Below are 55,288 nucleotides of genomic sequence, written 5' to 3' on the forward strand. Positions count from 1 at the left end.
AAACCGCGAAAAACGCGGCGCCCGGGCCGMTGYTTCCANCCCCCRGGCGGGGGCGCASMGASGCCCGGGNGAGCAGCASCCMAGGCGCGCCGGGGMCGCCGCGSGGGGGCCCTCCGMCCRGGCCCCAGCCCCGGGCAAAAAAAMCCCGCCACTCCAACCGCAAGCTGGAGCTGGAAGTGCAGGTGCGTGGCAAGATCGAGAAGAAGCTCACCGGCTTTCAGAAGTACCTCAACAGCATCATCGACTCCATGCCCTCGGCGCTGATCGCCCTCGACGAGCAGCTCTACGTCACCCAGTGGAACCAGGAGGCCAGCAGCCTTTCCGGTACCCGCCTGGACGAAGCGCTGAACCAGCCGATCTTCCTCGCCTTCCCGCCGCTGAAACCCTTCCTCACGCAGCTAAGACGCACCGTCGAGCAGCATCAGGTGGAAAAGATCGAGCGGGTAACCTGGGGCAGCAACGAGCAGCCACGCCACTTTGCCCTGACCTTCTACCCGCTCACGGGCGGCAGCGGTCGCGGCGTAGTGATCCGTATCGACGACATCACCCAGCGTCTGAACCTGGAAGAAATGATGGTGCAGTCGGAGAAGATGCTCTCGGTCGGTGGCCTCGCCGCCGGCATGGCGCACGAGATCAACAACCCGCTGGGGGCCATCCTGCACAACGTGCAGAACATCCGTCGGCGCCTGTCACCCGACCTGGAAAAGAACCGCGAACAGGCCGAACAGGCCGGCATCTGCCTGGAAGCCATCGACCGCTACCTCAACGCCCGGGAAATCCCGCGCCTGCTCGACGGCATCCAGCAGGCCGGCAGCCGTGCGGCGAAGATCGTCAGCCATATGCTCAACTTCAGCCGCCGCAGTGACCGCCAGCTCGCCCCCTGCCACCTGCCCGCGCTGGTTGATCAGGCGGTGGAAATCGCCAGCAATGACTTCGACCTGACCGAAAGCTTCGACTTCAAGAGCCTGAACATCCAGCGTGAATTCGAGGGCGACCTGCCCGCCGTGCCGGCCACCGCCAACGAACTGGAACAGGTGCTGCTCAACCTGCTGAAGAACGCCGCCCAGGCCATCCACCAGCGCGACGACAGCACGACCCCAGGGCAGATCACCCTTCGCGTACGCCTGGCCCCGCCCTGGGCGGAAATCCAGGTGGAAGACAATGGCGTCGGCATGCCCGAGTCGGTGCGCAAGCGCATCTTCGAGCCGTTCTTCACCACCAAGGAAGTCGGCCAGGGCACGGGGCTTGGCCTGTCGGTCTCCTACTTTATCGTCACCAACAACCACAAAGGGCAGATGGAAGTGCAGTCCAAAGCCGGTCAGGGCACCTGCTTCACCCTGCGCCTGCCCATGACCACCGCCACGCCCGACACAGGTCTCTAAACATGGGTTACCGCCTCTCGAAAATCTACACCCGCACCGGCGATGCCGGCGAAACCGGCCTGGCCGATGGCCGCCGCGTGACCAAGGACCACCCTCGGGTGGATGCCATGGGCGAGGTGGATACGCTGAACAGTCATATCGGCCTGCTGCTGGCCGACCTTGCCGAACAGCAAGCCCAGTGGCCGGGCCTGGTCGAGATCATCGAAGTGCTCGCACCCTGCCAGCACCGCCTGTTCGATCTCGGCGGCGAACTGGCGATGCCCGATTACCAGGCCCTGCAGGCTCCGGAAATCGAGCGACTGGAAGCGGCCATCGACAGCTGGAACGAAGAAGTCGGCCCGCTGGAGAACTTTATCCTGCCCGGCGGCTCGCGCCTGATTGCCCAGGCCCACGTGTGCCGCAGCCTGGCCCGCAGCGCCGAGCGCCGCTGCCAGCACCTGAACGCTGTAGAGCCGATTCGCGGCGTCGGCCTGGCCTACGTCAATCGCCTGTCCGACCTGCTGTTTGTCGCCGCGCGGCTGATCGCCAAACGCCAGGGGGTCGATGAAGTGCTCTGGCAAGCGGCTGCCAAAGAACCACACAACTAGAGCAGGCTGAGCTGGCTTTCGAAGCTACGCCGCTCTCCGGTTAGCGGATCATTAAACGCCAGGCCGCGGGCCAGCAGCTTTAGCGGTTTGTTGTAGTCATCAGGCGCATCCGGAGCATCAGTGACCTCGGGGTAGAACGGGTCATTGAGGATCGGTGCGCCCAACGCGGCCAAATGCACCCGCAGCTGATGCTTCTTGCCCGTTACCGGATACAGCCGGTACAGCCAGTGCTCACCGAGGCGCTGGGCGACCTCGATGCGGGTTTCAGTATTGGCCTCACCAGCCACTTCCTGCATGCGGAAGAACGGCTCGGCGCCCTCCAGCCGCGTCGCCCGCAGCAGCGGAAAATCCAGTTGCGGCAAAGCCGCCGCCAGCGCCTCGTAGCACTTGTCCATCTGCCGCAGGCGAAACAGCGCCTGGTACTGACCACGACTCTGCCGATTGGTGGAAAACAGCACCAGACCAGCGGTGTGCCGATCAATCCGGTGCAGCGGCACCAGATCGGCATTGCCCAGGCGCTTGGCCAACCGCGCCTGCAATGTCTGTTCGACGTACTCGCCGGCCGGCATCACCGGCAGAAAATGCGGTTTGTCGGCCACCAGCAGGTGTTCATCGATATGCAGCAGGGTTTCTTCGAAGGGAATCGGCGTCTCCGCTGGCACCTCGCGAAAGTAGTGCACCTTGAGTCCTTCGCGGTAAACCGCAGCCATGCCGAGCGGCTGTCCCTGCGCATCCAGCACCCGACCACGAGCGATCCGCTCCTGCCACACCGCCGGGGAAATCGCCGGGAAGTGCGCGCACAGGCACTCGAACACCGTCGCCCAGTTGCCACGCGGCAAATGCAGGGTGCTGGGGCGCATGTTGGACGGGGAACGGGCTTCAACAGGCATCAACGCACTCGATCAGGCAGACACATAAACAGACTCACTCGGGCCAGAACGCGCGAATACCCGCCACGCCCTGGGCGCCGACCTGCCAGGCCTGCTCTACATCGGCCGGGGTAACGCCGCCCAGCAGGTAGGCCGGCTGATTAAAGCCCTGCAGCAACTCGGCGACCTGCGCCCAGCCCAGCGGCTGCGCATCGGGGTGAGTCTGGGTAGCTTGCACGGGAGACAGGGTGATGAAGTCCACGCCCATCTGTGTGGCCAATTCCAGCTCTTGCGCCGAGTGGCAGGACGCCGCCAGCCAGCGCTGCGACGGAAACGGCCGGCCGCCTGCGCTCAACTCACGCAACTGCTGCGCCGTCAGGTGCCAACCTGCAGCGGGAAAGTCGCCCAGCCACTCCAACGGGCCCTTGAGCATCAGCTGCGCCTTGCCGGCACACAAGCCGAGTGCATCCACGGCAATATCACGGTACTGCGCATCGAACATTGCCGGGGCACGCAGTTGCAGCAGGCGGATGCCGCTCTTCAGAGCAGCCTGGATACCGCGCAGCAGCTCGGGCCCAGTCAGCCCCTCCGGGGTGATCAGATAACACTCGGGTAAACGTGCGGCCGTGACAATCGGCCGATTGGCTGCGGGAAACTCATAATCACCCAACTGCCGAGGGCTGACCCAGGCCAACGGCTGACCTTCGGCACCATGGGGCTCGCCGGTAAACGCCGAGACTTCCCAGACATCCAGCAACACCTGCTTGTCCGGGTAGTCATGACGCACCTGAATCAGCGGCCGCGCGGCGCTGGGGCGAATGCCCAGCTCCTCTTCCAGCTCCCGGGCCAGGGCTACCGGCACCGTCTCGCTAGCCTCGACCTTGCCACCGGGAAACTCCCAGAGGCCGCCCTGGTGCTTATCCTCGGGGCGTTTGGCGAGCAGAATCTGCCCATCCACGCCACGAATAACTGCAGCGGCTACATGAATACGCTTCACGCCAGATGTTCCTCCTGAGCAGCCTGGTACCAGCGCTGAAACGCCGGCCACTGATAGATCGTCTCGACATAGGCGGCAGCCTCTGCCGGCAGCGCCACCTGATAACTGCGCAGACGCGCTGCAACCGGGGCAAAGAACGCATCGGCCAGGGTTGGCTGGCCAAACAGGAAGCCGCCGGCCTGACCAAAGTGCTGTCGGCATTCAGCCCACAAGGCGCAGATACGCTGGATATCGGCCACGGCATCGGCCGGTATCTCAGCCAGCGCCTGGTTACGCTTGAGGTCCATCGGCAGATGGCTGCGCAGCGCGACAAAACCGCTGTGCATCTCGGCGCAGGCACTGCGCGCCAGCGCGCGGGCAGCCCGGGCTTGCGGCCACAGCTCCGCTGCAGGGAAACATTCGGCCAGGTATTCGCCAATCGCCAGGGAATCCCAGATCGCGCCGTCATCACTGATCAGCAGCGGTACCTTGCCGGTCGGCGAGTGCTGCAAAATCCGCGCGCGGGTATCGGGGCGGTTCAGAGTAATCAGCTGTTCGGCGTAGGGCGCGCCGGTCAGTTCCAGGGCCAGCACCGCACGCAGCGACCAGGACGAATAGGTTTTGTCGCCGATAACCAGAGTAAGTGACATGGGCTGCGCTCGCTGCGAGAAGGTCGCATGACCTTAAAAGGCGACTCCCGCAATAGCAAATTCCCGTTGCTCATAGGGGCATGAACAACGGGAATGCGGGTCGTCAAACAGCTGGTAAGTGACCGATCAGGTGCGGTATTCGGCGTTGATCTTCACGTACTCGTGGGACAGGTCGGTGGTCCAGATGGTCTCGCTGCAGCCACCACGGCCCAACTCGATGCGGATGGTGATCTCTTCCTTGGCCATCACTGCGGCGCCCTGCTCTTCGGTGTAACTGGCCGCGCGGCAGCCACGGCTGGCAATGCACACGTCACCGAGGAATACGTCGATCAGGCTGACATCCAGCTGCGCCACACCGGCGTAACCGACGGCGGCGAGAATGCGCCCCCAGTTCGGGTCGGAGGCAAACAGCGCAGTCTTGATCAGCGGCGAATGGGCCACCGCGTAACCGACATCCAGGCATTCCTGGTGGGTCGCGCCGCCGTTGACCTGCACGGTAACGAACTTGGTTGCGCCTTCACCGTCGCGGACGATGGCCTGAGCCACTTCCATGCACACGCTGAACACCGCCTCCTTGAGCTTGGCGAACAGGTCACCGCTAGCTTGGGTGATTTCCGGCAAGGCGGCCTTACCAGTAGCGATCAGCATGCAGCAATCGTTGGTCGAGGTATCGCCGTCGATGGTGATGCGGTTGAACGACTTGTTCGCCGCATCACGGACCAGGTCCTGCAGCACGCTGCGCGCAACCTTGGCGTCAGTGGCGATATAGCCGAGCATGGTCGCCATATTCGGGCGAATCATCCCGGCGCCCTTGCTGATGCCGGTCACGGTGACAGTGACGCCATCGTGAACAAACTGGCGGCTGGCGCCCTTGGGCAGGGTGTCGGTGGTCATGATGCCGGTGGCGGCCTCAGCCCAATGGTTCTCGGACAAGTCGTCGAGAGCAGCCTGTAGCGCGCCTTCGATCTTCTCGACCGGCAGCGGCTCGCCTATCACCCCGGTGGAGAACGGCAGCACGGCGCCCTCATCCGCGCCAGTCAGCTGAGCCAGGGCGGCGCAGGTGCGCATAGCATTCGCAAGGCCAGGCTCGCCGGTACCGGCGTTGGCGTTACCGGTGTTGGTCAGCAGGTAACGCACGCTGCCCTGCACACGCTTCTTGGCCAGAATCACCGGCGCGGCGCAGAACGCATTGAGGGTAAACACACCCGCTACGCTGGAGCCTTCGGCACATCGCATCACTACCACATCCTTGCGCCCTGGGCGTTTGATGCCCGCCGAAGCGATGCCCAGTTCGAAACCTGGAACCGGGTGCAGGGTAGACAACGGGCCAAGACCAACAGCCATAGAGAACGCTCCTTGAGATGGTAGGACTGATTGCGATGGTAAAACGCCGCGAGCGGTCAGACCGTTCGCGGCGTTAATCAAGCTGGGTCAAGCATAGCCAACTTCACTGTCGGCTCAACCCGCGCTACAGCGGTCGGCTTAGTTAACCTGACCGTGGCAGTGCTTGTACTTCTTGCCGGAACCACAAGGGCACGGCTCGTTGCGGCCAATCTTCGGCTCGGTGCGCACAGGCGCCACGGCAACCGCCAGATCACCCTCTTCTTCAGTGGCTTGCGGCAGCAGTGCCGAGGCTTCGGCGTGCTGGAACTGCATGCGCTCGGCCATGGCTTCGGCCTCGCGGCGCAGACGCGCTTCTTCTTCGATCGGATCTTCGCGGCGCACCTGCACATGCGACAGCACGCGGATGGTGTCGCGCTTGATCGAATCCAGCAGCTCCTGGAACAGGGTGAAGGACTCGCGCTTGTATTCCTGCTTGGGGTTCTTCTGTGCGTAGCCGCGCAGGTGAATGCCGTGGCGCAGGTGATCCATGGTCGACAGGTGGTCTTTCCACAGGTCGTCAAGTACGCGCAGGAGAATCTGCTTCTCGAAGGTACGCAGGGCTTCGGCGCTGGCTTCGTTTTCCTTCTCGTTGTACGCGTTGACCAGCTCTTCGAGAATGCGCGCACGCAGGGTCTCTTCATACAGCTTGTGGTCATCGTCGAGCCATTGCTGGATCGGCAGGCGCAGGTTGAAGCTGCTGTACAGCGCCTCTTCCAGGCCGGCGATATCCCACTGCTCAGGCAGCGACTGCGGCGCGATATGTTCGTTGATGGTGTTATCCAGCACTTCCTGACGGAACTCGGCGATGGTCTCGCCGATGTTGTCGGCAGCCAGCAGCGTGTTGCGCATGTGATAGATCACTTTGCGCTGCTCGTTGGCCACGTCGTCGAATTCCAGCAGTTGCTTACGCATGTCGAAGTTGCGCCCTTCAACCTTGCGCTGCGCCTTCTCGATGGCGTTGCTGACCATGCGGTGCTCGATGGCTTCACCGGACTGCATGCCCAGGGCCTTCATAAAGTTCTTCACCCGATCCGAGGCGAAGATGCGCATCAGGCTGTCTTCCAGCGACAGGTAGAAACGGCTGGAACCCGGGTCACCCTGACGGCCGGAACGACCGCGCAGCTGGTTGTCGATACGGCGCGATTCATGGCGCTCGGAGGCGATCACATGCAGACCGCCCGACTCGATCACCTGCTGGTGACGCTTCTGCCAATCGGCCTTGATCTGCGCGATCTGCTCAGGCGTGGCATTTTCCAGGTTGGCAACTTCAACTTCCCAGTTGCCGCCCAGCAGGATGTCGGTACCGCGACCAGCCATGTTGGTGGCAATGGTCAGCGCGCCCGGACGACCGGCCTGGGCAATGATTTCCGCTTCCTTCTCGTGGAACTTGGCGTTGAGCACCTTGTGCTCGATGCCTTCCTGATTGAGCAGCCGGGACATGTGCTCGGAAGTTTCGATGGTGGCCGTACCGACCAGCACCGGACGCCCGAGGGCCATGCTTTCCTTGATGTCGGTGACGATGGCGGCGTACTTCTCTTCCGCCGTCAGGTAGACCAGGTCGTTGAAGTCCTTACGCGCCAGGGCACGGTTGGTCGGGATCACGATCACCGCTAGGCCGTAGATCTGGTGGAACTCGAACGCTTCGGTATCAGCAGTACCGGTCATGCCGGACAGCTTGTTGTACAGACGGAAGTAGTTCTGGAAGGTGGTCGAGGCCAGAGTCTGGCTCTCGGCCTGGATCGGCAGGCCTTCTTTGGCCTCGATCGCCTGGTGCAGGCCTTCGGACAAACGACGGCCGGGCATGGTACGGCCAGTGTGTTCGTCGATCAGCAGCACCTGATTGTTCTGCACGATGTATTCAACGTTGCGGTTGAACAGCTTGTGCGCACGCAGGCCCGAGTAAACGTGGGTCAGCAGGCCCAGGTTGTGCGCCGAATACAGGCTCTCGCCCTCGGCCAACAGGCCAACTTCGGTGAGCATTTCTTCAACATACTGGTGGCCAGCTTCGTTCAGCTCAACCTGACGGGCCTTCTCGTCGACCTTGTAGTGGCCTTCCTGCGTGACCACGCCCTCTTCTTCCTCAACATGCAGCTTGAGGCGCGGGATCAGCTTGTTGATCTCGGTGTACAGCCGCGAACTGTCTTCGGCCTGGCCGGAGATGATCAGCGGGGTGCGCGCTTCGTCGATCAGAATGGAGTCAACTTCGTCGATTACGGCGAAATTCAACTCGCGCTGGAATTTGTCTTCCAGGCTGAAGGCCATGTTGTCGCGCAGGTAATCGAAACCGAATTCGTTGTTGGTGCCATAAGTGATATCGGCGGCGTAGGCTTCACGCTTCTCTTCCGGCGGCATAAAGGGGGTAACGATACCCACGCTCATGCCGAGGAATTCATACAGCGGACGCATCCAGTTGGCGTCGCGGCGGGCCAGGTAATCGTTGACCGTGACCACGTGCACGCCCTTGCCGGACAGCGCATTGAGGTACACCGCCAGGGTCGCCACCAGGGTCTTACCCTCACCGGTGCGCATCTCGGCGATCTTGCCTTCATGCAGGGTCATACCACCAATCAACTGCACGTCGAAGTGGCGCATGCCCATCACCCGCTTACCGGCTTCGCGGGCTACCGCAAAGGCTTCGGCAAGCAGCTGGTCGAGGGTTTCGCCTTTGGCCAGACGGGCTTTGAACTCCTCCGTCTTGGCACGCAGTTGCTCATCGGAAAGGGCAAGCATCTGCTCCTCGAAGGCATTGACGGCTTGTACCGCCTTGAGCATGCGTTTGACTTCACGCTCGTTCTTGCTTCCAAAGAGTTTTTTCAACAAAGGCGCAAACATATCGACAGGATCTTCCAGGCGTATGGATTGAGGGCGGCTGAACAGCGACCCATGCAGCCTTTATGGCTGCGTGCGAAGGGGGCATTCTACCCGGAAACGCAAACGAGGAAAGCGGCGTTATTCGACGTCGTTAACCCGGGCTATATAGCTGGCTGGATTGACCACTCGGCCATCCTTGGTCACTTCGAAATGCACATGGTAACCACTGGCGCGGCCGCTGCGACCGACTTTGGCAATCGTCTGGCCACGCTGCACCAGATCACCGATCTGCACCTGATTGCTCTTGTTGTGCGCATAAAGTGTGGTGTAACCGTCAGCGTGGCTGATCTCCACAGTATGCCCATAACCCGACTTGACCCCAGAGAAACTCACTACGCCGGCCGCAACGGCCACCACATCACTGCCCGGCTTGGCGGCAAAGTCGACACCTTTGTGCTGAGTATTGCGCCCGGTCAGTGGGTGCACGCGACGACCGAATGGCGAGGACATATAGCCATGGCGCACCGGCATACCAGACAGGTATTCGGCCTCATTCAGCTGACGCTCGCCGATCAGTTGCTCCAGCACTTCCAGCAGTTGCTCGCGGCTGTCCAAGCGCAAGCTCAGTCGATCGAGCTCATCCATAAACGGCGGCGGCGCATACGCGGCGTCACCCAGAGCATCTTCCGCACCGCCCTGGCCAACATTGAGAGAGAAATCGAATTCGCTGGCATCCAGATCCGCCAACTCGGTGAGGCGTGCGCCCAAGGCATCCAGACGGGTCAGCCGCGCCTGCAGCTCGGCCACATGCACAGCGAAGGCATCCAGCTGACGCTGCGCGTCACGGCGCACTTCGCCGACTTCGGCGCGCTGCTGGTCCATCGCTTGGTTGAGCTGGGCGTCATCATGTATCTCAACCGTTGCCGGCGCCCACCAGGCACCAACGGCCACACCGCTGGCCAGCGCAGCGCCGAGTGCCAGCAGCAACGCCAGCAATAACCAGCGCAGATCCAGACTGAGCGAACGTGCGGCACCGTGGTGCCGACTAAGTAGAATGATATGCACGGCCTTCCCCTAGTGGTGAAGCGTCAGTCGGCAGCAGCGATTCTGCTACCATGGCGGCTTCACTTTTTCAGGCGTCCTGCCATGACTTTTCGTCCTTTGCCGGCCCGAGCTCCCGCCGCGCTGTTGCGCGAAGCGAAGCCCCTGAAGGCGCTGTTCAATCAAGCGCAACGCATTGATCGCCTGCAACACCTATTGGAAAGCCAGCTACAGCCTGCTGCTCGCGAACACTGCCATGTAGCGTCATGGCGCGAGGGTTGCCTGCTGCTGATAATCACCGATGGCCACTGGGCCACGCGTCTGCGCTATCAACAAAAACGCTTGTTGAAACAGCTGCAGGCACTCGAAGAATTCGCGACCTTAACGAAGATCCTGTTCAAGGTGCAACCTCCGACTGCCGAAAGGCGTGCACCGGGTCGCACAATCAGCCTATCCAGCAGCGCTGCGGAAAATATCCAGGCCACCGCCGACGGCATCAGCGACCCCAAGCTACGCGCCGCCCTGGAGCGTCTGGCCAAGCACGGCAAACCCAGCGAGTGATTACTTTTATGCCTGCTAAAACTTAGGCAAAAAAGAGGCCACCCGAAGGTAGCCTCGAAAAGCAAAGTAAGGAGGGTATTGCGTTACACGGCCGCAACCGGGCGCATGTAAGAGATTGGCGCGGTGTTGGGGTCATCGAAAGTGACGACTTCCCATGCATCGGTTTGCTCGATCAGGGCGCGCAGCAGGCGATTGTTAAGCGCATGCCCCGACTTGAAACCCTTGAACTCGCCAATCAGGCTGTTACCCAGCAGGTAAAGGTCGCCGATCGCATCGAGAATCTTGTGTTTGACGAACTCGTCCTCGTACCGCAGGCCGTCTTCGTTCAACACACGGAACTCATCTACCACGATGGCGTTATCTACGCTGCCGCCGAGTGCCAGGTTCTGTGAACGCAGGAACTCGATATCACGCATAAAACCGAAGGTGCGAGCGCGGCTGACTTCTTTCACAAACGAGGTGCTGGAGAAGTCCACGCTGGCCGACTGGGTGCGATTGCGGAACACCGGGTGATCGAAATCGATCTCGAAGGTCACCTTGAACCCTTCGAAAGGCACGAAGGTGGCGCGCTTGTCGCCCTCTTCAACTGTCACTTCACGAAGGATGCGGATGAACTGCTTGTGGGCGTCCTGCTCTTGCAAACCAGCAGATTGAATCAGGAATACAAAGGGACCCGCACTGCCATCCATGATCGGGACTTCGGACGCGGAGAGCTCGACGTAGGCGTTATCGATGCCCAGGCCAGCCATGGCCGAAAGCAGGTGCTCTACCGTATCCACCTTGACATCACCATTGACCAGAGTGGTCGACATGGTGGTTTCACCAACATTGCCTGCACGCGCGGGAATTTCCACGACAGGGTCCAAGTCGGTACGACGGAACACGATACCGGTGTCCACGGGTGCCGGCTTCAGGGTCAGGTATACCTTTTCCCCGGAATGCAGGCCGACGCCAGTGGCGCGGATAATGTTCTTCAGGGTGCGTTGTCTGATCATGGCTTTGGCCGCTATAGCACTAGTTGCGAATTGTTTTCAACAATGGCCGGCGATGATAGCAGAACCGGCCTTTGCTGAACACCAATCACCCCAATACTCCTGATACATTTCATCAATCGGCCTGACGACGCAGAAACGCCGGGATATCCAGGTAATCCAGGTCATCCTGCGGATTCAGCTTGGCCGCAGTGGCTGCGCCGCCGTGGCTTTGACGCTGAACGGTCGGACGCTCGTAGTCCTTGTAATTGACGCTCTGCTCGGCACGCGCCGGGGCTGCTGCGTTGCTGCCAGTGCTGGCAGAAACTTGCACAGTATTGTCGATAACCTTGACCGGCTTCTCGATACGCGCACCCAGACCAGTAGCAACTACAGTGACGTGCAGCTCGTCGCGCATGTCCGGATCGATCACAGTGCCGACCTTGACGGTGGCGTGCTCGGAAGCGAACTGCTCGATGATGTTACCCACGTCGGAGTACTCACCCAGGGACAGGTCAGGGCCGGCGGTGATGTTCACCAGGATGCCGCGCGCGCCTTGCAGATTGACGTCCTCCAGCAGCGGGTTACGGATCGCCGCTTCGGTGGCTTCACGTGCACGGTTCGGACCGCTGGCGCAGCCAGTGCCCATCATCGCCATGCCCATTTCGCTCATCACGGTTTTCACGTCGGCGAAGTCGACGTTGATCATGCCCGGACGTTTGATGATGTCAGAGATACCGCGCACGGCACCGGCCAGTACATCGTCAGCCTTGGCGAAAGCCGACAGCAGGCTGGCGTCCTTACCGAGGATGGTCAGCAGTTTTTCGTTCGGGATGGTGATCAGCGAGTCGACGCTTTCCGACAGTGCGCGGATGCCTTCTTCGGCGATCAGCATGCGCTTCTTGCCTTCGAACGGGAACGGACGGGTCACCACCGCAACGGTGAGAATGCCCATTTCCTTGGCCACCTGAGCAATTACAGGGGCTGCACCGGTACCGGTACCGCCGCCCATGCCCGTGGTGATAAAGACCATATCGGTGCCTTGCAGCACTTCAGCGATACGCTCGCGATCTTCCATGGCCGCCTGACGGCCGACTTCTGGATTGGCACCCGCGCCGAGGCCCTTGGTCACCGCAGTGCCCAATTGCAGCACGGTACGTGCGCCGATGTTTTTCAGTGCCTGTGCATCCGTGTTGGCGCAGATGAACTCAACGCCTTCAATGTTGTTTTTCGCCATGTGATTGACAGCATTACCGCCGCCGCCACCCACGCCGATGACCTTGATAACCGCACTAGCTGGAGCGCTGTCTACGAGTTCGAACATTTTCCCTCTCCTTTACTTTCTAGTTGTAACGCCTACTGCAAAAATCAGAAATTGCCCTGGACCCAGCGTTTCAGCCGTTCCAGCACAGGTTGTTTGGGTTCATCGCTGTAGCTGCCAAGCGCAGACATGGAGATGCCGTCGGCCTGCTTTTGCAGTCCGTACAGCAACAGGCCCACGCCTGTGGAATAAATCGGGTTACGCACCACATCGGCCAGGCCCTTGACGCCCTGGGGCACGCCCAGGCGCACCGGCATATGGAAAATCTCTTCGGCCAGCTCCACCGCGCCTTCCATCTTCGCCGTACCGCCGGTGAGGACGATACCTGCCGGGATCAGGTCTTCGTAGCCACTGCGGCGCAGTTCGGCCTGGATCAGAGTGAACAGCTCGTCGTAACGCGGCTCGACCACTTCGGCCAGAGACTGGCGCGACAGGTCGCGCGGCGGACGATCACCGACGCTCGGCACCTTGATGGTTTCGCCGGCACCGGCCAGTTTGGCCAGGGCGCAGGCGTAGCGGATCTTGATTTCTTCGGCGTACTGGGTCGGCGTACGCAGGGCCATGGCGATGTCGTTGGTCACTTGGTCGCCAGCAATCGGGATCACCGCGGTGTGACGGATCGCGCCTTCGGTGAAGATGCAGATGTCGGTGGTGCCGCCGCCGATGTCGACCAGGCACACGCCCAGCTCTTTCTCATCATCGGTCAGCACCGCATAAGCCGAGGCCAGTTGCTCAAGGATGATGTCGTCGACTTCCAGGCCGCAACGGCGCACACACTTCTCGATATTCTGCGCGGCATTTACGGCGCAAGTGACCACGTGCACCTTGGCTTCCAGACGCACGCCGGACATGCCCAGCGGTTCACGCACGCCTTCCTGGTTATCGATCACGTAATCCTGCGGCAGGGTATGCAGCACGCGCTGGTCGGCGGGAATGGCCACGGCCTGAGCGGCGTCGAGCACGCGCTCCAGATCCGCCGGACTGACTTCACGATCACGAATGGCGACGATGCCGTGGCTATTGAGGCTGCGGATATGGTTACCGGCAACGCCGACGAAGGCCGAGTGGATACGGCAGCCGGCCATCAGCTGGGCTTCCTCGACGGCGCGCTGGATCGACTGCACGGTGGATTCGATATTCACCACCACGCCCTTCTTCAGGCCGCGCGACGGATGGGTGCCGATGCCGACGATTTCCAGTTGGCCGTCCGCATTCACTTCACCGACCAGCGCCACCACCTTGGAGGTACCGATGTCGAGGCCGACGATCATCTTGCCGCTCTGCACGTTTGCCATGGCTCTTGCCTTCTCCTGATTCACTGCACGACAGCGGTTGGTGCCGCCGTGGGCGCTACCGGCTCACGCCATGCCACGGCCAGGCCGTTGGCATAACGCAGATCGATCCGCGCAATATTCGTTTGTTGCTCTTTCAGGGCCTTGTCATAAATGGCCGTGAAGCGCCGCATTTTTTCCACCAGATGGTCACGCCCCAGCAGCAGTTCGATGCCCTGCCCGGTGGAGAGGAACCAGCTGCCGCGCTCACGCAACTCCAGGCGCGCCACGGAAAAGCCCATGGGCCGCAGCATCTGGCTGAGCACCTGGTATTGCTGCATCACCTGCTGCTGCGCACGCTTGGGGCCATACAGCTGCGGCAGGTGTGGGTAATTCGCCAGCTCCAGCGGGGCGAATGCCTCGCCCTGGTTGTTCAGCAGTGCCTCATCGCCCCACCGGGCAATCGGCAATTGTTCTTCCAGACGTACCACCAGCTGATCCGGCCATACGCGGCGCACCTGGGCGCTGGCGATCCATGGCATCAGTTCCAGCTCGCGACGCAGGCTCAGCAGGTCAACACTGAAAAAGCTCGCACTGGCATAAGGCGCAATGCGTTCCTGCACGGCCTGCTGGTTGACGTAGCTGAGGTCGCCCTCGACGCTGATCCGCGCAATCGGCTGGTCGGCATAGGGCAACGCACGCAACGACAGCTCATAGGTGCCGTACCCCAACGCAAGCAGCAACAGCGGCCAGGTCAGGCGCTTCAGCCAGCTGCCCATGCCTGTGAAGCGGGCTTTCGGCAGGCTCATGCGCAGACTGATCGGCTCCTTGGCCACCAAACGGCTGGCGCCGCGCTGCGCAGGCTTACCGCGCACGGGGGCGCGGTTCGAGCCTGGCTGGTGACGCAAGGTGGCCGTCATGAGTTAACCCCGTGCCTCAAGGCTGTCGGCAAGAATCGCCAACACCAGTTGTTGAAAATCCAGACCTGCAGCACGGGCCGCCATCGGCACCAGGCTGTGGTCGGTCATGCCCGGCACGGTGTTGACTTCCAGCAGCCAGAACTTGCCGTCAGCGTCCTGCATCACGTCGGCGCGGGCCCAACCCTGGGTGCCGACTGCTTCGCAGGCGCGCGCGGTGAGGTCTTTCAGCTCGGCTTCCTTGTCCGCCGAGAGGCCGCACGGGATGCGGTACTGGGTGTCATTGGCCAGGTACTTGGCGTCGTAGTCGTAGAAGCTGTGCGGTGTGCCCAGGGCAATCGGCGGCAGCACCTGACCACGCAGCATGGCGATGGTGAACTCTGGACCGGCGATCATCTGCTCGACCAGCACCTGCGAGTCGTAACGGCTGGCGTCCTTCCAGGCAGTGATCAGCGCATCGACATCATTGACCTTGGCCATGCCAATGCTCGAACCCTCATGGGCCGGCTTGACGAACAGCGGGAAGCCCAGCTCAGCAGCAGCTGCATGGCAGTCGGCTTCGCAAGCCAGCGCGGCGTGGGCAGGCGTTGGCAAGCCAAGGCTGAGCCACACGCGCTTGGTGCGCAGTTTGTCCATGGCCAGGGCCGAAGCCAGGATGCCGCTGCCGGTGTAAGGAATGCCGGCACATTCGAGCAAGCCCTGCATCGAGCCGTCTTCGCCACCACGGCCGTGCAGCACGATAAAGGCGCGGTCGATTTTCTCGGCCGTCAGGCGCTGCAGCAGGTCATCGCCAGCATCGATACCGAACGCATCCACGCCTGCAGCCAGCAGCGCTTGCAGCACGGCATTGCCGGACTTCAGCGAGACTTCACGCTCGGCGCTCTTGCCGCCGAACAGCACGGCCACGCGACCAAAGGCGCTGACCGGAAATTGTGATTGCAGACTGGCAGCACTCATTTCGACTCCTCTGATGACTCGCCGCCGACTGTGGCGAACAAAGGGCTTTGCAACAATTGCGGAGCCAGGCCGCCGATATCGCCGGCACCTTGGCAAAGAAGAATGTCGCCCGCGCGCAGCAACGGCTTGACGATTGGCGCGAGGTCCACGCCGCGCTCGATATAGATCGGGTCGAGCTGGCCGCGTTGACGGATGCTGTGGCACAGGTTGCGGCTGTCCGCCCCCGGAATCGGTGCTTCACCGGCCGGGTAGACTTCCATCAGCAACAACACCTGAGCATCACCGAGTACCTGGACGAAATCGTCATACAGGTCGCGGGTACGGCTGAAACGGTGCGGCTGGTAAACCATCACCAGGCGGCGCTCCGGCCAACCACCGCGTACGGCCTTGATCACCGCCGCGACTTCGCGCGGGTGGTGGCCGTAATCGTCGACCAGCATCACGCTGCCGCCATCCACCGGCAGTTCGCCGTAGACCTGGAAGCGCCGGCCAACGCCCTGGAACTGCGACAGGCCCTGGACGATGGCTTCATCGCTAATGCCTTCGTCGCTGGCGATGGCGATGGTGGCCAGGGAGTTGAGTACGTTGTGGTTGCCCGGCATGTTCACCGATACATCCAGCGGCTCACGGTCGCGACGCAGCACGGTAAAGAAGGTCTGCATACCCTGCTGACGCACGTTGATCGCGCGTACGTCGGCACCTTCGTCAAAGCCGTAAGTCACGGTTGGACGGGCCACCTGCGGCAGGATCTCGCGCACGATCGGATCATCCACACACATCACCGCCAGGCCGTAGAACGGCAGGTTGTGCAGGAACTCAATGAAGGTTTTCTTCAACTTGTTGAAGTCACCGCCATAGGTGCTCATGTGGTCCATGTCGATATTGGTGACCACTGAGACCATCGGCTGCAGGTGCAGGAAGCTGGCGTCACTCTCATCGGCTTCGGCGATCAGGTAACGGCTGCTGCCCAGCTGCGCGTTGGTGCCTGCTGCATTCAGCCGGCCACCGATGACGAACGTCGGGTCCAGGCCGCCAGCGGCGAACACCGAGGCCAGCAGGCTGGTGGTGGTGGTCTTGCCATGGGTGCCGGCAACGGCAATACCGTGGCGGTAGCGCATCAGCTCGGCGAGCATCTCGGCGCGCGGCACCACCGGGATGCGACGTTCCAAGGCGGTGGCGACTTCCGGATTGCTGGTATTCACCGCGCTGGAGACCACCAGCACGTCGGCCTGTTCGGCATTCTCGGCGCGGTGGCCAATAAAGATCTGCGCACCGAAAGTTTCCAGACGCTCAGTCACGGCCGAAGCCTTGAGGTCGGAGCCGGAAACTTCATAACCGAGGTTGAGCAGTACTTCGGCGATACCGCACATGCCGGCACCACCGATGCCGACAAAGTGGATACGACGAATGCGGCGCATACGGCGGATTTCCGAACGTGCAGCGGCGGGAGACTTAGCCACGGGCCACCTCCAGGCAGATATCGACAACGGTGCAGGTTGCATCGGGCTTGGCTAGACGACGAGCCGTCTGCGCCATTTGAGTGAGTTGTTCGGGGTGCATCAAAACCTCGGTCAGCTGCGCGGCCAGCTTGGCGGCGTCAGTGGAACGTTGTGGCAGCAGTACGGCAGCGCCGGCACTGGCCAGATAATCGGCATTACGGGTCTGGTGATCATCGATCGCGTGCGGCAGCGGCAGCAGGAATGCCGGCAGGCCGGCGGCGGCCAGCTCGCTGACGGTCAGCGCGCCGGCACGGCACACCACCAGATCGGCCCAGGCATACGCCCGCGCCATGTCCTTGATAAACGGCGCGACCTGCGCTTCGACGTCAACGGCGCGATAGCGTTCAGCAGTAATTGCATCATGTTGCTTGCCGGCCTGATGGAACACCTCAGGGCGCAGTTCGGCCGCCACCAGCGCCAGGGCTTCAGGCAACAATTTATTCAGCGGTTCGGCGCCCAGGCTACCGCCCAGCACCAGCAAACGCGGCTGGCGGTTACGCAGCGAATCACGCGGGGTTTCCAGGAACAGCTCTTCACGCACCGGATTGCCGGTGGTGCGGCGCTTGTCGCTGTTACCGAAGGTATTCGGGAAGGCTTCGCAGACGCGGCTGGCGAATGGCGCCAGGCTGCGGTTGGCGGTACCGGCCACAGCATTCTGCTCGTGGATGATCAGCGGCGCGCCGCTCATGCGCGCGGCCAGGCCGCCGGGACCAGTGACATAACCGCCCATGCCGAGCACGCACACTGGCTGCAGTTCGCGCATTACTTTGCGTGCCTGGAACAGTGCCTTGATCAACTGGAACGGCGCTTTCAGCAGTGACAGCTTGCCCTTGCCACGTAGGCCAGTGACGTCGATCAAGTGCAGCGGCAGACCGGCAGCCGGCACCAGTTCATTCTCGATGCCGCGCGGCGTACCCAGCCAATGCACGCTGTAGCCACGCGCCTTGAACTCGCGGGCGCAGGCCAACGCCGGGAATACATGCCCACCGGTGCCGCCGGCCATGATCAGCACATTACCGCGCATGCTGAACCTCCTCGGCGGACTGGCCTTCGAAGAAATCCGATTCCTTGAAGTCGACATCCTCGCTGCCCAGCTGGGTGCGACGCTCCCACTCGATGCGCAGCAACAGTGCCAAGCTGACGCAGCAGATCACCAGCGAGCTGCCACCGTAGCTGAGGAATGGCAGGGTCAGGCCCTTGGTCGGCAGCAGGCCAACGTTCACGCCGATATTGATCAGCACCTGACCGATCCACAGAAACGCCAGGCCGTAGGCCACATAGGCCGAGAAGAACTGCTTGGCCTTCTCCGCCCACAGGCCGATATACAGGGCGCGCACACTGACGAAAACGAACAAGGCGACGGTAATCAGTGCGCCAACCATGCCCAGCTCTTCGGCCAGCACGGCAAATACGAAATCGGTATGTGCTTCCGGCAGGTAGAACTGCTTCTGCACGCTGTTGCCCAGGCCGACGCCGAACCATTCACCACGACCGAAGGCGATCAGCGCCTGGCTCAGCTGGTAACCGGCGCCGTACTGGTCAGCCCAGGGATCGACGAAGTTGGTCAGACGCTCCAGGCGATAGGCCTGGCTGGTCATCACCAGCACGCCAAGGCCGAGTACGCAGGCCGCCAGCGGAATAAAACGCAGCAGGTTAACCCCGCCGAGGAACAGCATGGCGATAGCCGCGCCTACCAGTACCACGGTGGCGCCGAAGTCCGGCTCGGCCAGCAGCAGCGCGGCAATCGGGCCCAGCACCAACATCGGTTTGATAAAGCCGGTGAGCTTTTCGCGCACTTCTTCCTGGCGACGCACCAGGTAGGCGGCGATAAACATCACGCTAAACAGCTTGGCCAGTTCGGACGGCTGCAGGTTGAACACGCCCAGGCCGATCCAGCGCTTGGCCCCGTTAACCTCACGACCAATGCCCGGCAGCAGTACCAGAATCAGCAGCACCACCGCCGCCAGCAGCAGCATGCCGCTGTAACGCTGCCACAGCGCCATCGGCACCAGCAGGGTCGCCAGCGCAGCGCCGAGGCCGATGGTCAGATAAATCAGGTGACGAATCATGTGGTACAGCGGGTTGCCCGACTGCACCGCGGCCACTTCCGAGGAAGCCGAAGCAATCATAACCAAGCCCAGGCCGAGCAGCGCCAGGCAACCGGCCAGCAGCGGGAAGTCCAGATCGATACCACGACGGGTATGCAGCGGCGAAGGCAAGGCGAGCAGGCGGGCAAGCATCATTGCAAACCCTCCACGGCCTGGGCGAACAGACGCCCGCGCTCTTCGAAATTCTTGAACATGTCCAGGCTGGCGCAGGCCGGCGACAGCAGCACGGCATCGCCCGCTTCGGCCAGTTCGGCAGCGCGCTGTACAGCCTCTTCCAGGGTCTTGACCCGGACCAGCGGGGCGGCGGCGCCCAGGGCGTCAGCCAGCAGCTCGGCATCGCGACCAAGCAGCACCACGGCGCGGCAGAACTTGCCGACCGGCGCTTTCAGCGCCGAGAAATCCGCGCCCTTGCCGTCGCCACCGGCGATCAGCACCAGCTTGCCGGCGATATCAGCGCCCAGGCCTTCGATAGCGGCCAGGGCAGCGCCGACGTTGGTGGCCTTGGAATCGTCGTAGTAGCTCACGGCATTTCGCTCGCCAACCCACTGGCAGCGATGCGGCAGGCCAGCAAACTGCTTGAGGGTTGCCAACATCGGCTCGAACGGCAGACCCACCGCATGGCCAAGGGCCAAGGCCGCCAGGGCATTGGACTGGTTGTGCGCGCCGCGAATTTTCAGCTCACGCACCGGCAGCAGCGCAGCGAACTGATAAGCCAGAGACTTCTCGCCGTTTTCTTCGAGCAGGCCGAAACGTTTGAAATCCGGCTTGCCCAGGCCGAAGTACCAGCACGGCAGTTGATCAGCCACCAGCGGACGCGACAGCGCGTCATCGCGGTTCACCACCACCTGCCGCGCGCCGCGGAAGATGCGGTGCTTGGCCAGGTGATAAGCCGGCAGATCGGCGTAGCGATCCATATGGTCTTCGCTGATGTTCAGGCAGGTCGCCACTTCAGCATTCAGCTGGTCGGTGGTTTCCAGCTGGAAGCTCGACAGCTCCATGACATACAGCTCGATGTCGTCGCTGAGTAGGTCCAGCGCCGGGGTACCCAGATTGCCGCCGACGGCGACCTTCTTGCCGGCCGCAGCCGCCATCTCGCCGACCAGGGTGGTCACGGTGCTTTTCGCGTTGGAGCCGGTGATGGCAATGATCGGGGCCTTGGCATAACGAGCGAACAGATCGATATCACCCGACAGCTTGACGCCACGCGCAGCGGCCGCCTGCAGCGCCGGAGTGGCGATGGCCAGGCCCGGGCTGACCAGTAGCTCGCTGGCACGGCAGAGGAACTCCACATCCAGTTCGCCACAACGCACTTCTACCTGCGGGAACTGCTCACGCAAGGTGGCGAGCTCCGGCGAGTTGGCACGGGTGTCGACCACGGCAAACGGCAGGCCCTGGCGCGCGAGGAAGCGCACAAGGGACATGCCGCTCTTGCCGAGGCCGACAACGATGCGGAAGTGGTCAGAAGCGATCAGGCTCATACTTTCCTCAACGCAGCTTCAGGGTGGCAAGGCCGATCAGCACCAGAATCACGGTGATGATCCAGAAGCGCACAATCACGCGCGGCTCGGGCCAGCCTTTAAGTTCAAAGTGGTGATGGATCGGCGCCATGCGGAACACGCGCTTGCCGGTCAGCTTGAAGCTGGCGACCTGGATGATCACCGACAGGGTTTCCACCACGAAGATGCCGCCCATGATGAACAGCACCACTTCCTGGCGGACGATCACCGCGATGGTGCCCAGGGCCGCGCCCAGCGCCAACGCGCCGACATCGCCCATAAATACTTGCGCCGGGTAGGTGTTAAACCAGAGGAAACCGAGGCCAGCACCAACCAGCGCGGCGCAGAACACGATCAGCTCACCCGCACCCGGCACGTAGGGAATAAACAGGTATTCGGCGAACTTCACGTTGCCCGACAGGTAGCAGAAGATCCCCAGCGCGCCGCCAACCATCACGGTGGGCAGGATGGCCAGGCCGTCGAGGCCGTCAGTCAGGTTGACCGCGTTGCTCGAACCGACGATGACGAAGTAGGTCAGCACCACGAAGCCCAGGCCCAGCTCCAGGCTGAAGTCCTTGAGCATCGGCAGAATCAGGGTGGTTTCCACCGGGCTCTGCGCAGTCATATAAAGGAAGAACGCGGCACCGAGGCCGAACACCGATTGCCAGAAGTATTTCCAGCGGCTCGGCAGCCCTTTGGAGTTCTTCTCGATCACCTTGCGGTAGTCATCGACCCAGCCAATGGCGCCAAACAGCAGGGTTACGGCCAGCACCACCCACACATAGCGATTGGTCAGGTCAGCCCAGAGCAGGGTGCTGACGGCAATCGCCGAGAGAATCAGCGCGCCGCCCATGGTGGGCGTGCCCTTCTTCGACAGGTGCGACTGCGGGCCGTCGTTGCGCACCGACTGGCCGATCTGGCGGATCTGCAGGGTGCGGATCATCCATGGGCCGAGCCACAGCGACAGGGCCAGCGCCGTCAGCACGCCGAGGATGCCGCGCAGTGTCAGGTACTGAAACACTGCGAAACCCTTGTGGAACTGTTGCAGGTATTCCGCCAGCAGCAGCAGCATTAGTGAATCTCCCCGGATGTGCCACACAGCGCCGCTACGACTTTTTCCATCGCCGCACTGCGTGAACCTTTAATTAGAAGGGTGGTGTCGCCCTGCTCGCCTTGCAGCGCAGCAATCAGGCTGGCCTGGTCGGCAAAATGCCGAGCCGCCGCGCCAAACTCCGACACTGCGTGAGCCGTCAGCGGGCCGACGGCATACAGCGCATCAACTTTGCCAACGGCATAGCTGCCGACCTGGCGATGGCCTTGCTCGGCCCATTCGCCCAGCTCGCCGATATCGCCCAGCACCAGCACGCGGCGGCCAGGGAAGCCGGCGAGGATGTCGATGGCGGCGCAGACGGATGCCGGGTTGGCGTTGTAGCTGTCGTCGATAACTCGCAGGCCGTTCGCTGCGATCTGCGCAACGGCGCGGCCTTTGACCGGCTGCAGGCTTTCCAGCCCAGCCTTGATCGCCGCAGGGGTAATACCCAGCGCCAGGGCTGCAGCAGCGGCGGCCAGGGCATTGGCGACGTTGTGCTCGCCGAGCAGGTTGAGCTGAATACGTGCCTGACCGCTAGCGCAGTGCAGGGTAAAGGCCGAGCAGCCACGGGCGTCACGGGCCAGCTCGCTGGCATAAACGTCAGCGGCTGAATTACGCAGAGCGAAGCTGCTGATTGCACGGCCCTGGGCACGTTGCTGCCAGACGGAGAAAGCGCTGTCGTCGAGGTTGAGCACAGCCACGCCGCTGTCGCTCAGACCTTCGAGGATTTCGCCTTTGGCCTGAACAATCTTTTCCGGGCCGCCGAACTCGCCGACATGAGCGTTACCGGCATTGTTGATAATGGCCACCTGCGGCTGGGTCAGGCCGACGGTGTAGGCGATTTCGCCGACATGGTTGGCGCCCAGTTCGATTACTGCGGCGACATGCTCAGGGGCCAGTTCCAGCAGGGTCAGCGGCGCGCCGAGGTCGTTATTCAGGTTGCCGCGAGTTGCCAGCACCGGGCCTTGCAGGCCTTCACGCAGGATACTGGCGAGCATTTCTTTCACGGTGGTCTTGCCGCTGGAACCGGTAATCGCCACCAGTGGCGCGTTAAACGCCTGACGATTCAGCGCGCCCAGTTGGCCAAGGGCCAGACGGGTATCGGCAACCAGCAGTTGCGGCAGCGGCGCATCCGCCACTTCACGCTCAACCAGCGCAGCCACTGCACCTTTGTCGGCGACTTCGGCCAGGTAGTCATGACCATCGAAGCGTGGGCCGGCCAGGGCGACAAACAGCTGGCCAGCGGCAATCGCCCGGCTGTCGCTGCTGACGGCGCTGAATGCCACGTCCGCACCGATCACCCGGGCGGCCAATGGTGCAGCCACTTCGCTCAACCGCAGCGCCTTAAGCATGCGCCACCTCCCATGCCGCCAAAGCGTTGGCAGCTTCGATCAGGTCGGAGAACGGCTGACGCTCGCCGTTGATTTCCTGGTAGTCCTCATGACCCTTGCCGGCCAGGACCAGCACGTCATCGGCACTGGCAGCGGCAATCAGCTGGGCAATCGCCTGGCCACGGCCATGAACGAACTGCACCGAGTCCGGGCTGACAAAGCCGGCGCGGATATCGCTGAAAATCTGTGCCGGCTTTTCAGTGCGCGGGTTGTCATCGGTCACCAGCACCGCATCAGCCAGACGCTCGACCACCGCCGCCATCAGCGGGCGCTTGCCGCTGTCGCGATCACCACCACAACCGAACAGGCACAGCAGACGGCCTTTGACGTGCGGGCGCAGGGCTTCGAGAACTTTTTCCAGAGCATCCGGGGTGTGCGCGTAATCCACCACCACCAACGGCTTTTTACCGCCACCTAGACGCTGCATACGGCCAATTGGGCCCTGCAGCTGTGGCAGCACCTTGAGAATTTCATCCAGCGGGTAATCCAGGCCAAGCAGCGCGCCGACCACAGCCAGCAGGTTGCTCAGGTTAAAGCGGCCGAGCAGCGAGCTGCGCAGGCTGCCTTCACCACGCGGGGTAACCAGCTTAGCGCGCACGCCCTGCTCGTCGAACTGCGCGTCGCGGCAATACAGGTAGGCGTCGGCGTCGATCAGGCTGTAGCTGATCAGGCGCGACTCGTGCTCGGCAGCGGCCAGTTGACGACCGAAGGCGTCGTCCAGGTTAAGCACGCGGCAACGCAGGCCCGACCAGGCGAACAGCGCGGCTTTCGCCTCGGCGTAGGCCTGCATCGAACCGTGGTAATCCAGATGATCGCGCGACAGGTTGGTCAACACCGCCACATCAAACGCCAGGGCAGCGACGCGACCCTGATGCAGACCGTGGGACGAGACTTCCATGGCCACGGCGCGAGCACCGGCGTTTTTCATATCGGCCAAGGTGGCCTGCACGCCGATTGGATCAGGCGTGGTGTGACGGCCTTGCTCCAGCGCGCCGTAAAAGCCATTACCCAGGGTGCCGACGATGCCGCAGCGCTCGCCAAGCAAATCCAGCGCCTGAGCCAGCAACTGGCTGACGCTGGTTTTGCCGTTGGTACCGGTGATGCCGATCAGGTGCAGGCCACGGCTTGGCTCGCCATAGAAGCGCCCGGCAATCGCCGACAGCTGATTGGCCAGGCCTTTCAGCGCAACTAGCTCGGCACTTTGCGCAGTCATGACCGCAGCGCCTTCGGCCTCATAGGCCACGGCGGTGGCGCCACGGGCAACCGCATCAGCGATATGCACGCGACCGTCTTGCTGGGTGCCCGGTACGGCAAGAAACAGATCGCCCGGACGCACCTTGCGGCTATCCAGGGTCAATTCACGAATCAGGGTGGAGCTGGCGGCTTCCGGCAGCAACTGATTAAGGGGCATAGGCATCAGATGCGCCCTCCTTTAAGGGGATCAACAGCTGCGGTTTCAACCTTCACTGGCTCGGGTTCCGGCAGGTTATCCGGAGCGACGTTCATCAGCCGCAGCGCACCGGCCATCACCTTGCCAAACACCGGTGCGGCGACCAGACCGCCGTAGTAACCGCCCTCGCCCGGCTCATCGATCATTATGACCGCAGCAATACGTGGGTTATCGATAGGTGCAACACCGGCGAAGAACGAGCGATAGGCCTTGTCGACATAGCCCTTGCTGCCGGTAGCGGCTTTACGTGCGGTGCCGCTTTTGCCGCCGACGTGGTAGCCCGGCACCTTGGCCCGCGCGCCGCCGCCGCCCGGCTCTTCAACCACGGCCTGGAGCATGCCGAGCACGGTCTTGGCGATCTGCTCATCAATTACTTGGGTAGTAACCGGCTGGCGATCCAGGCGCACCATCGACAGGTTTACGTTCTTGCCGTCGTTGGCCAGCACCGAGTAGGCGTGCGCCAATTGCACGGCGGTCACCGAGAGGCCGTAGCCGTAGGCCAGGGTGGCGGTCTCGGCCTGCTTCCAGACGCGGTAGTTGGGCAGATTGCCGACGCGCTCACCGGGGAAGCTCAAACCAGTGTCCTGGCCCAGGCCGACTTGCTGCATCACGGCGTAGATCGGCTCGGCGCCGATATCGAAGGCCACCTTGCTGATGCCGACGTTGCTCGACTTCATCAGAATCTGGGTCAGGTTGAGTACGCCACCGCGCGACACATCACGGATGGTGTAGCGACCGATGCGCAGGCTGCCGGGCGCGGTGTCCACAGTCATTTCCGGGGTCCAGCGGCCCGAGCCCAGGGCGGCGGCGATAGAGAATGGCTTGACGGTCGAACCAGGCTCGAACACATCGATCATCGCCCGGTTGCGCATGGCCGCCGGCTGCAGGTTGCGACGGTTGTTCGGGTTGTAGGTCGGCTGATTGACCATCGCCAGCACTTCGCCGGTCTGCACGTCGAGCAGCACCAGGCTGCCGGCCTTGGCGCCGAATTCGGTGACGGCGTTGCGCAGCTCGCGATGGGCCAGGTATTGCAGGCGCAGGTCAATCGACAATGCCAAGGCCTTACCGGCCTTGGCATTCTGTGCAACCTGGACGTCCTTGATTAGCCGTCCGCGCCGGTCCTTGAGCACCTGGCGCTTGCCGGGCACGCCGGCCAGCCAGTCTTCAAAGGCCAGCTCCATGCCTTCGCGGCCGCGGTCATCGATATCGGTAAAACCCACCACATGAGCGGCAACTTCACCCGCTGGATAGAAACGGCGGAATTCTTCGATGCCGTACACGCCCGGCACTTTCAGGTCGAGAATGCGCTGACCTTGCTCAGGCGTCAGCCCGCGCACCAGGTACATAAATTCGCGCTCGGCATTGGCCTGCAAGCGCACGTTAAAGGCTTTTGGTTCCTGACCCAGGGCGGCCGCCAGTTCATTCCACTTGGCCTTGCCGCTCTGCAGCTCCTTGCCGTTGGCCCACAGAGTGGTCACCGGTGTGCTGACGGCCAACGGCTCGCCATTGCGGTCGGTGATCAGACCACGGTGCGCCGGAATAGGAATATGGCGCACGCTGCGCGCATCGCCATGGGCCTGCAGGAAGCTCTGATCGAACACTTGCAGGTCGACAATACGCCAGGCAATCGCACCCACCATCAGTGCCAGCAGCAGCAGCACCAGGCGGAAACGCCAAGGGTAGAGTGCGCCTTCAAGACCCATCATGGCGCCACCATGCGCACTTCGGCGGCATCCGGGATACGCATGCTCAGGCGCTCAGTGGCCAGGGTTTCGATACGGTTGTGCGCCGTCCAGGTGCTTTGCTCGAGGATCAGCCGCCCCCACTCAGCCTGCGACTTGTCACGCACGCTCAGTTCGGCATACAGCTCATTGAGCAGCTGACGATTCCAGTGCGCGCTGTAGGAAACTCCCACCGCAGACACCAACACAGCCACAAACAACAGCAGCATCAGCAGGCTGCCGCCGGGCAATGGCTTGGCAAAGGGCGCGCTCATCGCACTTTCTCGGCAATGCGCATTACAGCGCTGCGCGAACGCGGATTGGCGGCAAGCTCGGCTTCGGAGGCGAATACCGGTTTGCCGATCAGCTTCAGGCGCGGCTCGAAGGCTTTCGGGATGATCGGCAGATCGCGCGGCAGCTTGTCCATCTCACCCTTGGCATGCTTGCGCATAAAGAGTTTGACGATGCGGTCTTCCAGCGAGTGGAAGCTGATCACCACCAGGCGGCCACCCACTTCGAGGCTTTCCAGCGCCGCGTCGAGGCCGCTCTCCAGATCACCCAGTTCGTTATTGATATAGATGCGCAGGCCCTGAAAGGCGCGCGTTGCCGGATTCTTGCCCTTCTCCCAAGCCGGATTGGCAACGGTCAGCACCTGAGCCAGGTCGGCGGTGCGGGTAAACGGCTGCTCGGCGCGGCGCAGGACCACTGCACGAGCCATGCGCTTGGCAAAGCGTTCTTCGCCGTATTCCTTGAACACCCGGGCAATTTCTTCTTCGGCGGCGCTGGCAATGAAGTCTGCGGCGCTGACGCCGGCATCCGGGTTCATGCGCATATCCAGCGGGCCGTCATTCATAAAACTGAAGCCGCGCTCGGCGTCATCCAGCTGCGGCGATGACACACCCAGATCTAGCAGAATGCCACTGACCTGACCGCCCAGCGCGCGCTGCGCCAGCTCGGCGCCCAGCTCGGCAAAGCTGCGCTGCACAACGACAAAGCGGCCGTCTTCGGCCGCCAGCGCATTTCCCGTCGCGATTGCCAGGGGATCCTTGTCAAACCCTAGCAAGCGACCCTCTGGCCCAAGTTTTTCCAGGATCAGCCGGCTGTGCCCGCCGCGACCAAAAGTGCCATCCAGGTAGCAACCATTCGCGCGCACAGCCAGCCCTTCGACAGCCTCGTCGAGTAGCACGGTGATGTGGCGGAAATTGCTGGTCATGGTCACAGGATCAGGTCACGTAGGTCGTCGGACAGAGCACCCGGTTGCTTGATCGCGGCCAGATCGGCATCGGCCACAGCATTCCAGGCATCTTCATCCCACAGTTGGAATTTATTGAGTTGGCCGACCAGCATCGCGCGCTTGTCCAGCTTGGCGTACTCGCGCAGACGCGGCGGTACCAGGAAACGACCACTGGCATCCAGCTCAAGGTCAACAGCGTTGCCGATCAGCAAACGCTGCAGGCGGCGGTTTTCTTCACGGAAGGAGGCGAGCTCGCGGAGCTTGGCTTCAATCAGCTCCCACTCGGCCAGAGGATAGACACAGAGGCAGGGGTCGATGGCATCAATCGTGACGATGAGCTGGCCGGCGCAACGCGACACAAGCTCGTCCCGATACCGACTTGGCATCGCGAGTCGCCCTTTGGCGTCGAGACTGATGGCGTTTGCTCCGCGAAACACGATCGCGCTACCCCTTTTTATTAGCTATCCATGCCTAAGAAACCCACTTTCTGCCACTTCCTACCACTCGCGCACACTATAGGAACGCACGCCCCCCACCGTCAAGGCACGCTTGGCGGGAAAAATCCTTATAGAACGGCGATTTAGCGAACTTTGAGAGGGGCAAAACGGAGAAATAACGCGAAGAAACGGATATAAAAATGAGCACATGCAGCGCGTTGAACTGCGAAGTTAAAGTAGTTTGTTAAGAGTAAGATTTTTTCGGTCTTAGAAAGGAGGCGAAACAGTGAAGCGGATAAATGAGGAAGGTGGAGAGTCGATCTGTAAGCCGGGTTCTGTCGAGGACAGTCATTCCTCTACGACGTACATCACTGCACGCCTTTAGCAACCTACCCGGTTCCAGCGCGGGCCACGCCAATGGAACCCTATTTGGTCTTGCTCCGAGTGGGGTTTGCCTAGCCACGAACTGTTACCAGTCGCGCGGTGCGCTCTTACCGCACCTTTTCACCCTTACCGGCACCGAAGCGCTTAGGCGGTTATTTTCTGTGGCACTTTCCGTAGGCTCACGCCTCCCAGGCGTTACCTGGCACTCCGCCCTATGGAGCCCGGACTTTCCTCCCCCGTATTACGCAGAACGCAACACGGCAGCGACTGTCCGATCGACTCTCCGCGGGCAAGGTTAACGGCCCGCGCCCTATAGAACAAGGTTTAAACGTCTTTCTGCTGCTCCAGGGCCACCTGATAGAGCAAGTTCTTGCGCACCCCGGTGATCTCCGCCGCCAGCGCTGCCGCGCGTTTCAGCGGCATTTCCGCCAACAGCAGATTCAACACACGCATGGCTTCGGCACTGACAGCCTCCTCGCCTTCCGGCGCCTGCCAACCCGCGACCAGCACCACACACTCGCCGCGCTGCTGATTGCTGTCGCCAGCCACCCAAGCGGCCAGCTCAGCCAGCGGCATGCCTTTGAGTGTCTCGAAGGTCTTGGTCAACTCACGCGCCAGCAACGCCGGGCGCTCATCACCAAATACCGCCTGCATATCCTGCAGACACTCAAGAATACGGTGCGGCGCCTCATAGAAGATCAGCGTACGCGGCTCTTCCTTTACCTGCTCAAGCCGAGCGCGCCGTCCTGCCGCCTTGGCGGGCAGAAAACCTTCGAAAATAAAGCGATCCGACGGCAAGCCCGCAGCAGACAGTGCAGCAATCAATGCGCAAGCCCCTGGCACGGGCACCACCGCAATGCCGGCAGCACGCGCCTGGCGCACCAGGTGATAACCGGGATCGGAAATCAGCGGCGTACCTGCATCGGAGATCAGCGCCACATCGTCACCCGCCAGCAATCGTGCGAGAAAGCGTCCGCCCTGATCGCGCTCATTGTGCTCATGGCATGCTGCCAGCGGCGTGCCGATGCCAAAGTGCTGCATTAGCCGTGCGGAATGGCGGGTATCTTCTGCGGCAATCAGAGCCACGCTGCGCAGGATAGTCAGCGCTCGCGCGCTGATGTCATCCAGGTTGCCAATGGGTGTAGCAACCACATAAAGACTGCCCAAAGGCGAATTCGCAGCAGCGGAAGTGGTCACAGCACAGGCCTCTCAAAATCAGCAAAGCGCGCATTGTAGCCCGTTTCCAACCTTCGACATCGCGTCACCCGGCGGGCTTGGGTACAATTCGACGCTCAATTTGATCAAGTATCAGGAACGCCCTACATGCCCACCCGCCTGATCGCCCGCCTGCGCGCCCTTTCCATCCTCTGCCTCGCCGGTCTGCTCGTAGCCTGTGCCAGCCAGCCCTCATCGACTCTGGGCGAGCTGCCACGCACGCCACAAGCCAGCATCGAACAACTGCTGCAGCAAGCGGCCGAAAGCCCCATCGAGCAAGCCGCAGCACTGCGCCTCTCGGCAGCCGACCTGGCCTATAAGCAGAAAGACCTGACTCGCGCCAGCAGCATTCTTGAACAGGTGCAGCTGGAAAGCCTGAAACCGGCCCAGCAGATCTACGCCAGCACCCTGCGCGCTGAGCTGGACATGAGCCGCGACAAACCCAAAGCCGCCCTGCGCGCCCTCAGTCACCCGAGCATGGAACGCCTCGGCGAGCTGCCGGTTGAACAGCAGGTACGCAGCCAGCTGGTACGCGCCAACGCCCTGCAGGCCACCGGGCAAACCTTGGCCGCAGCACGCGAGCGCGCCTATATCGCCCCGCTGCTCAGCGGCGCCAGCGCCGCGCACAATCAGGAAACCATCTGGACTCTGGTTTCCAGCCTGCCACAAAGCGAACTGCAAGCCAGTGGTGATGCTGACCTCGACGGCTGGCTGGAACTGGCCCGCGCCTCCAAGAGCGCCGGCACCCTGGAGCAGCAGCAAACCGCTATTGATGCCTGGGTCGCAGCAAACCCGCAGCACCCTGCCGCGCAACAACTGCCGCAGGCGCTGGTCGAGCTGAAAAAACTCTCCAGCCAACCGCTGACTGAGATTGCCCTGCTGCTGCCACAGGATGGCCAGCTGGCCAGCGTGGCCCGCGCCCTGCGTGACGGCTTCCTCGCTGCTCACTACCAAGCGCAGCAAGCCGGACAGAACCCACCGAACATTCAGATTTTCGACAGCTCGCGTATCGGCTCGATGGACGCCTTCTACGCCCAGGCCCAAGCCGCCGGCGTACAGCTGGTGATCGGCCCACTGGAAAAGAACCTGGTCAGCCAGCTGAGCAGCCGTGAACAGCTGCCCATCACCACCCTGGCCCTGAACTACAGCGAAGGCAGCCAGGAAGGCCCTGCGCAACTGTTCCAGTTCGGCCTCGCCGCCGAGGACGAAGCCCGCGAAGTCGCCCGCCGCGCCTGGGCCGATGGCATGCGCCGCGCCGTGGCGCTGGTGCCCAACGGCGAATGGGGCGACCGCGTGCTCACCGCCTTCCGCCAAAGCTGGCAAGCCCAGGGCGGCACCCTGATCGCCGCCGAGCATGTTGATCAGCCGGTCGAACTGGCCCGGCAGATCGCCGATCTGTTCCAACTGCGCGAAAGCGAAGCCCGCAGCAAGCGCCTGCAAAACAACCTAGGCACCTCGGTGGCCGCCGCCCCGTCGCGCCGCCGTGATGTCGACTTTATTTTCCTCGCCGCTACTCCACAGCAGGCCCAGCAGATCAAGCCGACCCTGGCCTTCCAGTACGCCGGTGATGTACCGGTGTATGCCACTTCGCACCTGTTTACCGGCACTTACAACCAGGCGCAGTACATCGACCTCAACGGCATCATGTTCTGTGAAACGCCCTGGCTGCTGAACGTCAACGACCCGCTTCGCCAGCAGGCCAGCACGCAGTGGCCGCAGGCCGGCGGCAGCCTCGGCCGCCTCTACGCCATGGGCGCTGATGCCTTCCAGCTGGCACCACGCCTGAACCAGCTCAAGGCCCTGCCCGAGACCCGCCTGCAAGGCCTGTCCGGCAACCTGAGCCTGAACCCGAGCCAGCGCATCGAGCGGCAACTGCCCTGGGCCGAGTTCCGTGATGGCCAGGTCCAGCCGCTGCCCGACAGCATCAATTGAGCGAACGTATAAGCACGCAACAACGCGGAGATGCTGCCGAAGCCCAGGCGCGGCAGCATCTCGAACAGCATGGCCTGCGCCTGCTGGCACAGAACTGGCGCTGCCGCCTCGGCGAGCTCGATCTGGTCATGCTCGACGCCGATACAGTAGTATTCGTAGAAGTTCGCTATCGGCGCCATAGCGCCTGGGGCGGCGCAGCAGAGAGCGTGGATGCACGCAAACGTGAGAAACTCAGCCGCGCCGCTCAGCACTTCCTGCAACAAGAATCACGCTGGGCCAAGTACCCATGCCGTTTTGATGTGATTGCCATAAACGCCGACAGCCAAGCCCCCGCGCAACTGGACTGGATTCAAAACGCCTTTGATACCTGAACAGAAGCCACACTGAAGGTTATATCTCCAATGGACATGCAAGCCCGTATTCGCCACCTGTTCCAAGCCAGCATTGAAACCAAGCAGCAGGCCATGGAAGTGCTCATCCCCTTTATCGAGCAAGGCAGCCTGGCCATGGTTCAGGCACTGCTCAGCGAGGGCAAGATCCTCACGTGCGGCAATGGCGGCTCAGCTGGCGATGCCCAGCATTTTTCCTCCGAGCTGCTCAACCGCTTCGAGCGCGAGCGCCCGAGCTTGCCGGCCATCGCCCTGACCACCGACAGCTCGACCATCACCTCGATTGCCAACGACTACAGCTACAACGAGATCTTTTCCAAACAAATTCGCGCGCTCGGTCAGCCCGGCGACGTGCTGCTGGCAATTTCCACCAGCGGCAACTCGGCAAACGTGATCCAGGCCATCCAGGCCGCTCACGACCGCGAGATGACCGTCGTAGCCCTCACCGGCCGCGATGGCGGCGGCATGGCCTCGCTGCTGCTGCCGGAAGACGTGGAAATCCGCGTCCCCTCGAAAGTCACCGCACGCATTCAGGAAGTCCACCTGCTGGCCATCCACTGCCTGTGCGACCTGATCGATAGCCAACTGTTTGGGAGTGAAGAATGACCCGTTCACCACTGATCCTCGCCGCTCTGGCACTGACCCTCGCCCTAGCGGGCTGCGGTAACCGCAGCGTCGGTAACAAGATCGACGACCAGTTCATCCCCTCCGAGGTCAGCTCCAGCGTTGCCCGCGCACATATCGACCTGACCAGCCCGACTTCGCGCATCGTGGTTACCAGCTACAACGGCGTGGTACTGCTCGCCGGCCAAACGCCACGCAGCGACCTCAAGGCTATGGCCGAGCAGGCCGCGCGCAAGGTCAACAACGTGAAGAAGGTGCATAACGAACTGCAGGTGCTGAAGCCCACCTCGCTACTGGTGCGCAGCAACGATTCGCTACTGACCAGCCGCATCAAGACCCAGATGCTCGCCGACAGCAGCGTGCCCGGCTCGCGCATCAAGGTGATCACCGAGAACGGCATCGTTTATATGCTCGGCGTGGTCTCGCAGGCCGAAGCCACCCACGCCACCAACCTGGTGCAAAGCGTCTCCGGCGTGCAGAAAGTGGTGAAGCTGTTTCAGTACAGCAACTGACTCACCGCAGATAACAGAAAATGGCAGGCAATAAAAAAGGCGATCCTCGGATCGCCTTTTTTATGTTTACTTGACCACTTTCAGACTGGGCCTGCCACTGGGGCGTGGCGGCTCATCATCCGGCGGGCTTTGCTCATCCGGATCTTCGATCTCATCACCATCGAGCATCGACGACTCCGCATCAAACACCATGCCCTGGCCATTCTCCCGCGCATAGATCGCCAGCACGGCGGCTGCAGGGATATACAGGCTTTGCGGAACCCCGGCAAAACGCCCCTCGAAGCTCACCGCCTCGTTGTCCATATGCAGATGACGCACGGCAGTCGGCGAGACATTCAGGACGATCTGGCCATCACTGGCAAACCCGGCAGGCACCTGCACACCGGCAAACTCAGCGTTGACCAGCAAGTGCGGGGTGCAGTCGTTGTCCACGATCCACTCATAGAGGGCACGAACCAGATAAGGACGACTCGACTTCATCACTACCTCCTCGGGTTAACGCATATCACGTTCGACAGGCGACAGACTGGCCTGGAACGCTTCACGAGCGAACTGACGATCCATGTAGTCCAGTAACGGCTTGGCCGGCTTTGGCAACTCTATCCCCAGAATCGGCAAACGCCAAAGAATCGGCAGCAGACAGCAGTCCACCAGACTCAATTCCTCACTGAGAAAATACGCCTTGTCGGCAAACAGCGGCGACACGCCTGTCAGGCTCTCGCGCAGCTCTTTGCGCGCCAGGGCACGAGCCGGCTCTTTGCTGCGCGGGTCGAGAATCAGGTCCACCTGCGCGCACCAGTCACGCTGGATGCGATGAATCAGCAGACGGCTATTGGCCCGAGCCACCGGGTACACCGGCAACAGCGGCGGATGCGGATAACGCTCATCCAGGTATTCCATCACCACAGTCGACTCATACAGAGCCAAATCGCGATCCACCAGGGTCGGCAGGCTGGCGTAGGGGTTAACCTCCAGCAGCTTGGCCGGATAACGGCCCTTTTCGACACTGATGATCTCGGCGCTGACACCCTTCTCGGCGAGCACAATGCGTACGCGGTGGGAATAGTGGTCGGCGGGGTCGGAGTAACAGGCCAACCGATTGGTCACGCCCATGGCGGTCCTCCTCGCTTATAAAGTTATGTGAAGCAGAAAGACCTGCGCGCCCAAAGGGGCGCGCAGGTCAACAGCGGAGATGCAACGGATTAATGCACGTCCTTCCAGTACTCGCGCTTGAGCAGATAGGCGAATACGAAGAAGAAGGCAAGATACAGCAGAACGTAGGTACCGATACGCTGACTTTTCAACTTGACCGGGTTAGCCGAGTACGCGAGGAAGGTCACCAGGTTCTGGATCTTCTCGTCGAACTCTTCAGTGCTCAGCGTGCCGGTCTTCGGCTCAACAGTCAGCTGGTCACAGGCTTCGTGAGTGATTGGCGTGCCGGTCAGCGGATCGAACAGCTTCTTGCCGTCTTCAACCACTTGTACCTGCTTGCAACCAATCACCTGCTTACCCTGCAGGCCGACCAAAACGTTCGGCATGCCGACGTTCGGGAATACCTTGTTGTTGGCACCCAGCGGACGAGTTGGATCGTCATAGAAGGTACGCAGGTAGGTGTACAACCAGTCGTTACCACGCACACGAGCAACCAGAGTCAGGTCGGGCGGCGCAGCACCAAACCAGGCCTTGGCGTCAGCCGGCTTCATGCCGATGTTCATGTGCTCGCCAATCTTGGCGCCAGTGAACACCAAGTTATCCAGCATGACTTCATGCGGAACGCCAATGTCATCAGCAACACGCTCATAGCGCTGATACTGCGCCGAGTGGCAACCCATGCAGTAGTTGGCGAACGTACGCGCGCCATCCTGCAGAGCCGCTTTATCAGCCAGATCGATATCCACTTTATCCAGTGGGTAGCCACTACCAGCGCCCAAAGCCAGCGCCGGCATTGCAGCAATTACGAGTGCAGCAAATAGCTTCTTCATCAGCCAGTCACCCTTTCCGGAACCGGTTTGGTCTTCTCGAGTTTGGTATAGAACGGCATCAGGATGAAGTACGCGAAGTACAGGAAGGTACACACCTGCGACAGCAGCGTACGACCTGGGGTTGGCGACAACACGCCCAACACGCCGAGAATCACGAAGGATACGCAGAAGATCAGCAGCCAGACCTTGCTCATCCAGCCCTTGTATCGCATGGACTTGACCGGACTACGATCCAGCCACGGCAGCACGAACAGCACCGCGATAGCGCCGCCCATGGCGATTACACCGAGCAGCTTGTCCGGCACCGCACGCAGAATCGCGTAGAACGGAGTGAAGTACCAAACCGGGGCAATGTGCTCAGGGGTCTTGAACGGGTTGGCCGCTTCGAAGTTCGGCTTCTCGAGGAAATAACCGCCCATTTCCGGGAAGAAGAAGATCACGAAGCAGAAGACAAACAGGAACACCACGACACCGACGATATCTTTCACGGTGTAGTACGGGTGGAAGGCGATGCCGTCGAGCGGAATGCCGTTCTCGTCTTTCTTCTTCTTGATGTCGACGCCGTCCGGGTTGTTCGAACCAACTTCGTGCAGCGCCAGGATGTGCAGAACCACCAGACCGAGAATCACGATCGGCAGCGCCACAACGTGCAGGGCGAAGAAGCGGTTCAGGGTAATCCCGGAAATCAGGTAGTCACCACGAATCCACTGAGTCAGGTCCGCACCGATCACCGGAATGGCACCAAACAGCGAGATGATCACCTGGGCGCCCCAGTAGGACATCTGGCCCCACGGCAGCAAGTAACCCATAAAGGCTTCTGCCATCAGCATCAGGTAGATCAGCATGCCGAAGATCCACACCAACTCACGCGGCTTCTGATAAGAGCCGTAGAGCAGACCGCGGAACATGTGCAGGTAGACCACCACGAAGAACGCCGAAGCACCGGTGGAGTGCAGGTAGCGCAGGATCCAGCCGTACTCCACATCACGCATGATGTATTCGACCGAGGCAAACGCCTGTTCAGCCGACGGGGTGTAGCTCATGGTCAGCCAGATACCGGTAACGATCTGATTGACCAGCACCAGCAGTGCCAGGGAGCCGAAGAAGTAGAAGAAGTTGAAGTTCTTTGGGGCGTAGTACTTGGACAGATGGTCTTCCCACATCTTGGTCGCGGGAAAGCGTGCATCGACCCATTCCATGAATTTACTCATCATGCTTGCTCCTGATCCACACCGATGATGATCACATCATCCGTCTCGTACGTGTGCGGCGGCACCGGCAGGTTCAAGGGTGCAGGCTGAGCCTTGTACACGCGACCTGCGAGGTCGTAACGCGAACCGTGGCATGGGCAAAAGTAACCACCAACCCATTCAGCACCTAGGTCAGCAGGCGCCACTTCCGGACGGAAGGACGGCGCACAACCCAGGTGGGTGCACAGACCTACCAGCAGCAGCAATTCCGGCTTGATCGAACGGGTTTTCGGATCGACATAGCTCGGCTGCTCAGACGCCTTGGAGTCAAAGTCGGCCAGTTGCGGCTCAAGCTTGACCAGGTTGCTGAGGATCTCCTCGGTACGGCGCACGATAAACACCGGCTGCCCCCGCCACTCGGCAACCATCTGCTGGCCAGGCTCGATCTTGCTGACGTTCACCTTTACAGGTGCTCCGGCAGCTTTAGCCTTGGCGCTTGGGAACCAGGACCCTACGAACGGGACCGCGGCACCCACCGCTCCTGCAGCGCCCACCACAGAGGTGGCCGCTACCAGAAAGCGACGCCGGCCTGCATTCACGCCGTCATTGCTCATTCAGTCGTCTCCCATCAGCTTTATGGCCTTTTAAGCAGGCCTATACTCGGTAAGTTTCAGATCGCACAAAAAGTTGCCGAATGGTAAAGAAAAGCCCCTTTACTGACAAGGTAATTACCCAGTCATAAGGGACGCAACGCCTTGCAAATCACGGCACTCACTGCTGCGGCATGATGCCGCAGACTAAATCATTGCCCATAAAAAACGCCCAGTTCCGAAAGGAAACTGGGCGTTTTTGGAACGCAGGTAGCGAATTAACGCTTGGAGTACTGCGGACGCTTACGCGCTTTACGCAGACCAACCTTCTTACGTTCAACTTCACGGGCATCGCGAGTCACGAAGCCGGCTTTACGCAGTGCAGGACGCAGAGCTTCGTCGTAGTCCATCAGGGCGCGGGTGATGCCGTGGCGGATTGCGCCAGCCTGGCCACTTACGCCGCCACCGATAACGGTAACGAAGATATCGAACTTCTCGGTCATCTCAACCAGTTCCAGCGGCTGACGAACTACCATGCGGGCAGTTTCGCGACCGAAGAAACCATCAAGAGTGCGATTGTTGATGGAGATTTTGCCAGTGCCCGCACGCAGGAAAACGCGAGCGGTTGCAGTCTTGCGACGGCCAGTGCCGTAATTTTGAGTCGCCGACATAATGAACTATTCCGTTAAAACTTCAGTTCTTGGGGCTGCTGAGCAGTGTGGGGGTGAGCAGCGCCCGCATACACTTTCAGCTTACGATACATGTCGCGACCCAGCGGGTTCTTCGGCAGCATGCCTTTAACCGCAGTCTCGATCACGCGCTCAGGGGCTTTAGCGATCAACTTTTCGAAGTTGATCGACTTGATGCCGCCCGGGAAACCGGAGTGGGAGTAGTACATCTTGTCAGTGGTCTTGGCACCGGTAACGCGAATCTGCTCAGCGTTGATGATGACGATGTAGTCGCCGGTATCAACGTGCGGAGTGTATTCAGGCTTGTGCTTGCCACGCAGACGGCTTGCAACTTCGGTAGCCAGACGACCCAGGGTCTGACCTGCAGCGTCGACGACAAACCAGTCGCGCTTAACTGTTTCCGGTTTAGCAGTAAAAGTTTTCATTCTTTATAGCCTCAGGGGCCGCCCTGATAAATAAGACGGCGGATCTTACTGAATAGTGCGTACTTTGACAAGTCAAAGGCAGCCGAAAACAGGCGCTATCGGGGGCTCGGGTCAGCGCGTCCGTAATACGGCAAGATTCTTCGGCAGGCGGCGCATCACTTCCACTGCAGAAAGAGGTGCGCAATTATGCAGATTGCGCGGAGAATTTCAACACGATTATGCCAACCCGTTTTTTCAAGGAGCTTGCAATGGATTACCGTCAACTCGGCCGCACGGACCTCAAGGTCAGCAGCCTGTGCCTGGGCACCATGACCTGGGGCGAACAGAACAGCTCTAGCGAGGGCTTCGCCCAGATCGAACGCGCCAAGGCCCACGGGGTAAATTTCATCGATACCGCCGAGATGTACCCGGTACCGCCGCGCGCAGAAACCTACAGCAAGACCGAAAAAATCATCGGTGATTACTTCAAGCAGCGCGGTGATCGTGCCGACTGGGTGCTGGCCAGCAAAATCGCCGGCCCTGGCAATGGCATCGGCTATATCCGCGACGGTCAGCTCAAACACAACCGCGCGCATATCGCCCAAGCGCTGGATGCCAGCCTCAAGCGCTTGCAAACCGACTGGATCGACCTGTACCAGCTGCACTGGCCGGAGCGCCCGACCAACTACTTCGGCCAGCTCGGCTATCGCCACCAGGACAGCGAATACACGCCGCTGGAGGAAACCCTCGACGCCCTGGATGAACAGGTCAAGGCCGGCAAAATCCGCCATATAGGCCTGTCCAATGAAACGCCTTGGGGCACCATGAAATTCCTGCAATTGGCCGAACAACGCGGCTGGCCGCGCAGCGTATCGATCCAGAACCCCTACAACCTGCTCAACCGCAGCTTCGAAGTAGGCCTGGCGGAAATAGCCATCCGCGAACAATGCGGCCTGTTGGCCTACTCACCCCTGGCCTTCGGCATGCTTTCCGGCAAGTACGCTGACGGCGCCCGCCCGGCCAATGCGCGGATCAGCCTGTTCAGCCGCTTTACCCGCTACACCAACCCGGAGTCGGAAAGCGCCTGCGCACGCTATGTCGCTCTGGCGCACGAGCATGGTCTGGATCCAGCGCAGATGGCCTTGGCCTTTGTCACCGCGCAACCCTTCGTCACCAGCAATATCATCGGTGCGACCAGCCTGGAGCAACTGGACAGCAACCTGACCAGCAGCGAACTTAAACTCTCTGTCGAGGTACTGACTGGTATCGAGGCGATTCACAAAACCCAGCCCAACCCAGCACCCTGATCGCTACATGAGACATAAAAAAGCCCGGCAATAGCCGGGCTTTTTTTATTCAGCGCTCGATCACAGCGAGCGGGCGATGATCTCTTTCATGATCTCGTTGGTGCCCGCATAAATGCGCTGCACCCGCGCATCGGCCCAGGCGCGCGCCACCGGGTATTCCCACATATAGCCGTAGCCGCCGTGCAGCTGCACGCACTCATCGAGCACCTTGCACTGCAGATCAGTGCCCCAGTACTTGAGCATGGCCGCAGTCGGCACATCCAGCTTGCCCTGCAGATGCAGCTCCAGGCAGCGGTCGACAAACACCCGGCCGATCTGAATTTCCGTGGCCATTTCTGCCAGCTTAAAGCGGGTGTTCTGAAAATCACCAATCGGCTTGCCAAATGCCTTGCGCTCGCGGGTGTACTCCAGGGTCCACTGCAGCGCCGCCTCGGCCGAGGACAAGGCACCGATACCGACAGTCAAACGCTCCTGCGGCAGTTCCTGCATCAGGTAGGCGAATCCCATGCCGGCCTGCCCCAGCAGGTTTTCCTTTGGCACGCGCACGTCCTGGAAGAACAACTCGGAGGTGTCCTGGGCCTTCATGCCGACCTTTTCCAGACGCTTGCCCTTGGAGAAGCCGGGCGTATTGGCTTCAACCAGAAACAGGCTGGTGCCTTTGGCCCCAGCTTTCGGATCGGTCTTGGCCACGACGATTACCAGATCAGCCAGAAAGCCGTTGGTGATAAAGGTCTTCGAGCCATTGATCACGTACTCATCACCATCCAGCACGGCGGTGGTTTTTACGCCCTGCAGATCGGAGCCCGCGCCTGGCTCGGTCATGGCGATGGCAGTGACCATCTCGCCAGACACCAGTTTGGGCAGGTAATGCTGCTTCTGCGCTTCGCTGCCGTAATGCAGGATGTATGGCGCGACGATGTCCGAATGCAGGGAGAAACCGATACCAGTCAGCCCCAGGCGGCCGACTTCCTCGATCACCACGGTGCTGTAGAGGAAATCCGCGGCCATGCCGCCGTACTCTTCCGGAATGTGGGAGCAGAGCATCCCCGCCTCCCCCGCCTTGTTCCACAGCGCGCGGTCGATATGACCGTCCTTTTCCCACTGCTGATGGAAAGGCACGGCTTCCTGCTCAAGGAACTTGCGCACGCTGTCGCGAAACTGTTCGTGTTCGGAGCTGAAAATCGTTCTGGGGATCATGGCAACACCTGCTTGATAGAGCGGTTTTAAAGTGGCCTCGACTTTAGCCAAGCAAACGCTTGGTCACACTGGACACAAGCGCCAAAAAATAAGACGATCCAGCCAGCTCATGACCACTTAGCCTTAATAAGAACAATATCTATGCCTATTCAGTCACCAGCGCCGCTGCACCGCGTCAGCATTCTTGCCACCGAAGGCGTGTTCGCCTCGACCCTGATGCAGGCCAAGGACTTCTTCCACATGGCCAGCCTGCGCTACGGCAAACAGCAGGGCCTGGGCCTGACGCCGACCTTCGAAATCCACCTGGTCAGCCCGGATGGCCAACCGGTGCGCAGCTTCAGCGACGTGCTGATTCCGGTCGATGGCGCCCTGGAAGATGCCGACGTGATCATCCTGCCGGCCTTCTGGGATGACTTCGACGCCCTGTGCCAGCGCCACCCACAAGTACTCAGCTGGCTGAAGCAGCGCCACGCCGCTGGCAGCGCGATTTGCGGCGAAGCCACCGGGGTGTTCTGGATGGCCCAGGCCGGCCTGCTCGACGGCAAGGAAGCGACCACCTACTGGCGCTTCTTCAACGAGTTTGCCGAGCGTTTCCCCAAGGTGCTGCTCAATCAGGAAAAGCACCTGTCGGATGCCGACAACCTGTATTGCGCTGGCGGCGTGACCTCAGCCTGCGACCTCTACATCTACCTGATCGAACGTTTCTGCGGCGCCAGCGTGGCCCAGGGCGTGGCCCGTGACATTCTCTATGAAGTACAACGCAACTACGCCCCCGGCCGCATCGGCTTTGGCGGACAGAAGCTGCACCACGACATGACCATCCTGCAGATCCAGCAATGGCTGGAGGATCACTTCGCCGACAAGTTCCGCTTCGAAGATGTCGCCCGCGAGCACGGCATGAGCATCCGTAACTTTATGCGCCGTTTCCAGACCGCCACCGGCGATAAACCGCTGCACTACCTGCAACGCCTGCGCATTGAAACCGCCAAAGGTCTGCTCAGCGCCACCCGCAAAAGCATCAAGACCATCAGCTACGAAGTGGGTTACGACGATGCGAGCTTCTTCGCCCGGCTGTTTCGTCAGCACACGGAACTGTCACCCAACCAGTACCGCCGCCAGTTCCAGCACAAGGACAACCATGCTTAAGGTCGGCAGCGGTGCGACCCTGGCGAACTGAAACCCTGCGCAACTCATCCTTGGATGGGTGGGGCGCGGGCGACAGCGCTTTATGATCGACGCATACCTACAACAATCAGGTCATCGCCATGCGCCGCACACTTATTGCCCTACTTGCCGCCTGCAGCTTCAGCGCTGTCGCCGCCGACAACTGGAAGCCCTTCCCCTACGACCAAAGCGCCTATGGCTACTCGGGCGACAAACTGCGCCAGGCTTGGCCGCAACTGACTCGCGGCTTCGGCGCCGACTACCCGTTCCCCGACGCCGACTGGGTTGTGACCATGGCCACGACCCACCCCCAGGCGCTGGAAAAAACCGTACTGGCCAACACCGGTTTTACCGGCAAACCGGAAGAAGCCGAGCTTTATGCGGAGAAACTGCAGGACGTCTGGCGCCTGATGTTCCGCGGCGACTTTGCCGAAGCGAAGAAACAGGGCCTGGCCCTGGGTGTTGGCGGACAGATCCCAGCCATGTTCGCCCAGGTGGTCTACGCCATGTTCCTGGTGCCCGACCAGGCCGAGAAGCACAAGCTGCTGGAAGAAGTGATCACCTACACCGATCAGGCTGGCGAGCTGGTACAGGCCGATACCGTGGCGCAATTCGGCCGGGTGTACGCCAAGGCGCGCCTGGGCGAAGAACTGTCGGTGCCGGTGGTACTCAAGCGCGGCTACACCTCGCAGATCCCCGAAGAGCTGAAAGCCCTGCTGGCCAAACATCCGCAACAGCCCTTCGCCCTGGCCCTGTATGGCGGCTATGAGGCTGGGGTGATCCGCAAGGTCGGCAAGATGGTCGGGCGCATGACTTACGGCGTCAGCGCCGACAATATGGAGAAGTATTTCAGCCGCAGCTTCAAAGCCCAGGACAACCTGCCGATCGGCCATTACGAATACGCCAACGCCCTGACCTACGTGTACGGCGACGACGAACAGGCCAAAGCCCTGCAGCACCTCAAGCGCGCCGTGGCGATCAAACCGATCAACGCCATGGAGGCTCTGGAAGTGGCCCATGCACAGAAGATGCTCGCCCAATACGAGCAGAAGCTGGCGCAGAACTGAGTACGCCTGAAACGCAAAAAGGCTGCCGGATGGCAGCCTTTTTATTGCAGCAAGCGCTCGCTAACTGAATGCGTGGTCGCGGATTTTCTGCAACGCCAGCGACATCTTCGCCGCAGGCACCCGCTGTAGGTTGCACAACAGCTCGTGGGAGATATCGACAATGCCGTGGCGTTCACGCAGCAGCGCCGCCATAAAGCAGGTCAGATTGGCCGCCATCTCCGCATCGGCCAAAGCCCGGTGCGCCTTACCGGTGTCCGGCAGGCCGGCCCAGCGGTTGAGGTTGCCCAGTTTGTGGCTAGGCGCCATGGGCAACAGGCGGCGCGACAACAGCAATGAACAAGCAAACGGCTGCACACGTTGACGGCGAATCAACGCCAGCTCGGCGTCCCAGAACTTCTGATCGAAACTGGCGTTATGCGCCAACAGCGGACGATCGCCGACAAACTCCGCCACTTCCTGCATCACCTGCGCGGCCGGCGGTGCGGTGCGTAGCATGGCGTTGCTTATACCGGTGAGCTGCTCGATAAACGGCGGCACCCAGGCGCCGCTGTTCATCAGACTCTGGTAGCGCGCGACGATCCGCCCATCCTCGACGATCACCACCCCGATTTCGGTGGCGCGCGCCTGCTGGGCCGGCGACATGCCGGTGGTTTCGAAGTCGAGTACGGCGATGGAATCGGCAAGCATTGCTCAGTTTCTCAGCAACAGTGCACCGTCGATCGGCACATAGCGGCTAGCGGCGCGTACCAGCGATTGCGCGGTCAGCCCCGGCACGCCATAGGCCACGGCCTCGACGCCATAACTGCCGCGAATCTTGTCCAGCAGCAGGTCGAAGTCACCGTCACCGGAGGCCAGCACCACCTCATCCACCCGCGGCGCGGCGTCCATGATGTCGATGGTGATGCCCACATCCCAATCGCCCTTGGCCGAGCCGTCGCTGCGCTGGATAAACGGCTTGAGCTTTACGGTAAAACCGAGGTTGCGCAGGATCTGTTGAAACTGCTGCTGCTTCTGGTCACCGCGATCAATGGCGTAGGCGTAGGCTTCGACAATCTGCCCATGCTGGCTGATATCGGCCCACAGCGCGGCGTAGTTGAAATGGCAACCATAGGCCTGGCGCACGGTGTAATAGAGGTTCTGTACATCGGCGAATACGGCGATCTTCTTCACCGGTAATCCTCATCATGCGGCTGACGGGCAGAAAGCCCTCAGGTTAAAGTCAGCGCGCAGTATGCCAGCCAACAGCCATGGACGGTCGAAATGCATCCAAGCCCCGCCAATACGCCAGAAACCCCAGCACTGCTGATTATCGATATGCAGCAAGGCATCCAGCGCGTCAGCACACCGCGCAACAACCCGGGCGCCGAAGCCTGCATCGCTCAGCTACTTGAGTACTGGCGCAGTGCGGGCTTGCCGCTGGTGCATATCCGCCATATTTCCCGTCAGGCCGACTCGGTGTTTGCGCCGGGGCAACGTGGCGCGCTGTTCCAACCGGCACTGGAGCCACGGGCTACCGAGCAGGTGTTCGAAAAGAACGTGACCGACGCCTTTACCCATAGCGGCCTCGAACGCTGGCTACATGCCCGCGCTATCCGTCGCCTGGTGATAGTCGGGGTGGCCAGTGAGAATTCGGTTGAAGCCACCGCACGCAGCGCCAGCAATCTGGGCTTTATCACCCAAGTGGTGGCGGATGCCTGCTACACCTTCGACAAGACCGACTACTACGGGCAGCTGCGCAGTGCCGATGAAGTGCACGCCATGGCCATGGCGAACTTGCGCGATGAATATGCCGAAGTGCTTACCAGCGCCGATCTGCTTGCCGCGTTGCTGGGTGCGACAAGCAGGATCAGCTAGAGTGCGAGCCTGAATTCGAGTACGACCTGCCCCCATGAATATGCTCTCCGCCCTGCGCGACTCCTGGTATTTCTTCAGCCACAACCTGGCGGCGATTGCCCGCCTGTGCCTGCCACTGATCGTGCTCGAAGGTCTGCTGCTACTGCAAGTCACCAGCCTGGTGGCCGCCGAATCCGCCACCCTCTGGCGCCTGCTCGCCGGCCTGCTGTTCTACCCGTTGTATAGCGCCGCGCTGATTCTGTTTCTCGATGCACGCAGCCAGGGCCTGCAGCCGCGCGCCCGCGATCTGCTGGCCGCCAGCCTACGACTGTGGCCAAGTTTTGCTCTGCTGGCGGGGCTCAATACGTTGGCGATTCTGCTCGGCGCGTCGCTGTTCGTGCTGCCGGGAATCTGGCTGATGGTCAAACTGGCGTTTGCCGAATACCTGCTGGTGTTGCGCGGCCTGAGCCCGATGAAGGCGCTGCACGAGAGCTTCCAACTGAGCAGCGGTTACTTCTGGCCCATGCTCGGTTGCATCCTGATTGTCATGCTGCCGCTGTGGCTGCTCGACGGCTGGAGCCACTCCAGCGAAACCTTCGCCGACAACGCCCTGGCCAGCCTGCTGCTGGACTGCGCAAGTCGCTTTTTACAACTATTCTCAAGCGTAGTGCTGTTTCGTCTATTTATGCTGCGCAGCGCCCAGCCCGAAGTCGAGTGAACGCCAGCGACCACCCAAGGAGGACAGGCCCATGGCTGACGCCAACCCCAGCATCCTTTCGCATATCTCCATCGGCACCAATCAGTTCGACAAGGCCACCGCCTTCTACGATCAGGTCCTCGCCACCCTCGGTTGCAAACGCGTACTCGCCCACCCTGGCGCAGTCGCCTACGGCCGCGAATACCCGGAGTTCTGGGTGCAGACGCCGATCAACGGCAAGCCGGCGAGTATCGGCAACGGCAGCCACTTTGGCTTTGTAGCGTCGAACAAGGCCGCCGTGCACGACTTCTACCAGGCCGCCCTGGAGGCCGGCGCCAGCGATGAAGGCGCCCCCGGCCCACGCGCAGAATATGGCGAACCCTATTACGGCTGCTTTGTCCGCGACCTCGACGGACACAAGATTGAGGCGGCGTTCTGGGATCTGGAAATGGTCTACGAGCTGTATATCGAGCCGCACGAGCACTGATGGCTGAGGCGGTAAAGCTCAGGGCGCGGCGGACCGATAACGCTGCGCCGCCTTGGCAACCCAGCCCTCGGCCTGCATCTGCGCCAGTGCTTCGCTTACCTGCTGATACTGCGCCTGCAAGCCGCGCTGGCGGGAGAAGCCGATATACAAATCGGTACGCGCCTCGGGCTGAAACGCCGCCTTGGCGATACGGCCATTCCAGCGCGCATCGCGCAATTCATAATCGACCTGGCAATCGGTGCCGATCACCGTTTGCAGGCGTCCGCGCACCAGCATTTCCAACAACTGGTTCTCCGTGTTGACCGCGGTTTTGCGCAGCTGCTGATCCGAATCAAACGGCTCGAAATACGCCGACTCCAGCACATGGCCAATCGTCAGACTGGCCAACTGGTTGTAGCGCTGCAGCGCCTTGGCCTGTGCGGGGGCCGCATAGAAACGCGGTGCACAGGCGTAGTAAGGCTGCTGCAGGTAGTGGATATAGCCTTCCCGCTCGGGGGTTTTCGCCAGACCGGTCATCAAATCGGCCTTGCCACTCTGCAGTGCCGCCAGACCACGCGCCCAGGGAGCACGCTGCACCTCGAAGCGCAGCCCGGTGCGCTGACTGAGCTGATCGAGCAAATCGATATCCAACCCGCTCAGCGCCCCATCGCCCTCTTGCATACGAAAAGGCGGCCAGATATCGGTCATCACCAACAACGCAGGCGGCTCCTCGGCCTGCAGCGGCATCCCGAGCAACAGCAGCAGACCGAGCCATGTGTGGCGCATCAGGAACGTCCCGCACGCTGCGGCTTCAAGCCGGACAAACGCGGCAGCAGCACCCGCTCGAACAGCCTCGGGAAAAACCGCGCCAGCACCCGCGCGCGCCAGTCGACATTCGATAGCACCAGCAGCCGACGGCGTTTCAAGGCGCCGTGGTAAATCGCCTCGGCGACATCCTGCGGCGAGGCCACCTTGCCCATCGCCAATGGCGGCTGCGCGGCCACCGAGCCATCGCCCACCAGGGCATTCTTGCGCAGGTCAGTGGCGGTAAAGCCGGGGCACACCAGCATCACATTGACCCCGGAGCCTTTCAGCTCATACCGCAGGGTTTCAAACAACCCGTGCAGGGCATGCTTGCTGGAGTTGTAGGCGCTGCGATAAAGCAGCGGGGCGAAGCCTGACAGAGAACTGAGCACGATGATCTGCCCACTGCGGGCGATCAGGCTGGGCAGCGCGGCCTTGGTGCAATGCAGCGCGCCAAAATAGTTGACCGCCATGATCCGCTGGAACACCGCCAGCTCGGTGTCGGCAAAACTGCTGCGGTGGGTAATACCGGCGTTGTTGACCAGCACATCGATACCGCCAAAGCGTTCGACGGTCAGCGCCATCGCCCGCTCCACCGCTGCGGCATCGGCCACATCGCAGAGCACACCCAGGGCCTCGGCGTTGTGGTGATCGGCCAGGTGCTGCACCAGGCTGTCGAGCGCCTGCTGCTGCAGATCGAAGATCACCAACCGCGCCCCCGCCTGCGCCAAACGCATAGCCAACGCCCGACCGATGCCGGCGCAGCCGCCCGTAATCACCACAACCTTGCGGTCGAATACCTTGTTGGCAAACACCTTGCGGTACATAACCTGTCCCCGACCCAGTTACTGCAAAAGCCGTTACTACAACCTGTTATGGCTGCCATCGCAACAGGGCGGCGTCTGCGTGTGCTTGCAGCCACAGAAGTACAAGGTAGCGTCCTTGTCTGCGTGGTATTTCATCGGGGTGAAACCGCTGCCTTTATGCTTGCCGTCGCAGAAAGGCTGCGCTGCGCTTAGCCCGCAGCGGCACCAGAAGTAGTCGTTGCCGGCCGTGACCGCAACCGCATAGGGGCTGCGCTGAGCAATTGTTGGGTTATTCATGCGACCTCCTGAAGCACCCGCGCAAGGCGCTGCAACATCGGCATCGCCCCGCATCTCCGGTATGCTCCCTCAGCATAGTTCACCCGCCGGCGACCCTGTTTATGCCCCTGCCTCGACTCCTGCGCCTCTCCCTGCTCAGCCTCGCCAGCCTGTTCTGCGTGCTGGGCGCGCTGATCTACAGCCTGACCTGGCACCCAGCCGCCCGCGAAGCCGCTCCCGTGAGCTGCCAGACCAATGCGCCGCAACTGCAGCCGGGCCAGGCCTTGAAAGTGATGACCTGGAACATTCAATACCTGGCCGGCAAGCGCTATGTGTTCTGGTACGACCTGGCAGACGGCAGCGGCCCCGACCAGCGCCCCAGCACAGAAGACCTGGCATTTACCCTGGATGAGGTGGCGCGCATCCTGCGTGACGAGCAGCCGGATATTGTTCTGCTGCAGGAGCTGCACAACGGTGCCAAGGCCACCGACTACCAGAACCAGCTGGCGCTACTGCATGAGCGCTTGAGCGACATCTACCCGTGCAGCACCCAGGCCTATTACTGGAAGGCCGCATTTGTGCCGCATCCGCAGATTCTCGGCAGCGTCGGCATGCAACTGGGCACCCTCAGCCGCTTTCAGATCGCCCGCGCCGAACGCCTGCAACTGCCGCTGATGCCCGCCAACCCGATCAGCCGCCAGTTCAACCTCAAGCGCGCCCTGCTGGTAAGCCACCTGCCCGTGCGTGGCGGTGGCGAGCTGGTCGCCATCAACACCCACCTGGATGCCTTCGCCCAGGGCAATGACACCATGCAGCGCCAAGTGGCCATGACCGCCAGCCTGCTTGATCAGCTCCAGGCCGACGGCACGCCCTGGGTTATCGGCGGCGACTTCAACCTGCTGCCGCCCGGCCAATATCAGCGCCTGCCCGAGAACCAGCGCAGCTGGTACAGCCCGGCTAGTGAGCTGCAACAACTGGCCGAGCGCTACCCGATGGTGCCCAGCCTGGAGCAAGCCAACGGCATCGACCAGGCGCGCTGGTACACCCATTACCCCAACGACCCGACAGTGCCCGGGCCGGATCGCACCCTCGACTACCTGTTCCACAGCCCACAATTGACGCTACTCGACAGCCAGGTGCGTCAGCACGACAGCCTAGGGATTTCCGACCACCTACCGGTGCTCGCCCGCTTGCTGCTGCCGACGCTGGACTAAGCTTTTTCAGTAAGCCACTGGACAAAGCTGCTGGCAGTTAGCCATGCTCGCTCAATGTGACACTTTCATAACGAAAAGACGGCAGATAGCCGCAGTACGTGCCCATTTGATGCCACGATTTCTCTGCCTCGCGCTGGCTGCAGCCTTCTACTGCAGCGCCAGCTTCGCCGCCCCCGCCAATGATCCACGACCATTGGTGCAGGTGGGTTATTACGAGTTTCCGCCCTATTCCTACACCGACAGTCGGGGCCGACCCAAAGGCGCCATCCTGCAATTGAGCAAGCGCCTGCTGGAGCACGCCGGCTACCGCGCAGAACTGCGCTCCTACCCCAGCGCGCGGCTGTATAACGGCCTGCAGGATGGCAGCGTGCAAATCTGGCCCGGCGCGCCGGGAAAAGTCGAACTGCGCGAGCACACCCTGGAAACCCACACCCGGCTCGGCGAAATCGTGCTCAACCTGTATTTCCGCCGCGACACCCTGATGCCGCGCCTGCCCGAGGATCTTAAGGGCCGCGGGGTGATCATGATCAGCGGCTACACCTACTGGCAGCCGGTCAATGAAATGCTCAACGACCCGCAGCTGGCCGTAGAGCAACACCGTACCGGCACCCACACCGCCGCATTGGAAATGCTCCAGCGCCGTCGCGGTGATTTTCTCCTCGACTACCAGACCCCGGTGGAACAGGCGCGCAAACGCCTGGGCATGTCCGAACTGCCGTTTATTCAGCTGCAACGTATCCCACTGAAGCTGATCGTCTCCAGCCATGCGCCAGGCGCCGAAGCACTGCGCGATGCGCTGGATCGGGCCTATGCGGAACTTACGGCAGCTGGCGAGGACCTGCGCCTGCCCTAACGCCTACTTGCGCGGCTTGGCCCGCGCCGTCGGTTCGGCGATCAGCGGATCATCCGGCCAATAATGCTTCGGGTACCTGCCCTTGAGGTCTTTCTTCACTTCGGCATAGGTACTGCGCCAGAAGTTGGCCAGGTCCTGGGTCACCTGCACCGGCCGCCGCGCTGGCGACAGCAGGTGCAGCTTGACCACCTGGCGACCGCCGGCGATGCGCGGCGTATCGGCTAAGCCGAATAACTCCTGCAGACGCACCGCCAACACCGGCGGCTGCTCGCTGTAATCCAGACTGATGCGCGAACCAGACGGCACCTGCACGCCGCGTGGCGCCAACTCATCCAGACGCTGCGGCAGCGGCCAGGGCAGCAGATTCAGCAGCAGGCTGGGCAAATCCAGGTTGGCGAAATGGCTAAGCCGGGTGACGTTATCCAGATAGGGTTGCAGCCAACTCTCCAGCGTCGCCAGCAGGGCAGCATCACTGACATCTGGCCATTCGCTGGCGTCCTTGCTGGCCAAGTCCAGCGTGCGCAGCAACGCCACCCGCGCCTGCCATTGGCGCAGCTCCGGCGTCCAGGGCAACAGCGCCAGGCCCTTGCGCCGCACCAGGCCGAGCATGGCGCGGCTGCGTTGCTGTGCATCGAGCCCGGTCAACGCCTCGCGTGACAGCACCAGCTCACCGACCTTGCGCTGGCGTTCGGCGCGCAGGGCGCCTTCGCGTTCATCCCAATCCAGCACGTCCAGGGTGCTGACCTGCTCAGCCAGCACCCCCTCGAATAGCTTTGGTTCCAGCTCAGCGGCCAGGTAGATACGCTCTTCACGCTGCCCCTGACGACTGCCCAGGTCCGCCACCACCAGCCAGCTGTGTTTCATCAGGCCATCGACTTCGGCAAATAGCGCCGCCCGGCCGTTGGCCAAACGGTATTCCGCGCCCCCGGCGCGGCGCTGCTGAGCGATGCGATCCGGGTAAGCGAAGGCCAACAACGCGCCCAGCCAGCGCGGATGCTCGGGATCGCTGACTGCCTGAGGGCTGGGCTTGCGCTTGAGGTACCCCTGAAACTGCCTAGCCAATTGCCGAGCGCGCTGCACGCCGCCTTGGGCACCACGGGCGGCCCGCGACTCGCCGGCCAGAAGCGCCAGGCGACTGTGCAGATCGGCGCCCGCGCCGCGCAGAATGTCGCGCTCGCCAAGCAAGGCGGCCAGATCGCAAGCCAGCGGACCAAGGCCCAACTCCTGACCACGCAGCAGCAGATGGGCGATACGTGGATGAGTCGGCAGCTCGGCCATGGCCTGGCCGTGACTGGTCAGCACGCCCTGAGCATCCACCGCGCCCAATCGCGCCAGCAGCTCCAAAGCCTGGGCATAGGCAGCCGCCGGTGGCGGATCGAGCCAGACCAGTTCGGCCGGCTGTACACCCCAGCGCACCAGTTGCAGGGCCAGGCCGGCGAGGTCGGCCTGGAGCATTTCCGCCGTGCCGTAGGCCGCCAATTGCTCATGCTGCGCCTGCGACCACAGGCGATAGCAGACGCCCGGCTGCAAGCGCCCGGCCCGCCCGCTGCGCTGGGTGGCGGAGGCGCGGGAAATGCGCTGGGTGTCCAGGCGGGTCATGCCGCTGTTCGGGTCAAAACGCGGCACTCGCGCCAGGCCGGCATCGATTACCACGCGCACACCGTCGATGGTCAGGCTGGTTTCGGCGATATTGGTCGCCAGCACCACTTTGCGCAGGCCCGGCGGTGCGGCTTCGATGGCGGCGCGCTGGGCGCTGAGGTCCAGCTCGCCATGCAGCGGACAGAGCAGCACATCGCGACGTCCGGCCAGGGACTCGGCCAGCTGTTCATTGACCCGGCGAATCTCCGCCTGCCCCGGCAGAAACACCAGCAGGCTGCCCGGCTCATCGGCCAGCGCCTGCAATACGCACTGCAGCACCTTCGGCTCCAGCCACTCGCCCGTCTGCCAGGGCGCGCCCCAGCGGATATCCACCGGGAACATCCGCCCTTCGCTGCGCAGCACCGGCGCATCACCCAGCAAACCCGCCAACCGCTCGCCTTCCAGGGTCGCCGACATCAGCAACACCTTCAGCGGCAGTTCGCCAGAGTCCGCACCGCGAAACATCGCCCGGCCATTCAGGCACAGCGCCAGCGCCAGGTCCGCATCAAGACTGCGCTCGTGAAATTCGTCAAAGATGACTAGACCGACACCCTCCAGCGCCGGATCATCCTGCAGCCGCCGCGCCAGAATACCTTCAGTGACCACCTCGATACGGGTACGCGGGCCGACCTTGCTGTCCAGGCGAATGCGATAGCCAACGGTTTCCCCCACCGTTTCACCCAACTCGCTGGCCAGGCGCTCGGCCGCCGCCCGCGCCGCCAACCGCCGAGGCTCGAGCATGATGATGGTCTGCCCGGCCAGCCAAGGCTGGGTCAACAGCGCCAGTGGCACACGGGTGGTCTTGCCGGCACCGGGCGGCGCTTCCAGCACCGCCTCATCACGCAGGGCAAGGGCCTGACACAGCTCAGGCAGCAGCACATCGATTGGCAGGGAATTCATGCGGGCTCCATTCAAGGCGCAGGATTATAACGGCGAACCTGTGGAGCATTGGCGCTGTCTGACTGTTAGGTATGACTGCGCGAAATAACGCTGGCAGCGCCTGACGCAGCGGCATTGCAATACAGGCATTGGTATAGTTGCGCCACTTTTTCCATGGAGATGTTCAATGCGCACCCAAACCCGCGTTATCGGTGGCCTTATCGTCGCCGCGCTGCTCACTCAACTGACCGCCTGCGGCACCCTGTTCTTCCCGGATCGCCGCGGCCAGATCGAAGGCCGCATCGACCCCATGGTGGCCGGGCTCAACGCAATCGGCATCCTCTTCTATGTGATTCCGGGGCTGATCGCCTTTGGTATCGACTTCGCCACTGGTGCGATTTACCTGCCCGGCGGCCTGACCTCGCAGGTTGACCCGCAAGACCTGCAGAATGTGGTGGATGCTGACGGCAAGATCGACCCGCTCAAGCTCAAGGCGCTGATCGAAGTGCAGACGGGCCACAGCCTGCCACTGGATGACCCACGCCTGATCCAGCACAGCGGCAGTGCCGAGCAACTGGCGGCCTACGGTCTGCGCCCCGCAGCCTAAGCAAGGCATCAACAAGCCCGAACCAAAAGCCCGTTTTCCGACGGGCTTTTGTTATTTAGCGCTAGCCTTGGCAGAACTCGCCCATTCTGGATAGCCCGTGAACATACAGCCGCAACATGCCCGCCTGATGCGCCTGGCGACCTTCGCTGCGCTGGCGGCTGCGCTCACTCTGGCACTGGCCAAAGCCATTGCCTGGTGGCTCAGCGGCTCGGTCAGCCTGTTGGCGGGGCTGACTGACTCGCTGCTCGATGGCGCCGCCTCGCTGCTCAACCTAATCGCTGTGCACTACGCCCTGCGCCCGGCGGATGAGGATCACCGCTACGGTCACGGCAAGGCCGAAGCCCTGGCTGGGCTGGGCCAGGCGCTGTTTATCGGCGCCAGCGCGCTGCTGGTGGGCAGTCACGCCATCGACCGCCTGCTCAACCCGGAACCGATTGGCGCACCGGCCTTGGGCATCGCGGTGATGCTGCTGTCGCTGGCGGTGACCATCGCCCTGCTGCTGTTCCAGGGCCATGTGGTCAAGCTGACCGGCTCCACGGCGATTCGCGCCGACTCGCTGCACTATCGCTCGGACCTGCTGCTCAACAGCAGCATCCTCCTGGCACTGCTGCTGGCCAGTTACGGCTGGCCGCAACTGGACGCCATCTTCGGCATCGGCATTGCCCTGTATATTTTCTGGAGCGCCATCAGCATCGTCCGTGAAGCGGCCACCGTGTTGATGGACCAGGAACTCGACCCGCAGATCAGCGCGCAGATGCACAGCCTGGCCTGCGCAGTACCCGGCGTGCTGGGCGTGCATGATCTGCGCACGCGCCTCTCCGGCACCCATTGGTTCGTCCAGCTGCATGTGGAGCTGCCAGGCGAGTTGAGCCTGCAGCATGCCCACGGCCTGTGCGATCAGGTTGAAGCGGCGATACGCAGCGAATTCCCCCGCGCCGAGGTACTGGTGCATGCCGACCCGAGCAGCGTGGTAAAGCACGCGGCGGTCTCATAAGGGCAACTGACAGGCGACAAAAAAGGGGAAGGCCTGCAGGCCTTCCCCTTTTTTGCGTGTCCGTCATTGTGGCGATGGTAACGCCTTTTCTTCGCCTGCCTGGTTGGGCAGAGCGGACCCGGGTGCCGTGACGATCCGGTGGGATCGGCGGCGACCGCTCGCCTGATTGGGCGAGGCGGCTGGACGTGTCGTCCGGGCCTTGAAGTTGAGGTAAAGCTTACGCCCGCCGGCGCAGTGAAAGATTGCTAACATTGCTGAAATACCCATCACTTGCGCAATTTATCGCTACAAGCACATGATTCTGCACAACCAATCAACGAAAGCATGGCAAAGATGAACAGACTTGATCGTTACGACCTGAATATCCTCGCCGAATTGCAGCGCGACGCCACCCTATCCAATCAGGAGCTGGCCGAACGTATCGGCCTGTCGCCCTCGCCCTGTTCGCGGCGAGTCAAACAGCTGGAAGATGATGGCTATATCCTCGGCCAGGTCGCCCTGCTCGACCGCAAACAGCTCGGCCTGACGCTGACCGCCTACGTGTTGATCGGCATGGACAAGCACACCCCTGAGCGTTTCGAGCATTTTCAGGAAGAAATCCGCAAATGCCCGCAAGTGCTCGAATGCTGCCTGGTCACAGGGATGGACGCGGACTACCAACTCAAGGTGGTGGTGCCGGACATGGATCACTACCAGAAACTGCTGCTGGGCACCCTGACCCGTATCGAGGGGGTTTCCAGCGTGCGTTCCAGCTTTGTGCTGCAGCAGATCCTCTCCAGCACCCAACTGCCGCTGCAGCACCTGCGCGGCTGATCGCCGCACCCTCGTCATGCGCGGCTGCCAGGGCCGCCCCCGGCGCGTATAATCGCGCCCCTCTGGCGAGCGTCACCGCGCCCGCCTACGCATCGATTTTCGGCACCCAGCCGAGCACCTGCAGGTTCACGAGGCCCGAATGGAAACCGAACAGTTCGAATCGCTGATGATGTACGCGCTGGTCGGCGGGCTGATGGTGTTTATGTTCTTCATCATCTGGGACCTGGCGAAAACCTCCAAAGCCGGCCGCCTGGGTACGGCGATCCTGTTCCTCGGCCTGGGCCTGTGCCTGTTTGCCTTCCTGGCCAAGCCGATCATCACCTACATCATCGAAGCGAGTCGCGGCATCCACGGCTAGAAAGCTACCGCGCGCCGACTACTGCGCGTCCAGCCGCATCCAACCGCATCCAACCGCATCCAACCGCGCTAGAATGCGGCTTTCCGCCGTTTCCCAGGAGTATTCATGTCCCCCACCGACCGGGTGATGCAGAGCTATGGCCGCTGCTGCGCCAGCCCTGATTTCTTCGACAATTTCTACCAGCACTTCCTCGCCAGCTCACCCGAGGTGCGCGAGAAGTTCGCCAATACCGAGATGAACGGGCAAAAGCTGCTGCTGCGTCAGGGCATTCTCAACCTGGT

At 61.8% G+C, this 55,288-nt stretch carries 56 protein-coding genes, 1 other RNA gene and 1 pseudogene (1 of these 58 cut by a window edge); 20 read left to right on the forward strand and 38 right to left on the reverse strand.

Annotated elements, in window-relative coordinates:
• Nucleotides 1-143: 143 nt before the first annotated feature.
• Nucleotides 144-1,382 (forward strand): annotated as a pseudogene (locus ACQ4LH_RS11310) (two-component system sensor histidine kinase NtrB); the annotation flags it as partial.
• A gap of 2 nt (nt 1,383-1,384) precedes the next feature.
• Nucleotides 1,385-1,969: a cob(I)yrinic acid a,c-diamide adenosyltransferase gene (locus ACQ4LH_RS11315; protein ID WP_430697267.1), complete on the forward strand. Its 585-nt coding sequence runs from the start codon at nt 1,385-1,387 to the stop codon at nt 1,967-1,969.
• Here ACQ4LH_RS11315 and ACQ4LH_RS11320 read toward each other — a convergent pair.
• From ACQ4LH_RS11320 to ACQ4LH_RS11345, 6 genes are all read right to left on the reverse strand, one after another.
• Nucleotides 1,966-2,859, reverse strand: a complete 894-nt coding sequence (locus tag ACQ4LH_RS11320) for an RluA family pseudouridine synthase (RefSeq protein ID WP_430697268.1) — start codon at nt 2,857-2,859, stop codon at nt 1,966-1,968. The two genes, ACQ4LH_RS11315 and ACQ4LH_RS11320, sit on opposite strands and share 4 nt — an antisense overlap.
• Nucleotides 2,860-2,893: 34 nt before the next feature.
• On the reverse strand, nt 2,894-3,835 hold the full coding sequence (locus ACQ4LH_RS11325) for a Nudix family hydrolase (protein WP_430697269.1): 942 nt from the start codon (nt 3,833-3,835) through the stop codon (nt 2,894-2,896).
• Nucleotides 3,832-4,464, reverse strand: a complete 633-nt coding sequence (locus ACQ4LH_RS11330) for a glutathione S-transferase family protein (RefSeq protein WP_430697270.1) — start codon at nt 4,462-4,464, stop codon at nt 3,832-3,834. Before ACQ4LH_RS11330 ends, ACQ4LH_RS11325 begins: the two co-directional genes overlap by 4 nt.
• Nucleotides 4,465-4,590: 126 nt before the next feature.
• Complete coding sequence (argJ, locus tag ACQ4LH_RS11335; RefSeq protein ID WP_430697271.1) at nt 4,591-5,808, reverse strand: bifunctional glutamate N-acetyltransferase/amino-acid acetyltransferase ArgJ; 1,218 nt, start codon at nt 5,806-5,808, stop codon at nt 4,591-4,593.
• Between the two features lie 138 nt (nt 5,809-5,946).
• Nucleotides 5,947-8,679, reverse strand: coding sequence for a preprotein translocase subunit SecA (gene secA, locus ACQ4LH_RS11340; protein WP_430697272.1), 2,733 nt, complete (start codon nt 8,677-8,679; stop codon nt 5,947-5,949).
• Between the two features lie 117 nt (nt 8,680-8,796).
• Nucleotides 8,797-9,723 carry a M23 family metallopeptidase gene (locus tag ACQ4LH_RS11345; protein ID WP_430697273.1) on the reverse strand — a complete coding sequence of 309 codons (927 nt, stop codon included), beginning with the start codon at nt 9,721-9,723 and terminating at the stop codon, nt 8,797-8,799.
• A gap of 81 nt (nt 9,724-9,804) precedes the next feature.
• Between ACQ4LH_RS11345 and ACQ4LH_RS11350 the strand changes: the two genes are divergently transcribed.
• On the forward strand, nt 9,805-10,260 hold the full coding sequence (locus ACQ4LH_RS11350) for a DUF721 domain-containing protein (protein ID WP_311089229.1): 456 nt from the start codon (nt 9,805-9,807) through the stop codon (nt 10,258-10,260).
• Nucleotides 10,261-10,343: 83 nt separating this feature from the next.
• Here ACQ4LH_RS11350 and lpxC read toward each other — a convergent pair whose 3' ends face one another.
• From lpxC to rsmI, 18 genes are all read right to left on the reverse strand, one after another.
• On the reverse strand, nt 10,344-11,255 hold the full coding sequence (gene lpxC, locus ACQ4LH_RS11355) for a UDP-3-O-acyl-N-acetylglucosamine deacetylase (protein ID WP_305284023.1): 912 nt from the start codon (nt 11,253-11,255) through the stop codon (nt 10,344-10,346).
• A gap of 112 nt (nt 11,256-11,367) precedes the next feature.
• On the reverse strand, nt 11,368-12,555 hold the full coding sequence (gene ftsZ / locus ACQ4LH_RS11360) for a cell division protein FtsZ (protein ID WP_160085453.1): 1,188 nt from the start codon (nt 12,553-12,555) through the stop codon (nt 11,368-11,370).
• A gap of 44 nt (nt 12,556-12,599) precedes the next feature.
• On the reverse strand, nt 12,600-13,847 hold the full coding sequence (ftsA, locus tag ACQ4LH_RS11365; protein WP_090251236.1) for a cell division protein FtsA: 1,248 nt from the start codon (nt 13,845-13,847) through the stop codon (nt 12,600-12,602).
• Between the two features lie 20 nt (nt 13,848-13,867).
• A complete protein-coding gene (locus tag ACQ4LH_RS11370) occupies nt 13,868-14,743 on the reverse strand; it encodes a cell division protein FtsQ/DivIB (RefSeq protein WP_430697274.1) in 876 nt (291 codons plus the stop codon).
• Between the two features lie 3 nt (nt 14,744-14,746).
• Nucleotides 14,747-15,697 carry a D-alanine--D-alanine ligase gene (locus ACQ4LH_RS11375; RefSeq protein ID WP_430697275.1) on the reverse strand — a complete coding sequence of 317 codons (951 nt, stop codon included), beginning with the start codon at nt 15,695-15,697 and terminating at the stop codon, nt 14,747-14,749.
• The gene (gene murC / locus ACQ4LH_RS11380; protein WP_430697426.1) at nt 15,694-17,115 is read right to left on the reverse strand and encodes a UDP-N-acetylmuramate--L-alanine ligase; all 1,422 of its coding nucleotides are present in this window, start codon (nt 17,113-17,115) and stop codon (nt 15,694-15,696) included. Before murC ends, ACQ4LH_RS11375 begins: the two co-directional genes overlap by 4 nt.
• A 34-nt stretch (nt 17,116-17,149) precedes the next feature.
• Complete coding sequence (murG, locus tag ACQ4LH_RS11385) at nt 17,150-18,220, reverse strand: undecaprenyldiphospho-muramoylpentapeptide beta-N-acetylglucosaminyltransferase (RefSeq protein WP_430697276.1); 1,071 nt, start codon at nt 18,218-18,220, stop codon at nt 17,150-17,152.
• A complete protein-coding gene (ftsW, locus tag ACQ4LH_RS11390) occupies nt 18,210-19,436 on the reverse strand; it encodes a putative lipid II flippase FtsW (RefSeq protein WP_430697427.1) in 1,227 nt (408 codons plus the stop codon). Before ftsW ends, murG begins: the two co-directional genes overlap by 11 nt.
• On the reverse strand, nt 19,436-20,782 hold the full coding sequence (gene murD / locus ACQ4LH_RS11395; protein ID WP_430697277.1) for a UDP-N-acetylmuramoyl-L-alanine--D-glutamate ligase: 1,347 nt from the start codon (nt 20,780-20,782) through the stop codon (nt 19,436-19,438). Before murD ends, ftsW begins: the two co-directional genes overlap by 1 nt.
• 7 nt (nt 20,783-20,789) lie before the next feature.
• Nucleotides 20,790-21,872 (reverse strand): phospho-N-acetylmuramoyl-pentapeptide-transferase, encoded by a 1,083-nt coding sequence (gene mraY, locus ACQ4LH_RS11400; protein ID WP_311089235.1) that lies wholly within the window; start codon nt 21,870-21,872, stop codon nt 20,790-20,792.
• Nucleotides 21,872-23,242 carry a UDP-N-acetylmuramoyl-tripeptide--D-alanyl-D-alanine ligase gene (locus tag ACQ4LH_RS11405; protein WP_430697278.1) on the reverse strand — a complete coding sequence of 457 codons (1,371 nt, stop codon included), beginning with the start codon at nt 23,240-23,242 and terminating at the stop codon, nt 21,872-21,874. The genes mraY and ACQ4LH_RS11405 overlap by 1 nt, the downstream gene beginning before the upstream one ends.
• Nucleotides 23,235-24,698: a UDP-N-acetylmuramoyl-L-alanyl-D-glutamate--2,6-diaminopimelate ligase gene (locus tag ACQ4LH_RS11410; protein WP_430697279.1), complete on the reverse strand. Its 1,464-nt coding sequence runs from the start codon at nt 24,696-24,698 to the stop codon at nt 23,235-23,237. The genes ACQ4LH_RS11405 and ACQ4LH_RS11410 overlap by 8 nt, the downstream gene beginning before the upstream one ends.
• The gene (locus ACQ4LH_RS11415; RefSeq protein WP_430697280.1) at nt 24,698-26,437 is read right to left on the reverse strand and encodes a peptidoglycan D,D-transpeptidase FtsI family protein; all 1,740 of its coding nucleotides are present in this window, start codon (nt 26,435-26,437) and stop codon (nt 24,698-24,700) included. Before ACQ4LH_RS11415 ends, ACQ4LH_RS11410 begins: the two co-directional genes overlap by 1 nt.
• A complete protein-coding gene (ftsL, locus tag ACQ4LH_RS11420; protein WP_430697281.1) occupies nt 26,434-26,727 on the reverse strand; it encodes a cell division protein FtsL in 294 nt (97 codons plus the stop codon). The genes ACQ4LH_RS11415 and ftsL overlap by 4 nt, the downstream gene beginning before the upstream one ends.
• Nucleotides 26,724-27,665 (reverse strand): 16S rRNA (cytosine(1402)-N(4))-methyltransferase RsmH, encoded by a 942-nt coding sequence (rsmH, locus tag ACQ4LH_RS11425; RefSeq protein WP_430697282.1) that lies wholly within the window; start codon nt 27,663-27,665, stop codon nt 26,724-26,726. The genes ftsL and rsmH overlap by 4 nt, the downstream gene beginning before the upstream one ends.
• Before the next feature lie 2 nt (nt 27,666-27,667).
• Nucleotides 27,668-28,123 carry a division/cell wall cluster transcriptional repressor MraZ gene (gene mraZ, locus ACQ4LH_RS11430; RefSeq protein WP_069517860.1) on the reverse strand — a complete coding sequence of 152 codons (456 nt, stop codon included), beginning with the start codon at nt 28,121-28,123 and terminating at the stop codon, nt 27,668-27,670.
• Between the two features lie 308 nt (nt 28,124-28,431).
• An RNA gene (rnpB, locus tag ACQ4LH_RS11435) (RNase P RNA component class A) lies at nt 28,432-28,790 on the reverse strand.
• A gap of 41 nt (nt 28,791-28,831) precedes the next feature.
• The gene (gene rsmI / locus ACQ4LH_RS11440; RefSeq protein ID WP_430697428.1) at nt 28,832-29,674 is read right to left on the reverse strand and encodes a 16S rRNA (cytidine(1402)-2'-O)-methyltransferase; all 843 of its coding nucleotides are present in this window, start codon (nt 29,672-29,674) and stop codon (nt 28,832-28,834) included.
• 168 nt (nt 29,675-29,842) lie between these two features.
• On the opposite strand from rsmI, the gene ACQ4LH_RS11445 reads away from it, so the two are divergent.
• Genes ACQ4LH_RS11445 through ACQ4LH_RS11460 form a run of 4 tightly spaced genes read left to right on the forward strand, consistent with a single transcriptional unit; the run spans nt 29,843 to nt 33,179 of the window.
• Entirely contained in the window at nt 29,843-31,654 is a 1,812-nt protein-coding gene (locus ACQ4LH_RS11445; protein WP_430697429.1) for a penicillin-binding protein activator, read from the forward strand.
• Entirely contained in the window at nt 31,651-32,025 is a 375-nt protein-coding gene (locus ACQ4LH_RS11450; RefSeq protein ID WP_178124318.1) for a YraN family protein, read from the forward strand. Before ACQ4LH_RS11445 ends, ACQ4LH_RS11450 begins: the two co-directional genes overlap by 4 nt.
• A gap of 30 nt (nt 32,026-32,055) precedes the next feature.
• Nucleotides 32,056-32,649, forward strand: coding sequence for a phosphoheptose isomerase (locus ACQ4LH_RS11455; protein WP_304866554.1), 594 nt, complete (start codon nt 32,056-32,058; stop codon nt 32,647-32,649).
• Nucleotides 32,646-33,179, forward strand: a complete 534-nt coding sequence (locus ACQ4LH_RS11460) for a BON domain-containing protein (RefSeq protein ID WP_430697283.1) — start codon at nt 32,646-32,648, stop codon at nt 33,177-33,179. Before ACQ4LH_RS11455 ends, ACQ4LH_RS11460 begins: the two co-directional genes overlap by 4 nt.
• A gap of 66 nt (nt 33,180-33,245) precedes the next feature.
• Here ACQ4LH_RS11460 and ACQ4LH_RS11465 read toward each other — a convergent pair whose 3' ends face one another.
• The 7 genes from ACQ4LH_RS11465 to rplM all read right to left on the reverse strand — a co-directional run bounded on the left by ACQ4LH_RS11465 (nt 33,246) and on the right by rplM (nt 38,055).
• Nucleotides 33,246-33,659, reverse strand: coding sequence for a ClpXP protease specificity-enhancing factor (locus ACQ4LH_RS11465; RefSeq protein WP_430697284.1), 414 nt, complete (start codon nt 33,657-33,659; stop codon nt 33,246-33,248).
• A 15-nt stretch (nt 33,660-33,674) separates the two neighbouring features.
• Nucleotides 33,675-34,292: a glutathione S-transferase N-terminal domain-containing protein gene (locus ACQ4LH_RS11470; RefSeq protein WP_430697285.1), complete on the reverse strand. Its 618-nt coding sequence runs from the start codon at nt 34,290-34,292 to the stop codon at nt 33,675-33,677.
• Nucleotides 34,293-34,381: 89 nt separating this feature from the next.
• Entirely contained in the window at nt 34,382-35,161 is a 780-nt protein-coding gene (locus tag ACQ4LH_RS11475; RefSeq protein ID WP_430697286.1) for a cytochrome c1, read from the reverse strand.
• Entirely contained in the window at nt 35,161-36,372 is a 1,212-nt protein-coding gene (locus ACQ4LH_RS11480; RefSeq protein WP_430697430.1) for a cytochrome b, read from the reverse strand. Before ACQ4LH_RS11480 ends, ACQ4LH_RS11475 begins: the two co-directional genes overlap by 1 nt.
• Nucleotides 36,372-36,965 carry a ubiquinol-cytochrome c reductase iron-sulfur subunit gene (petA, locus tag ACQ4LH_RS11485; RefSeq protein ID WP_430697287.1) on the reverse strand — a complete coding sequence of 198 codons (594 nt, stop codon included), beginning with the start codon at nt 36,963-36,965 and terminating at the stop codon, nt 36,372-36,374. The genes ACQ4LH_RS11480 and petA overlap by 1 nt, the downstream gene beginning before the upstream one ends.
• A gap of 254 nt (nt 36,966-37,219) precedes the next feature.
• A complete protein-coding gene (rpsI, locus tag ACQ4LH_RS11490; protein WP_090249150.1) occupies nt 37,220-37,612 on the reverse strand; it encodes a 30S ribosomal protein S9 in 393 nt (130 codons plus the stop codon).
• 14 nt (nt 37,613-37,626) lie between these two features.
• Complete coding sequence (rplM, locus tag ACQ4LH_RS11495; protein ID WP_090249152.1) at nt 37,627-38,055, reverse strand: 50S ribosomal protein L13; 429 nt, start codon at nt 38,053-38,055, stop codon at nt 37,627-37,629.
• Between the two features lie 248 nt (nt 38,056-38,303).
• On the opposite strand from rplM, the gene ACQ4LH_RS11500 reads away from it, so the two are divergent.
• Complete coding sequence (locus tag ACQ4LH_RS11500; protein WP_430697288.1) at nt 38,304-39,341, forward strand: NADP(H)-dependent aldo-keto reductase; 1,038 nt, start codon at nt 38,304-38,306, stop codon at nt 39,339-39,341.
• Nucleotides 39,342-39,401: 60 nt separating this feature from the next.
• On the opposite strand, the gene ACQ4LH_RS11505 is transcribed toward ACQ4LH_RS11500, so the two are convergent.
• On the reverse strand, nt 39,402-40,538 hold the full coding sequence (locus tag ACQ4LH_RS11505; RefSeq protein ID WP_339522961.1) for an acyl-CoA dehydrogenase family protein: 1,137 nt from the start codon (nt 40,536-40,538) through the stop codon (nt 39,402-39,404).
• A gap of 240 nt (nt 40,539-40,778) precedes the next feature.
• Between ACQ4LH_RS11505 and ACQ4LH_RS11510 the strand changes: the two genes are divergently transcribed.
• Together ACQ4LH_RS11510 and ACQ4LH_RS11515 are read left to right on the forward strand one after the other, a co-directional pair.
• Nucleotides 40,779-41,684 carry a GlxA family transcriptional regulator gene (locus tag ACQ4LH_RS11510; protein WP_430697431.1) on the forward strand — a complete coding sequence of 302 codons (906 nt, stop codon included), beginning with the start codon at nt 40,779-40,781 and terminating at the stop codon, nt 41,682-41,684.
• 119 nt (nt 41,685-41,803) lie between these two features.
• Nucleotides 41,804-42,769 (forward strand): hypothetical protein, encoded by a 966-nt coding sequence (locus ACQ4LH_RS11515; protein ID WP_430697289.1) that lies wholly within the window; start codon nt 41,804-41,806, stop codon nt 42,767-42,769.
• Between the two features lie 60 nt (nt 42,770-42,829).
• Here the strand turns inward: ACQ4LH_RS11515 and ACQ4LH_RS11520 are convergent, their stop codons facing one another.
• Nucleotides 42,830-43,456 carry a 3'-5' exonuclease gene (locus ACQ4LH_RS11520; protein ID WP_430697290.1) on the reverse strand — a complete coding sequence of 209 codons (627 nt, stop codon included), beginning with the start codon at nt 43,454-43,456 and terminating at the stop codon, nt 42,830-42,832.
• A gap of 3 nt (nt 43,457-43,459) precedes the next feature.
• Nucleotides 43,460-43,939 carry an NYN domain-containing protein gene (locus ACQ4LH_RS11525; RefSeq protein WP_108489414.1) on the reverse strand — a complete coding sequence of 160 codons (480 nt, stop codon included), beginning with the start codon at nt 43,937-43,939 and terminating at the stop codon, nt 43,460-43,462.
• Between the two features lie 90 nt (nt 43,940-44,029).
• On the opposite strand from ACQ4LH_RS11525, the gene ACQ4LH_RS11530 reads away from it, so the two are divergent.
• The 3 genes from ACQ4LH_RS11530 to ACQ4LH_RS11540 are packed head-to-tail and all read left to right on the forward strand — an operon-like array spanning nt 44,030 to nt 45,786.
• Nucleotides 44,030-44,623: a cysteine hydrolase family protein gene (locus ACQ4LH_RS11530; protein WP_430697291.1), complete on the forward strand. Its 594-nt coding sequence runs from the start codon at nt 44,030-44,032 to the stop codon at nt 44,621-44,623.
• A gap of 34 nt (nt 44,624-44,657) precedes the next feature.
• Nucleotides 44,658-45,320 (forward strand): YciC family protein, encoded by a 663-nt coding sequence (locus ACQ4LH_RS11535; RefSeq protein WP_430697292.1) that lies wholly within the window; start codon nt 44,658-44,660, stop codon nt 45,318-45,320.
• Between the two features lie 31 nt (nt 45,321-45,351).
• On the forward strand, nt 45,352-45,786 hold the full coding sequence (locus tag ACQ4LH_RS11540; RefSeq protein WP_430697293.1) for a VOC family protein: 435 nt from the start codon (nt 45,352-45,354) through the stop codon (nt 45,784-45,786).
• Between the two features lie 18 nt (nt 45,787-45,804).
• Here ACQ4LH_RS11540 and ACQ4LH_RS11545 read toward each other — a convergent pair whose 3' ends face one another.
• Genes ACQ4LH_RS11545 through ACQ4LH_RS11555 form a run of 3 tightly spaced genes read right to left on the reverse strand, consistent with a single transcriptional unit; the run spans nt 45,805 to nt 47,672 of the window.
• The gene (locus tag ACQ4LH_RS11545) at nt 45,805-46,551 is read right to left on the reverse strand and encodes a substrate-binding periplasmic protein (RefSeq protein WP_430697294.1); all 747 of its coding nucleotides are present in this window, start codon (nt 46,549-46,551) and stop codon (nt 45,805-45,807) included.
• Nucleotides 46,551-47,396, reverse strand: coding sequence for an SDR family oxidoreductase (locus tag ACQ4LH_RS11550; RefSeq protein WP_339522970.1), 846 nt, complete (start codon nt 47,394-47,396; stop codon nt 46,551-46,553). Before ACQ4LH_RS11550 ends, ACQ4LH_RS11545 begins: the two co-directional genes overlap by 1 nt.
• Nucleotides 47,397-47,432: 36 nt before the next feature.
• Complete coding sequence (locus ACQ4LH_RS11555; RefSeq protein ID WP_430697295.1) at nt 47,433-47,672, reverse strand: CDGSH iron-sulfur domain-containing protein; 240 nt, start codon at nt 47,670-47,672, stop codon at nt 47,433-47,435.
• A gap of 101 nt (nt 47,673-47,773) precedes the next feature.
• Between ACQ4LH_RS11555 and ACQ4LH_RS11560 the strand changes: the two genes are divergently transcribed.
• Nucleotides 47,774-48,865, forward strand: a complete 1,092-nt coding sequence (locus ACQ4LH_RS11560; RefSeq protein ID WP_430697296.1) for an endonuclease/exonuclease/phosphatase family protein — start codon at nt 47,774-47,776, stop codon at nt 48,863-48,865.
• Nucleotides 48,866-48,974: 109 nt separating this feature from the next.
• Nucleotides 48,975-49,718 carry a substrate-binding periplasmic protein gene (locus ACQ4LH_RS11565; protein ID WP_430697297.1) on the forward strand — a complete coding sequence of 248 codons (744 nt, stop codon included), beginning with the start codon at nt 48,975-48,977 and terminating at the stop codon, nt 49,716-49,718.
• A gap of 3 nt (nt 49,719-49,721) precedes the next feature.
• On the opposite strand, the gene hrpB is transcribed toward ACQ4LH_RS11565, so the two are convergent.
• Entirely contained in the window at nt 49,722-52,256 is a 2,535-nt protein-coding gene (gene hrpB, locus ACQ4LH_RS11570) for an ATP-dependent helicase HrpB (protein ID WP_430697298.1), read from the reverse strand.
• 166 nt (nt 52,257-52,422) lie between these two features.
• Between hrpB and ACQ4LH_RS11575 the strand changes: the two genes are divergently transcribed.
• The 5 genes from ACQ4LH_RS11575 to ACQ4LH_RS11595 all read left to right on the forward strand — a co-directional run.
• Nucleotides 52,423-52,842, forward strand: a complete 420-nt coding sequence (locus ACQ4LH_RS11575) for a polyribonucleotide nucleotidyltransferase (RefSeq protein WP_339413838.1) — start codon at nt 52,423-52,425, stop codon at nt 52,840-52,842.
• Between the two features lie 127 nt (nt 52,843-52,969).
• Nucleotides 52,970-53,836, forward strand: a complete 867-nt coding sequence (locus tag ACQ4LH_RS11580; RefSeq protein WP_430697432.1) for a cation diffusion facilitator family transporter — start codon at nt 52,970-52,972, stop codon at nt 53,834-53,836.
• A gap of 333 nt (nt 53,837-54,169) precedes the next feature.
• Nucleotides 54,170-54,649, forward strand: coding sequence for an Lrp/AsnC family transcriptional regulator (locus ACQ4LH_RS11585; protein ID WP_090381951.1), 480 nt, complete (start codon nt 54,170-54,172; stop codon nt 54,647-54,649).
• 139 nt (nt 54,650-54,788) lie between these two features.
• Nucleotides 54,789-55,007, forward strand: coding sequence for a DUF2788 domain-containing protein (locus ACQ4LH_RS11590; RefSeq protein WP_304866600.1), 219 nt, complete (start codon nt 54,789-54,791; stop codon nt 55,005-55,007).
• Nucleotides 55,008-55,112: 105 nt separating this feature from the next.
• Nucleotides 55,113-55,288, forward strand: the 5' portion of a protein-coding gene (locus ACQ4LH_RS11595) for a globin (protein WP_430697299.1). The gene runs 217 nt beyond the window's last position; 176 of the gene's 393 nt are visible here — the first part of the coding sequence; the start codon lies at nt 55,113-55,115; the stop codon falls past the right edge of the window.

Origin of the sequence: Pseudomonas peli (assembly GCF_050563605.1) — a bacterium.
Taxonomy (GTDB): domain Bacteria; phylum Pseudomonadota; class Gammaproteobacteria; order Pseudomonadales; family Pseudomonadaceae; genus Aquipseudomonas; species Aquipseudomonas peli_A.

What these genes read in the sequence shown, in the direction of transcription:
- ACQ4LH_RS11315 (WP_430697267.1), top strand. Translation starts at nt 1,385, where the DNA reads ATGGGTTACCGCCTCTCGAAAATCTACACCCGCACCGGCGATGCCGGC.
- ACQ4LH_RS11320 (WP_430697268.1), bottom strand. Translation starts at nt 2,859, where the DNA reads ATGCCTGTTGAAGCCCGTTCCCCGTCCAACATGCGCCCCAGCACCCTG.
- ACQ4LH_RS11330 (WP_430697270.1), bottom strand. Translation starts at nt 4,464, where the DNA reads ATGTCACTTACTCTGGTTATCGGCGACAAAACCTATTCGTCCTGGTCG.
- argJ (WP_430697271.1), bottom strand. Translation starts at nt 5,808, where the DNA reads ATGGCTGTTGGTCTTGGCCCGTTGTCTACCCTGCACCCGGTTCCAGGT.
- secA (WP_430697272.1), bottom strand. Translation starts at nt 8,679, where the DNA reads ATGTTTGCGCCTTTGTTGAAAAAACTCTTTGGAAGCAAGAACGAGCGT.
- ACQ4LH_RS11350 (WP_311089229.1), top strand. Translation starts at nt 9,805, where the DNA reads ATGACTTTTCGTCCTTTGCCGGCCCGAGCTCCCGCCGCGCTGTTGCGC.
- lpxC (WP_305284023.1), bottom strand. Translation starts at nt 11,255, where the DNA reads ATGATCAGACAACGCACCCTGAAGAACATTATCCGCGCCACTGGCGTC.
- ftsZ (WP_160085453.1), bottom strand. Translation starts at nt 12,555, where the DNA reads ATGTTCGAACTCGTAGACAGCGCTCCAGCTAGTGCGGTTATCAAGGTC.
- ftsA (WP_090251236.1), bottom strand. Translation starts at nt 13,847, where the DNA reads ATGGCAAACGTGCAGAGCGGCAAGATGATCGTCGGCCTCGACATCGGT.
- ACQ4LH_RS11370 (WP_430697274.1), bottom strand. Translation starts at nt 14,743, where the DNA reads ATGACGGCCACCTTGCGTCACCAGCCAGGCTCGAACCGCGCCCCCGTG.
- ACQ4LH_RS11375 (WP_430697275.1), bottom strand. Translation starts at nt 15,697, where the DNA reads ATGAGTGCTGCCAGTCTGCAATCACAATTTCCGGTCAGCGCCTTTGGT.
- murC (WP_430697426.1), bottom strand. Translation starts at nt 17,115, where the DNA reads ATGCGCCGCATTCGTCGTATCCACTTTGTCGGCATCGGTGGTGCCGGC.
- murG (WP_430697276.1), bottom strand. Translation starts at nt 18,220, where the DNA reads ATGCGCGGTAATGTGCTGATCATGGCCGGCGGCACCGGTGGGCATGTA.
- ftsW (WP_430697427.1), bottom strand. Translation starts at nt 19,436, where the DNA reads ATGCTTGCCCGCCTGCTCGCCTTGCCTTCGCCGCTGCATACCCGTCGT.
- murD (WP_430697277.1), bottom strand. Translation starts at nt 20,782, where the DNA reads ATGAGCCTGATCGCTTCTGACCACTTCCGCATCGTTGTCGGCCTCGGC.
- mraY (WP_311089235.1), bottom strand. Translation starts at nt 21,872, where the DNA reads ATGCTGCTGCTGCTGGCGGAATACCTGCAACAGTTCCACAAGGGTTTC.
- ACQ4LH_RS11405 (WP_430697278.1), bottom strand. Translation starts at nt 23,242, where the DNA reads ATGCTTAAGGCGCTGCGGTTGAGCGAAGTGGCTGCACCATTGGCCGCC.
- ACQ4LH_RS11410 (WP_430697279.1), bottom strand. Translation starts at nt 24,698, where the DNA reads ATGCCTATGCCCCTTAATCAGTTGCTGCCGGAAGCCGCCAGCTCCACC.
- ACQ4LH_RS11415 (WP_430697280.1), bottom strand. Translation starts at nt 26,437, where the DNA reads ATGATGGGTCTTGAAGGCGCACTCTACCCTTGGCGTTTCCGCCTGGTG.
- ftsL (WP_430697281.1), bottom strand. Translation starts at nt 26,727, where the DNA reads ATGAGCGCGCCCTTTGCCAAGCCATTGCCCGGCGGCAGCCTGCTGATG.
- rsmH (WP_430697282.1), bottom strand. Translation starts at nt 27,665, where the DNA reads ATGACCAGCAATTTCCGCCACATCACCGTGCTACTCGACGAGGCTGTC.
- ACQ4LH_RS11455 (WP_304866554.1), top strand. Translation starts at nt 32,056, where the DNA reads ATGGACATGCAAGCCCGTATTCGCCACCTGTTCCAAGCCAGCATTGAA.
- ACQ4LH_RS11460 (WP_430697283.1), top strand. Translation starts at nt 32,646, where the DNA reads ATGACCCGTTCACCACTGATCCTCGCCGCTCTGGCACTGACCCTCGCC.
- ACQ4LH_RS11465 (WP_430697284.1), bottom strand. Translation starts at nt 33,659, where the DNA reads ATGAAGTCGAGTCGTCCTTATCTGGTTCGTGCCCTCTATGAGTGGATC.
- ACQ4LH_RS11470 (WP_430697285.1), bottom strand. Translation starts at nt 34,292, where the DNA reads ATGGGCGTGACCAATCGGTTGGCCTGTTACTCCGACCCCGCCGACCAC.
- ACQ4LH_RS11475 (WP_430697286.1), bottom strand. Translation starts at nt 35,161, where the DNA reads ATGAAGAAGCTATTTGCTGCACTCGTAATTGCTGCAATGCCGGCGCTG.
- ACQ4LH_RS11480 (WP_430697430.1), bottom strand. Translation starts at nt 36,372, where the DNA reads ATGAGTAAATTCATGGAATGGGTCGATGCACGCTTTCCCGCGACCAAG.
- petA (WP_430697287.1), bottom strand. Translation starts at nt 36,965, where the DNA reads ATGAGCAATGACGGCGTGAATGCAGGCCGGCGTCGCTTTCTGGTAGCG.
- rpsI (WP_090249150.1), bottom strand. Translation starts at nt 37,612, where the DNA reads ATGTCGGCGACTCAAAATTACGGCACTGGCCGTCGCAAGACTGCAACC.
- rplM (WP_090249152.1), bottom strand. Translation starts at nt 38,055, where the DNA reads ATGAAAACTTTTACTGCTAAACCGGAAACAGTTAAGCGCGACTGGTTT.
- ACQ4LH_RS11500 (WP_430697288.1), top strand. Translation starts at nt 38,304, where the DNA reads ATGGATTACCGTCAACTCGGCCGCACGGACCTCAAGGTCAGCAGCCTG.
- ACQ4LH_RS11505 (WP_339522961.1), bottom strand. Translation starts at nt 40,538, where the DNA reads ATGATCCCCAGAACGATTTTCAGCTCCGAACACGAACAGTTTCGCGAC.
- ACQ4LH_RS11510 (WP_430697431.1), top strand. Translation starts at nt 40,779, where the DNA reads ATGGCCAGCCTGCGCTACGGCAAACAGCAGGGCCTGGGCCTGACGCCG.
- ACQ4LH_RS11515 (WP_430697289.1), top strand. Translation starts at nt 41,804, where the DNA reads ATGCGCCGCACACTTATTGCCCTACTTGCCGCCTGCAGCTTCAGCGCT.
- ACQ4LH_RS11520 (WP_430697290.1), bottom strand. Translation starts at nt 43,456, where the DNA reads ATGCTTGCCGATTCCATCGCCGTACTCGACTTCGAAACCACCGGCATG.
- ACQ4LH_RS11530 (WP_430697291.1), top strand. Translation starts at nt 44,030, where the DNA reads ATGCATCCAAGCCCCGCCAATACGCCAGAAACCCCAGCACTGCTGATT.
- ACQ4LH_RS11535 (WP_430697292.1), top strand. Translation starts at nt 44,658, where the DNA reads ATGAATATGCTCTCCGCCCTGCGCGACTCCTGGTATTTCTTCAGCCAC.
- ACQ4LH_RS11540 (WP_430697293.1), top strand. Translation starts at nt 45,352, where the DNA reads ATGGCTGACGCCAACCCCAGCATCCTTTCGCATATCTCCATCGGCACC.
- ACQ4LH_RS11545 (WP_430697294.1), bottom strand. Translation starts at nt 46,551, where the DNA reads ATGCGCCACACATGGCTCGGTCTGCTGCTGTTGCTCGGGATGCCGCTG.
- ACQ4LH_RS11550 (WP_339522970.1), bottom strand. Translation starts at nt 47,396, where the DNA reads ATGTACCGCAAGGTGTTTGCCAACAAGGTATTCGACCGCAAGGTTGTG.
- ACQ4LH_RS11555 (WP_430697295.1), bottom strand. Translation starts at nt 47,672, where the DNA reads ATGAATAACCCAACAATTGCTCAGCGCAGCCCCTATGCGGTTGCGGTC.
- ACQ4LH_RS11560 (WP_430697296.1), top strand. Translation starts at nt 47,774, where the DNA reads ATGCCCCTGCCTCGACTCCTGCGCCTCTCCCTGCTCAGCCTCGCCAGC.
- ACQ4LH_RS11565 (WP_430697297.1), top strand. Translation starts at nt 48,975, where the DNA reads ATGCCACGATTTCTCTGCCTCGCGCTGGCTGCAGCCTTCTACTGCAGC.
- hrpB (WP_430697298.1), bottom strand. Translation starts at nt 52,256, where the DNA reads ATGAATTCCCTGCCAATCGATGTGCTGCTGCCTGAGCTGTGTCAGGCC.
- ACQ4LH_RS11575 (WP_339413838.1), top strand. Translation starts at nt 52,423, where the DNA reads ATGCGCACCCAAACCCGCGTTATCGGTGGCCTTATCGTCGCCGCGCTG.
- ACQ4LH_RS11580 (WP_430697432.1), top strand. Translation starts at nt 52,970, where the DNA reads ATGCGCCTGGCGACCTTCGCTGCGCTGGCGGCTGCGCTCACTCTGGCA.
- ACQ4LH_RS11585 (WP_090381951.1), top strand. Translation starts at nt 54,170, where the DNA reads ATGAACAGACTTGATCGTTACGACCTGAATATCCTCGCCGAATTGCAG.
- ACQ4LH_RS11590 (WP_304866600.1), top strand. Translation starts at nt 54,789, where the DNA reads ATGGAAACCGAACAGTTCGAATCGCTGATGATGTACGCGCTGGTCGGC.